General features: G+C 30.7%; 53 protein-coding genes and 1 pseudogene (2 of these 54 cut by a window edge). 21 read left to right on the top strand and 33 right to left on the bottom strand.

What is annotated here, in order from left to right; all coding sequences use genetic code 11:
* The 7 genes from ABD941_RS01570 to ABD941_RS01540 form a co-directional block, all read right to left on the bottom strand.
* Positions 1-79: the 5' portion of a peptidase associated/transthyretin-like domain-containing protein gene (locus tag ABD941_RS01570; RefSeq protein ID WP_345272197.1), read on the bottom strand. 605 nt of this gene lie to the left of the window's left edge; the window shows 79 of its 684 coding nt (coding positions 1-79); it begins with the start codon at positions 77-79; its stop codon lies beyond the left edge, outside the window.
* A 201-nt stretch (positions 80-280) separates the two neighbouring features.
* Positions 281-1,036 (bottom strand): DUF3667 domain-containing protein, encoded by a 756-nt coding sequence (locus ABD941_RS01565; protein WP_345272195.1) that lies wholly within the window; start codon positions 1,034-1,036, stop codon positions 281-283.
* A 281-nt stretch (positions 1,037-1,317) separates the two neighbouring features.
* Entirely contained in the window at positions 1,318-2,304 is a 987-nt protein-coding gene (locus tag ABD941_RS01560; RefSeq protein ID WP_345272194.1) for an alpha/beta fold hydrolase, read from the bottom strand.
* Positions 2,305-2,428: 124 nt separating this feature from the next.
* Positions 2,429-2,839: a nuclear transport factor 2 family protein gene (locus tag ABD941_RS01555; RefSeq protein WP_345272192.1), complete on the bottom strand. Its 411-nt coding sequence runs from the start codon at positions 2,837-2,839 to the stop codon at positions 2,429-2,431.
* Positions 2,840-2,893: 54 nt separating this feature from the next.
* Positions 2,894-3,454 (bottom strand): TetR/AcrR family transcriptional regulator, encoded by a 561-nt coding sequence (locus tag ABD941_RS01550; protein WP_345272191.1) that lies wholly within the window; start codon positions 3,452-3,454, stop codon positions 2,894-2,896.
* A gap of 247 nt (positions 3,455-3,701) precedes the next feature.
* Positions 3,702-4,499: a carbohydrate kinase family protein gene (locus ABD941_RS01545; protein ID WP_345272190.1), complete on the bottom strand. Its 798-nt coding sequence runs from the start codon at positions 4,497-4,499 to the stop codon at positions 3,702-3,704.
* Positions 4,500-4,656: 157 nt separating this feature from the next.
* Complete coding sequence (locus ABD941_RS01540; protein ID WP_345272188.1) at positions 4,657-5,169, bottom strand: VOC family protein; 513 nt, start codon at positions 5,167-5,169, stop codon at positions 4,657-4,659.
* Positions 5,170-5,326: 157 nt separating this feature from the next.
* Between ABD941_RS01540 and ABD941_RS01535 the strand changes: the two genes are divergently transcribed.
* On the top strand, positions 5,327-5,602 hold the full coding sequence (locus ABD941_RS01535; RefSeq protein WP_345273652.1) for a winged helix-turn-helix transcriptional regulator: 276 nt from the start codon (positions 5,327-5,329) through the stop codon (positions 5,600-5,602).
* Between the two features lie 171 nt (positions 5,603-5,773).
* Here ABD941_RS01535 and ABD941_RS01530 read toward each other — a convergent pair whose 3' ends face one another.
* The 6 genes from ABD941_RS01530 to ABD941_RS01505 all read right to left on the bottom strand — a co-directional run bounded on the left by ABD941_RS01530 (position 5,774) and on the right by ABD941_RS01505 (position 11,517).
* Positions 5,774-6,226: a DoxX family protein gene (locus ABD941_RS01530; protein ID WP_345272187.1), complete on the bottom strand. Its 453-nt coding sequence runs from the start codon at positions 6,224-6,226 to the stop codon at positions 5,774-5,776.
* A 61-nt stretch (positions 6,227-6,287) separates the two neighbouring features.
* Positions 6,288-6,854, bottom strand: a complete 567-nt coding sequence (locus ABD941_RS01525; protein ID WP_345272186.1) for a Crp/Fnr family transcriptional regulator — start codon at positions 6,852-6,854, stop codon at positions 6,288-6,290.
* Positions 6,855-6,923: 69 nt separating this feature from the next.
* Complete coding sequence (locus ABD941_RS01520; protein ID WP_345272185.1) at positions 6,924-7,847, bottom strand: carbon-nitrogen hydrolase family protein; 924 nt, start codon at positions 7,845-7,847, stop codon at positions 6,924-6,926.
* A 153-nt stretch (positions 7,848-8,000) separates the two neighbouring features.
* Positions 8,001-9,896 carry a leucine-rich repeat domain-containing protein gene (locus ABD941_RS01515; protein WP_345272184.1) on the bottom strand — a complete coding sequence of 632 codons (1,896 nt, stop codon included), beginning with the start codon at positions 9,894-9,896 and terminating at the stop codon, positions 8,001-8,003.
* A gap of 229 nt (positions 9,897-10,125) precedes the next feature.
* Complete coding sequence (locus ABD941_RS01510; RefSeq protein WP_345272182.1) at positions 10,126-10,623, bottom strand: GNAT family N-acetyltransferase; 498 nt, start codon at positions 10,621-10,623, stop codon at positions 10,126-10,128.
* A gap of 129 nt (positions 10,624-10,752) precedes the next feature.
* A complete protein-coding gene (locus ABD941_RS01505) occupies positions 10,753-11,517 on the bottom strand; it encodes a DUF6090 family protein (RefSeq protein ID WP_345272181.1) in 765 nt (254 codons plus the stop codon).
* Positions 11,518-11,826: 309 nt separating this feature from the next.
* Here ABD941_RS01505 and ABD941_RS01500 point away from each other — a divergent pair, with 309 nt between their 5' ends.
* Positions 11,827-12,081 carry an FUSC family protein gene (locus tag ABD941_RS01500; protein ID WP_345272180.1) on the top strand — a complete coding sequence of 85 codons (255 nt, stop codon included), beginning with the start codon at positions 11,827-11,829 and terminating at the stop codon, positions 12,079-12,081.
* A gap of 163 nt (positions 12,082-12,244) precedes the next feature.
* Here ABD941_RS01500 and ABD941_RS01495 read toward each other — a convergent pair whose 3' ends face one another.
* The 8 genes from ABD941_RS01495 to ABD941_RS01460 form a co-directional block, all read right to left on the bottom strand.
* Entirely contained in the window at positions 12,245-12,802 is a 558-nt protein-coding gene (locus tag ABD941_RS01495) for a YbhB/YbcL family Raf kinase inhibitor-like protein (protein ID WP_345272178.1), read from the bottom strand.
* An 89-nt stretch (positions 12,803-12,891) separates the two neighbouring features.
* The gene (locus tag ABD941_RS01490; RefSeq protein WP_345272177.1) at positions 12,892-13,728 is read right to left on the bottom strand and encodes a helix-turn-helix domain-containing protein; all 837 of its coding nucleotides are present in this window, start codon (positions 13,726-13,728) and stop codon (positions 12,892-12,894) included.
* A 38-nt stretch (positions 13,729-13,766) separates the two neighbouring features.
* Positions 13,767-14,504 carry a hypothetical protein gene (locus tag ABD941_RS01485; RefSeq protein ID WP_345272176.1) on the bottom strand — a complete coding sequence of 246 codons (738 nt, stop codon included), beginning with the start codon at positions 14,502-14,504 and terminating at the stop codon, positions 13,767-13,769.
* 645 nt (positions 14,505-15,149) lie between these two features.
* Complete coding sequence (locus ABD941_RS01480; RefSeq protein ID WP_345272175.1) at positions 15,150-16,055, bottom strand: TolB-like translocation protein; 906 nt, start codon at positions 16,053-16,055, stop codon at positions 15,150-15,152.
* A gap of 129 nt (positions 16,056-16,184) precedes the next feature.
* Positions 16,185-16,700: a PspC domain-containing protein gene (locus ABD941_RS01475; protein ID WP_345272174.1), complete on the bottom strand. Its 516-nt coding sequence runs from the start codon at positions 16,698-16,700 to the stop codon at positions 16,185-16,187.
* Positions 16,701-16,894: 194 nt separating this feature from the next.
* Positions 16,895-17,347 (bottom strand): hypothetical protein, encoded by a 453-nt coding sequence (locus ABD941_RS01470; protein WP_345272173.1) that lies wholly within the window; start codon positions 17,345-17,347, stop codon positions 16,895-16,897.
* Between the two features lie 113 nt (positions 17,348-17,460).
* Positions 17,461-18,117, bottom strand: a complete 657-nt coding sequence (locus tag ABD941_RS01465; RefSeq protein WP_345272172.1) for a hypothetical protein — start codon at positions 18,115-18,117, stop codon at positions 17,461-17,463.
* On the bottom strand, positions 18,101-18,592 hold the full coding sequence (locus ABD941_RS01460) for an RNA polymerase sigma factor (RefSeq protein WP_345272171.1): 492 nt from the start codon (positions 18,590-18,592) through the stop codon (positions 18,101-18,103). The genes ABD941_RS01465 and ABD941_RS01460 overlap by 17 nt, the downstream gene beginning before the upstream one ends.
* Before the next feature lie 436 nt (positions 18,593-19,028).
* On the opposite strand from ABD941_RS01460, the pseudogene ABD941_RS01455 reads away from it, so the two are divergent.
* Positions 19,029-19,172 (top strand): annotated as a pseudogene (locus ABD941_RS01455) (IS110 family transposase); the annotation flags it as partial.
* Positions 19,173-19,234: 62 nt separating this feature from the next.
* Here ABD941_RS01455 and ABD941_RS01450 read toward each other — a convergent pair.
* The 7 genes from ABD941_RS01450 to ABD941_RS01420 all read right to left on the bottom strand — a co-directional run bounded on the left by ABD941_RS01450 (position 19,235) and on the right by ABD941_RS01420 (position 27,433).
* A complete protein-coding gene (locus ABD941_RS01450; RefSeq protein WP_345272170.1) occupies positions 19,235-20,677 on the bottom strand; it encodes a T9SS type A sorting domain-containing protein in 1,443 nt (480 codons plus the stop codon).
* Between the two features lie 249 nt (positions 20,678-20,926).
* A complete protein-coding gene (locus ABD941_RS01445; protein ID WP_345272168.1) occupies positions 20,927-21,721 on the bottom strand; it encodes a hypothetical protein in 795 nt (264 codons plus the stop codon).
* A 31-nt stretch (positions 21,722-21,752) separates the two neighbouring features.
* Positions 21,753-22,496: a hypothetical protein gene (locus ABD941_RS01440; RefSeq protein ID WP_345272167.1), complete on the bottom strand. Its 744-nt coding sequence runs from the start codon at positions 22,494-22,496 to the stop codon at positions 21,753-21,755.
* Between the two features lie 162 nt (positions 22,497-22,658).
* Complete coding sequence (locus ABD941_RS01435) at positions 22,659-23,768, bottom strand: hypothetical protein (RefSeq protein WP_345272166.1); 1,110 nt, start codon at positions 23,766-23,768, stop codon at positions 22,659-22,661.
* 170 nt (positions 23,769-23,938) lie between these two features.
* A complete protein-coding gene (locus ABD941_RS01430; RefSeq protein ID WP_345272165.1) occupies positions 23,939-24,802 on the bottom strand; it encodes a DUF5050 domain-containing protein in 864 nt (287 codons plus the stop codon).
* 125 nt (positions 24,803-24,927) lie between these two features.
* On the bottom strand, positions 24,928-26,235 hold the full coding sequence (locus ABD941_RS01425) for an alpha/beta hydrolase family protein (protein ID WP_345272164.1): 1,308 nt from the start codon (positions 26,233-26,235) through the stop codon (positions 24,928-24,930).
* A gap of 91 nt (positions 26,236-26,326) precedes the next feature.
* Positions 26,327-27,433, bottom strand: a complete 1,107-nt coding sequence (locus ABD941_RS01420; RefSeq protein WP_345272163.1) for a tyrosine-type recombinase/integrase — start codon at positions 27,431-27,433, stop codon at positions 26,327-26,329.
* A 270-nt stretch (positions 27,434-27,703) separates the two neighbouring features.
* On the opposite strand from ABD941_RS01420, the gene ABD941_RS01415 reads away from it, so the two are divergent.
* A complete protein-coding gene (locus ABD941_RS01415; protein ID WP_345272162.1) occupies positions 27,704-27,961 on the top strand; it encodes a hypothetical protein in 258 nt (85 codons plus the stop codon).
* 239 nt (positions 27,962-28,200) lie between these two features.
* Here ABD941_RS01415 and secA read toward each other — a convergent pair whose 3' ends face one another.
* From secA to ABD941_RS01400, 3 genes are all read right to left on the bottom strand, one after another.
* A complete protein-coding gene (gene secA, locus ABD941_RS01410; RefSeq protein WP_345272161.1) occupies positions 28,201-31,557 on the bottom strand; it encodes a preprotein translocase subunit SecA in 3,357 nt (1,118 codons plus the stop codon).
* Positions 31,558-31,688: 131 nt separating this feature from the next.
* Positions 31,689-31,910: a DUF2795 domain-containing protein gene (locus ABD941_RS01405; RefSeq protein WP_019387375.1), complete on the bottom strand. Its 222-nt coding sequence runs from the start codon at positions 31,908-31,910 to the stop codon at positions 31,689-31,691.
* Positions 31,911-32,196: 286 nt separating this feature from the next.
* A complete protein-coding gene (locus ABD941_RS01400) occupies positions 32,197-32,769 on the bottom strand; it encodes a cob(I)yrinic acid a,c-diamide adenosyltransferase (RefSeq protein ID WP_345272159.1) in 573 nt (190 codons plus the stop codon).
* A 180-nt stretch (positions 32,770-32,949) separates the two neighbouring features.
* Between ABD941_RS01400 and ABD941_RS01395 the strand changes: the two genes are divergently transcribed.
* Both ABD941_RS01395 and ABD941_RS01390 read left to right on the top strand, forming a co-directional pair.
* Complete coding sequence (locus tag ABD941_RS01395) at positions 32,950-35,046, top strand: DUF5723 family protein (protein WP_345272158.1); 2,097 nt, start codon at positions 32,950-32,952, stop codon at positions 35,044-35,046.
* A gap of 252 nt (positions 35,047-35,298) precedes the next feature.
* On the top strand, positions 35,299-37,422 hold the full coding sequence (locus tag ABD941_RS01390; RefSeq protein WP_345272157.1) for a DUF5723 family protein: 2,124 nt from the start codon (positions 35,299-35,301) through the stop codon (positions 37,420-37,422).
* 65 nt (positions 37,423-37,487) lie between these two features.
* Here ABD941_RS01390 and ABD941_RS01385 read toward each other — a convergent pair whose 3' ends face one another.
* Together ABD941_RS01385 and ABD941_RS01380 are read right to left on the bottom strand one after the other, a co-directional pair.
* Positions 37,488-38,294 (bottom strand): O-methyltransferase, encoded by an 807-nt coding sequence (locus ABD941_RS01385; RefSeq protein ID WP_345272155.1) that lies wholly within the window; start codon positions 38,292-38,294, stop codon positions 37,488-37,490.
* Positions 38,295-38,296: 2 nt separating this feature from the next.
* A complete protein-coding gene (locus tag ABD941_RS01380) occupies positions 38,297-40,162 on the bottom strand; it encodes an ABC-F family ATP-binding cassette domain-containing protein (RefSeq protein WP_345272154.1) in 1,866 nt (621 codons plus the stop codon).
* Between the two features lie 105 nt (positions 40,163-40,267).
* Here ABD941_RS01380 and ABD941_RS01375 point away from each other — a divergent pair, with 105 nt between their 5' ends.
* The 15 genes in view from ABD941_RS01375 to ABD941_RS01305 are tightly spaced (at most 56 nt apart) and all read left to right on the top strand, a layout consistent with a single transcriptional unit that may run on beyond the window.
* On the top strand, positions 40,268-41,065 hold the full coding sequence (locus ABD941_RS01375; protein WP_345272153.1) for a polysaccharide biosynthesis/export family protein: 798 nt from the start codon (positions 40,268-40,270) through the stop codon (positions 41,063-41,065).
* 11 nt (positions 41,066-41,076) lie between these two features.
* Positions 41,077-43,542, top strand: a complete 2,466-nt coding sequence (locus ABD941_RS01370; protein ID WP_345272151.1) for an exopolysaccharide transport family protein — start codon at positions 41,077-41,079, stop codon at positions 43,540-43,542.
* An 18-nt stretch (positions 43,543-43,560) separates the two neighbouring features.
* Positions 43,561-44,451: an ABC transporter permease gene (locus ABD941_RS01365; protein ID WP_345272150.1), complete on the top strand. Its 891-nt coding sequence runs from the start codon at positions 43,561-43,563 to the stop codon at positions 44,449-44,451.
* 1 nt (position 44,452) lies between these two features.
* On the top strand, positions 44,453-45,697 hold the full coding sequence (locus ABD941_RS01360; RefSeq protein ID WP_345272149.1) for an ABC transporter ATP-binding protein: 1,245 nt from the start codon (positions 44,453-44,455) through the stop codon (positions 45,695-45,697).
* A gap of 52 nt (positions 45,698-45,749) precedes the next feature.
* Positions 45,750-46,901: a polysaccharide pyruvyl transferase family protein gene (locus ABD941_RS01355; RefSeq protein ID WP_345272148.1), complete on the top strand. Its 1,152-nt coding sequence runs from the start codon at positions 45,750-45,752 to the stop codon at positions 46,899-46,901.
* Positions 46,902-46,909: 8 nt separating this feature from the next.
* On the top strand, positions 46,910-47,803 hold the full coding sequence (locus ABD941_RS01350) for a glycosyltransferase family 2 protein (protein WP_345272147.1): 894 nt from the start codon (positions 46,910-46,912) through the stop codon (positions 47,801-47,803).
* Positions 47,804-47,859: 56 nt separating this feature from the next.
* The gene (locus ABD941_RS01345; RefSeq protein ID WP_345272145.1) at positions 47,860-49,557 is read left to right on the top strand and encodes an FkbM family methyltransferase; all 1,698 of its coding nucleotides are present in this window, start codon (positions 47,860-47,862) and stop codon (positions 49,555-49,557) included.
* Position 49,558: 1 nt separating this feature from the next.
* On the top strand, positions 49,559-50,824 hold the full coding sequence (locus ABD941_RS01340) for a glycosyltransferase (protein WP_345272144.1): 1,266 nt from the start codon (positions 49,559-49,561) through the stop codon (positions 50,822-50,824).
* Positions 50,825-50,840: 16 nt separating this feature from the next.
* Positions 50,841-51,617, top strand: a complete 777-nt coding sequence (locus ABD941_RS01335) for a glycosyltransferase family 2 protein (RefSeq protein ID WP_345272143.1) — start codon at positions 50,841-50,843, stop codon at positions 51,615-51,617.
* A 2-nt stretch (positions 51,618-51,619) separates the two neighbouring features.
* Complete coding sequence (locus tag ABD941_RS01330) at positions 51,620-52,474, top strand: glycosyltransferase family 2 protein (protein ID WP_345272142.1); 855 nt, start codon at positions 51,620-51,622, stop codon at positions 52,472-52,474.
* Positions 52,474-53,253 (top strand): glycosyltransferase family 2 protein, encoded by a 780-nt coding sequence (locus ABD941_RS01325; RefSeq protein WP_345272140.1) that lies wholly within the window; start codon positions 52,474-52,476, stop codon positions 53,251-53,253. The genes ABD941_RS01330 and ABD941_RS01325 overlap by 1 nt, the downstream gene beginning before the upstream one ends.
* 17 nt (positions 53,254-53,270) lie before the next feature.
* Positions 53,271-54,299, top strand: coding sequence for an acyltransferase family protein (locus ABD941_RS01320; RefSeq protein ID WP_345272139.1), 1,029 nt, complete (start codon positions 53,271-53,273; stop codon positions 54,297-54,299).
* 31 nt (positions 54,300-54,330) lie between these two features.
* Positions 54,331-55,404 (top strand): glycosyltransferase family 2 protein, encoded by a 1,074-nt coding sequence (locus ABD941_RS01315; protein WP_345272138.1) that lies wholly within the window; start codon positions 54,331-54,333, stop codon positions 55,402-55,404.
* Positions 55,404-56,549, top strand: a complete 1,146-nt coding sequence (locus ABD941_RS01310; protein WP_345272136.1) for a glycosyltransferase family 4 protein — start codon at positions 55,404-55,406, stop codon at positions 56,547-56,549. The genes ABD941_RS01315 and ABD941_RS01310 overlap by 1 nt, the downstream gene beginning before the upstream one ends.
* A 17-nt stretch (positions 56,550-56,566) precedes the next feature.
* A protein-coding gene (locus ABD941_RS01305; protein WP_345272135.1) for a glycosyltransferase family protein crosses the window boundary here: on the top strand, positions 56,567-57,671 show its 5' portion. 359 nt of this gene lie beyond the right edge of the window; 1,105 of the gene's 1,464 nt are visible here — the first part of the coding sequence; the start codon lies at positions 56,567-56,569; its stop codon lies off the right edge, out of view.

Below are 57,671 nucleotides of genomic sequence, written 5' to 3'. Positions count from 1 at the left end.
TTGTAGTCAAAATACAAATATCATCTATCTCGGTAGGAGCTTCTGTTAAATTAATTAATTTATTGTTCTCTTTTCTCATAACCCATTGCAAAATACTAGTCTTGGCAAACCAAACACTAATACCTATAGCTCCTAATGAGTATAATATTCCGATGATAATTACGTCTTGTCGTTTTTTTCATCATGGTATTGGTTTAGTTATTAAAAAACCCATAGGATTTTACAAGTACACAAAAACTAGCAATTGAGTATACTTAGTGTTTGCAGGCGTTTTGACTGTTTAATTAATCAAAAATAAACTACCTATAATTAGCGGAAAAATAAGCAATCTAAATATGAACAACCCAATAAAAACACTGATTATTTTTGTGATTCGCCAAAAAATATGTACTCGTTTAAAAAAATTAAAATAGGCGAAAGTCATATAGGTAAAACCAATAAAACTTACTAATTCCATTGGGAGAAAACTATTGGTTAATGGTTTATAAACAATAGTGATTAAGTTGATTAGAATAAAAATCGTTCCATAGAAATATAAGGATGAAACCAATATTTCGGTAAAGTTGTAGTTAGATTTCTTGAATAATATATAAATTAAAACGGTCCATACAAACGTACTGGTAATTCCTAATACAATAGGATAATCGAATGTCATAATTTGATTCCAATACTTAATGCTTTGATTGGTTTCTTCTGAAAGAAATGAGAACTCAATAGCAGGAAAATTAGCTGAATTGCTTAAAATGAGGTATGCAAAAAGTGCTTGGATTATAGTGGAAATCACGAAATATTTAACAGGACTAGTAAATTGTTTTCTTTTGCCATCAATAAAACTTTGGGCAACAAAATGAGGTTGTTTCAGTAAATTCCAAAAAGTATACAATAGTCCTTTATCAAAATTGAATATTGAGTCAAAGTATTCAATGATTACTCCTTTAAAATTTAAACGATAATTGGCAAATTGATTCTGGGAACAATTAGGACAAAATTTACCTTCGAATTCAAAGTTACAGTTTTTGCAAGTTATTTTTATCACATCATGGTTTTAATGACTACCAACGTCTAACTTTATGGTTAGTTGCGTTGGCTGGAACTAAGTTAGCAAAAGAAAACGAACTAGAGCAAAATCCGCAGGATTTTCCGAGTAGGTTAGTATACGCAATTAATTATACATGTTGTTAGGCACTTTTTTTTAGATTTCTATTCATTAATTTTCATTTTGTATATTATAGCATAAGTGTAATAACCAGTTTGAGTGTTGCTATTTTTATCAATTTTATCACTCAAACTGGTTTAATCAACTAACTAATCACAGGATTATTTAATATTATTTTTCTTTAAAAATTTTAAAATATAATTTGCTATTTCGTCACCTTTCTCTTCTAAGGCAAAATGACCTGTATCTAATAAATGAAAATCTAAATTCTTTAAATCTCTTTTATATGGATAAGCACCATCTGCAGGGAAAATGTAGTCGTTCTTTCCCCAAACAATTAGAGTAGGAGGTTGGTGATCTTTAAAATATTGTTGCCATTCGGGATATAAAGGCACATTAGTTCTGTAATCGTAAAACATAGCTAATTGTATTTCGTTGTTTTCAGGACGAGTTAAATGTTGTAAATCTATATGCCAGTTGTCTGGACTGATTTTTTCTACATCTTGTACACCATGTGTGTATTGCCATTTTAATCCATCTGGAGAATGAAACCCTTCTAAAGATTTTCCGTTTTCTACAGTATAATCATTCCAATATTTTTTAATAGGAATCCAGAAGTCTTTTAAGCCTTCATCATATGCATTTCCGTTTTGAACAATTAATGATTCTATACGTTTTGGGTATTTAGCTGCGATTCTGAAACCAATAGGAGCTCCATAATCCATTAAATAAATGCTGTATTTTTTAACATTTTTTTTCTCTAAGAAGCCTTCAATAATTGTTGACATATTATCAAACGTATATTCAAATTCTTTTATCGTTGGCTGATCACTTTTTCCAAAACCCGGATAATCAGGTGCTAATACATGATATCGAACAGACAAGTCTGTTATTAGATTTCTAAACATATGAGATGAAGTTGGATAACCATGCAATAATAAGATAGTTGGTTTACTTGTGTCACCTGCTTCACGATAAAAAATATTTAATCCATTTACATCTATACTTTTATGTAATGTATGTCGAGTTGTTTTATTTACTATAGTTTCTTTAATTTCTCCTTTTGATTTTGTAAAAGAAACTAAGACTATTGATAGTATAGTTAATAGTGCTATACAGAATACTGATTTTAAAGTTTGTGTTTTCATAATTTAATTTATTTAATGTTTTTAATATTTGATTGTAATTAGATAATTTTTTTATCTGTATCGTCGTTTACTATTCCAAGTAAAACTTTTAGATTCTTTTGTTATCATTTGTGTTGAATTTTGATTATTTAAATTTTCTTTCAGTTTCTAAGATATTTATATCATTAGCACTCATGTCTCTAACTTTCATGAGACCTTCAGGATCAAATTCCCAATGTTCATTGCCATACGTTCTTTTCCATTGACCTGTTTCTGCATCTTGCCATTCGTATTCAAACCTTACTGAAATTCTATTATCAGTAAATGACCATAAGTGCTTTTCTAATTTGTATTTAGATTCTTTATTCCATTTTTTTGTTAAAAATTCTACTATAGCTTTTCTTCCAGTGAAGAAGTCATTTCTATTTCTCCATTTTGAGTCTAATGTATAAGCTATAGATACGCTTTCTGGGTTTTTACTATTCCAAGCATCTTCTGCTGCTTGTACTTTTGCCTTTGCGGTTTCCTTTGTAAAAGGTGGTTTGTTTGTTTTCATAATTTTAAATTGAACAGACAAGTCTGTATTGTTAAATATTAATTTTTAATATATTTATTTAAGTAATTTTTTTGCTGCTCTTTTTGCTACTTCAATAGGCCATTTATTTTTTTGTATTTGTGATAATATTATAGCTCCTTCTAAAAGAATGACTAACTCATCTCCTAATTGCATGGCTTCATTGTCTGAAAGATTATCTTCATCTTTTAGTAAGGAATGTACCCAGACTCTAACATCATTTTTATGTAATACTGCTTGATCTCTTATTTTATCATGGTCATGAGGTAAATCTGTTATAATATTTTGCCAACCACATCCTCTATAGTTAACAGAACTCAACCAACTATCTAAGTAGTCAAAGCTTGCTATTAATTTCTCTCTATTGGTTATTTGATTAGATACAAAGTCTTGTAAATCACTTACCCAACTTATGTGCCTTCTTTTTAAATAGGCTACTGCAATATCTTCTTTAGATCTAAAATGCATATACATGCTTGCTTTAGCTACTCCTGCTTCATCTATTATTTGATTAATACCAGTTTGATTATAACCGTTATTATAAAACAAATCTGATGCAGTTTCTATGATTCGATCTTTAACACCTAATTTTTTCATGCTGCAAATATAACACAATATTAAACAAAAACAGACAAGTCTGTATGTTTAACTTTTTTTTAACTTTTGGATGGAATAAATTTTTGGAAATAAGTGATACGTTATTAAGTTAAATTGTGCCTAACAACGGTTGGTCTAGGGTTTTGTTGCGGCATTGTCTGCAGGAACTATTACGTGTTACCAAGTCTTGATTGCAATATAAGAATTTCCGCCGCAATGAATTATAGTTGTTGTTGTGTGTAGTTTTTTACTCTTGTTCAACTCCGCCTACGAAATTCAAAACTTTACTTGCAGCAACTGAACCTGCTTTTAGTGAATTTTCTACGTCTTTAGTTTTCAACCATTCAATGCTAAAAGCTGCTTGAAAAGCGTCACCACAGCCTGTTGTGTCTACAATTTTATTAACTTCAATCGCTTTATGGTAAAATCTTTTATTTTCTAAAAAGGCTACACTACCTTTTGCTCCTAAAGTCGTTACTATTAGTTTCCTCTTTTGGTAAGAAAGTTCTTGTAGCTCATTTAGCATTTCTTCTTTACCGCTCAAAAAAACAATATCAATATTGTCTATATGTTCTTTGATGAAGTCAATTCCCAAATAGTCTAAAAAGTCAATAACTACTAATTGTTTTTCATTTCGTCTTTTTAAAAGTTCTTTTAAATTTGGGTCGCCAGCTGGCATTGCAACAATTTTGCTATTAGTTAATGAATTCCAATCATTTTCAGATAATCTAAATTTATCAAATGCACCTCCATTCCAACTATCCTCTTTGAAATATCTGTCTCCTTTTTCATTAATAAAAATCTTATTTGATGCAGTTGGTTCGTTAATCTGGTATAATCTAGAACGATTTATATTTGATTTATCTAATTGGTTTTCTATTAGTTTTCCAAATCTATCTTTTCCAATTGCACCAATTACTGAGGTGTTTTTATACCCTAAAAGTTTGCATTGAGTAACAAAGTTTAATGAATTTCCTCCAACGTATATTTTATCCAATTCTGGAAAGAAATCCACACAGAAAGATGTTAAAGCAGTGATCTTCATTTTTTTTAAATTACACACAACAGTCTTGTGTATGGTTAGTTGCGTAGTTAAGCAACTAATTTAGTAAACAAATACGAGTCCGATAAAATTCTAAAGGAATTTTCCAAATAAGCACTTGCTAAAGCAATTAATTATATACGTTTTTGTCAACTGGTTTTTATTTAGAATAAGCACCTGAAGAATATGTCAGTTCATAACTATGAGTGTAGATTTCAAATACAATTCCAAATGGGTCTTCAACATAGCACATTTTGAAAGGCTTGTTATTTGGATAGTATTCCCTTATTGGCATTCTTTGTTTTCCTCCATACGATAAAATTTTATCAATGAGTTCTTCAATATTGGGGTCTTGTACACAAAAATGAAATAAACCAGTATTGAAAGGATTAAATTCAGGTGCTTCTTTAATTCCATTCGGAAAAGAAAATAATTCTATTCCAATACCGTCAGAAGTTGCTAAATGAGCAATTTCAAATTCCGTCCAATCGTTTCCAAAAACGTCAATACACATTTGACCAATTGCAGTTTCCTTTTCCTTTTTGACTTTTGAAGGCTCCATAATTATGTACCATCCCATTATTTCTGAATAGAATTTTACAGCTTCTTTTATATTTGGAACTGTTATTCCGATATGCGAAAATGATTTCGGATAATTTTTATTAGTTGTCATAAGTTATATTTTAGATTGCAAAATTAATCTATATTAGCCTAATCAACAATAACTTACTAAAAAGTGGCATAGTTACTTAAAAGAGTAAAATATTGACAATCAATAATATAAAATTTAAATTTTGAATAAAGAAATTAGTTGTCCTTTGAATTATACAATGAATTTAATAGGGACAAAATGGAAACCTTTAATTCTATTTCATTTATTAGAAGGCGGTTTGCGTTCAGGAATATTACAAAAGCAAATTCCAGGGATTTCAAATAAAATGTTTACACAAACAGTAAGAGATTTAGAAAAAGATGGACTTATTTCTAGAAAAGTTTTTCCTGTAGTTCCTCCTAAAGTGGAATACAGATTAACGACTAGAGGGAAATCACTTGAGAATATTTTAAGAAGTTTGGATAAATGGGGATTGGAAGATTGTCTGAATTAATTAAATGTGTTCGATTTCAAACAAGTTTGCTAACGTTTATGTATATGGAAAGTTTAGTGTTTTTGTGTGAGGATTTCCCGAAGGAAAATCAGAAGCTGGCAAACAAAACAGCTAACATTGGCTAAGCTAAAACTAGCAAATTTTTTATATACTGCTTAAGTTTGTCTTTCATTAAATTCGGATTGTGCTAATATAAGTCCAAATAATGAACAGGATTTGTAATGGGATTCGAAACCATAAATAGGCAAGACCATTCCCATCAAATGTCCCTTTTTGGTAGTTCAAATTATTAATAGAAGCATAAATATTTGCAGGTAACATTAGTAAAAGGAAAATAATGAGTGTCCATCCAGATATAACTTTTAAATTGGGAATTAAAAGACCTATTGCAAGTAAAATTTCAAAAACTCCTGTTATGTAAACAAATTTTTCTTTAAATGGAATGAATTCAGGTATCATCATAGACATTCCTTTTGTAAAGACAAAATGTCCAATAGCAGTAAATACAAGCATTATTGACATTGCTATTCTTGCAGATAAGGTAAAATCATATTTTTTCGTTATAAACTTAATTGCAAAAAGAGAGATAATAAACGTTACTAAAAGAATAATTAAAGGTTTCATATTTTTCTACATTTTAAAATACAAAGGTTAGAAAAAAACAAATATATTAAATGAACCCAAGTTAATTAATGCGTTTTCTTATTCTACTCAAAGCTTGTGGAGTAATTCCAATATATGAGGCAATATATTTCAGAGGTATTTGTTGTAATAGTTTAGGTCTATCAGAAAATAAGTCTAAATATCGTTCTTCAGCTGTTCTATTTAATAAAGAAAGTTCTCTTTTTGATTTTACTAGAAACATTTTTTCAGCCATTTTTCTTCCAATAATATTTCCGTTGTTTGTTTTTTTATAGACTTCTTGCAAATCGTTGTTCGAAATTTTCCACAAGATTGTTTCTGTCAATGTTTCAATTTGATATTCGGATGGACTTTGGGTTAAAAAAGAGTCATATGCAGTAACAAATTCATTGTCAAATAGAAAACCGAAAGTTAAATCAGATTCTTCTCTTGGAATATAAAGTCGGATTATTCCTTTTGAAATAAATGATAAATAATTTTCAGTTTTACCAATTTCTAAGATTATAGTATTTTTTTTAAGTTCAACTTTTTGTAGTTTCGAAGAAAAAAGTTCCCAATCAGAATCGTTCATTGGAGATATATTATCAATAAACTTTCTAATTTCGTTCATTTGTTTTTTGCTTGTTGCTAACGGTTTTGTATATGAGCCATTTTTAATGGTTTATATATATTGTTGTAGCTATTTTTTATTAGTTTGATTTACATTGAATTTAAAAACATCAGGTCTTGAATAATGTCCAACGACATCGAACATTCGTTTTGCTTTAATAATGTCTTGAAGATTAATATCTGCATATAGTATTCCTTCCTTTGCTTCTAAAGGTCCAGCAATGACTTTACCGTTCGGTGCAATTATAGAGCTATTACCAACATTAATCCAATTTCTTCCTTCAGGATAAAGTTTTTTAAATTCATACTCATCAGGAATGTCATCAATTTTTAAAGCCATACAAGTACTTATAACAAACAATCCACCTTCCCTTGCAACATGCTTCATAGTTTGAATCCAGTTTGGACTTTTATCCCAGGTAGGCGAAACTAATATTTGAGTTCCAAATTCATAGATAGCATTTCTAGCCAAAGGCATGAAATTCTCCCAGCAGATTAATCCAGCTATTTTTCCTGCCGAAGTATCATAAGAACACAAGGTGCTACCATCTCCTTGAGACCATATCAGACGTTCTCCGCCTGTTGGTATTAACTTTCTATGTTTACCTAGAATTAAACCTTTATCGTCTATAAAAAGTAAGCTATTAAATAAACTTGCACTACTGGTTTCAGTATTGCGTTCATGCATACCAATAACAACATTAACCCCAGCTTTTTTAGCCGCTTCACAAAGCTTTTTCGTGGAATTATCAGGTACAGAAACAGCATTTTCAACAAGTTTTAAGTAAAGCTCATTTAAATCAGCTCCTTTACTGTTTGGAATAAGCCATACCCAGTCTGGGTAACCAGAAATAAAAGCCTCTGGAAAAACAATTAAGTTAGCGCCGTTATTACCTGCCTCTAAAATTGCTTTACAAGCCTTTTCAACCGTTTTTTCTTTGTTTAAGAATACAGGTGAAAGTTGTGCGGCAGCTACTTTTATGTTGTTTGTCATTTCGTTTATTCTTTAATTAGCTACAACGGTTTTGTATAAAATTGGTGGCATGGTTAAGCAATGGGTTTATTAAATATAAACCGAATAGAAAATCCGCCTGGATTTTAGCAATTAATTTTATACATTGTTTGCCTATGTCATTTTATTACTCTATCAATATGCTTCATCAATTACAAATGAGTCAAAAATTTGTTCTCTTAATTGATCGTTTTCATTTGCATACTGTTCAATAAACTTTTGAGCATTCAGCTTTTCTTTCTCGTTGTAAACAACTAAATCAAGCCTTAAACTCCTATTTGATAAAATTTCTAAGGCAATGTCCAAATCTGGATTAAAGTCAATTGTGATGTCTGATAACGACTGTAATTGAGCCAACTCCTTTGGAAGTTTTAAAATGTTATTTTCTTTTAAATTCAATCCAAGTAAATACTTCACTTTATAAAAAACATTGGGTATTTCTTTTAAATTACAGTTTACTGCATTTATAAAATATAACTTATTCAAACTACCCATACACTCTGGAAAAGTAAGTGTTTCACTATCATTGAAATTAATAGTATTTAAAAAATATAAATCACAGATACTTTCTGGAATTGCCCCTATGTTAATCTCTTTGGTATTTAAATACCATAATTTTCTTAGCTTGTTTATATTTTCAGGTATACCTTTATATTTATTTTGATCTAATAAATAAATACTTTCAAGATTTGGACAATTGTTTACAGCAAATTCTATATCTGTCGCACACTTTCTTCCATCAATATGGGTATATACAAATTCTAAGGATTGATTTTGTTTATTTTTAAATTCATTATAATTTCTTGGAGTGTAAGGAATACCCGCAGACCCTTCAATATCAAAATTGCCAGAAAGACTATAGAAAAGGCCTTCTATTATTTCCCCGAGCCCTTCTGAATAATATTCTTCTCCTAGTGATTTGTCACGATAGCCAACGTCTCCATTCATAGAGACTTGTATTAAACTTCCATCATTTTTTAAAAATATTTCTTCTTCTATGGGTGCGTTGTTCATTGCTATTGCTTCAACCACAAACCCCTCAATTAGTATATCAATATCATTATGAAGGGTACTGTTTTGTTTAATGTCTTGAGCTATTATGTTCATCTCTTCTAAGCTGGCTTGAGAAGGTGTTAAGCATAAAGTATAAGAAGGACGATGTTTTCTTAAACGATAAATTGATTTATTTTCATTTAAATGAATGACCTCAAAATCTGAATTATAGTTTATGCTGTATGAAGGATTAAGATTATTATATTTTATAGCCTTACTTTGAAGAGGAATAATTGAATCTAATTTTGTATATAATGAGTGGTAATTTTTAAGGATATTAAAATTGGAAGATTTTTTACCTTCATTTTTATGCTCTATATAGGCAATGTAAGGGTCATTTATTGATGTTTTAACCATACCTGCCTTTGTTTTGCTAGATTGCTTAATTCCCCATGAAAAATTCTCGTGATCAAAAGAAACCAACTCAACATCTGTGATAGAATGATTATTAATACTAAAATTTAAAAAAACCAAAAGAACTATGGCTATCCCATAAGGCATTAAAGAATTTTTGTCTGATACAAGTGTATCTCCTTTTTTTACATAAAATAACCGAATGATAAAGTAGATTAAAAACCCAATGGTACAACCTATAGCTGTTACTATAAAAGCAGGAAAAATAAAGAATCCTTTTATATTTCCTTCCATAGGAATGACTGATAAGAATAAGGAAACCAAAAACGAAGGAATAAAAATTAGGTGTCCTATTAATACAATGTTTAGAGTTTTTGAAAGTTTTACTTTTCCGGATTTAATAACCCAAACAAAAAGTGCTAACCCTATTATGATTGCCAAATTATAAGAAGCACTAATGGTTAGATAATCAAGGTAATAGTATCCATCTAAAGATCGAACATTGCTCCTTCCGCTAAACCCTTTGTCTCCTATTCCAAAAATTGCCATAATAATTCCAAGAGGCCCCACTAGCATCCCAACTATTAAAAGAATAATTGATAGTTTTTTGTATTTTACAGCCATAAAATAAGTTTGTAATACGTTTCTGTTTTGTTTGTCTTCATAAGGTTTGTCAAGATGGTTTTATAGGTTAGTCACAGGTTTTCATAATAGAGGCTAACGGTTTGGCTATGGTTTCTTTGCGGAATTGTCCGCACGGACTATTCCGCGTTATCAAATTTTCATTGCAAGATAAGAATTTCCGTTTAGTAAATTCCGCCGCAATGAATTATAGCTGTTGTTAGTAGCGCGCTTACCTTGCTTTCAAACCGTCTAATTTCCGCTGAAAAAATACATTATCCATAGGATTACTTAAAAAACCATCAGGTAAATTATTCTTTGAAATTCTCTGGAACCCATTTTTAAGATAAAACTTATGGGCACCTATAAATTGGTCCATTGTCCCAAGATAAATTTGTTCAATTCCGTTTTTAATACACCAATTAAATGAGGTTTGGAGTAATGAATTTGACACACCAAATATTTTCCCACGAAACGATTTTTTCAGAAACATTTTTTTCAAAATGGCAAATTCCTTCTTTATTTTAACAACTCCAATAGTCCCGATTACTTCATTATTATTTATTGCCACCCAATAATTATTAGGGATAAGCGGAGTTGATTTTGTTGGTTTTGAAGAGATGGGTTGATTAAATTCCAAAGCAATTTCTTTGATCATTTGATCAATATCTGATTGATGAAAGTTCTGGTAAGTAACAATCTTTATTTGGTTGTTTTTTATTCTTTCCATTAAATTTTAACGACTTGGTTATGCTTGCTGCCAACGGTCTCGTTTATAAGTAGTTGCGTGGTTTGTTACTAAATTTTCCAAGGTAGGCGAGAACAAGTCATTACTTATAGCTATCTTAAGTTTGTTTCTTTATTTACAGTTTTTATTTTTTAATAATTCTATAGGTTCTTGCATTTCCCTTTTCAAATTAGATAAATGTTGTTTCTGTCTGATTAGCATAGCAATATAAAAGACAAGATTATCTTGAAACTTTACGAATATTGAATTATTGGGCTCATTTGTCCAATCATTTTTTGGCAATAGGTCTAATAGTTCTTTGTCGAGCTCTTGATTCAGGTAATCAATATCTTGATATCCAAAATCACCTATTAATTCAAAATCACTCATTCTTTTAAGAATTTCATTCCTATTTTCTTGAAGTAGATTTAAAATATTATTCAAAAATGTACTATGCTGAATTAGTCTATTTTTAAGTTCTAAATCCGTCAACAATTTTAACTGTCCCGACGATGTTATGTCTTCAAAAGCAATATTGCTGGGTACAAAAACGTCTTGTCTTAAAGCAAGTACAAATTTATTAAGTATTTCACCTCTGTCATTAGGTTGGTTGTTTAAATCTATTATCAGCTCTTTACAAAGCTTTATTTTATCAGTTGCGAGTTTAGAAGTTTCATCAATCAATTTTTCATTTAACTCAAAATCGTCTAAAATTCTACAGTAATAATCAGCTTCGGCAATTTTATTTTTCCGGTTTTCATTCCAATTATTAATCTGCAAAGCAATTAAAATTCCAATAACGACAAGAATGATTTCTCCAATGGCATATTTAAAATACTTTTCGGTCTTTCCTTCTGAAAGTAAATTTTGTCTAATTTTCCTAAAGAATTTTATCATTGATTAATGTTTAGTCATAATGAAGCACAACGGTCTTGTGTATGGCTCGTTGCGGAAAATTAGCTATGATTTTCCGCCGTGACCGAAAGATAGCAAATTGCAGCTGAATTCCTAATCGGAATTCATTGCAATTTGCTATACACGTGTATAAGTAATAGCGATTTGAGTTATAATTCAAATTGCTATTCTTTTTTATTTTGTAAATTACTTTCCGAAAAGTAGTACACTAAAACTCGCTACTATTCATACACAATACCGTTAGCTTTAATGCAAGAGCAAGTTTGCGGAATTTAAATTCTCATTAATAAAATGGAACAAAATAAACTTAAAGAATTAACAAACGAGGAATTATTGAAAGAAGCGAAAAAGTTAAAATCCGCAAATATCATAGATGCAACTTTGATAGGAGTTTTAATTGGAATTTTAATTTACAGTATTTTTAAAGGTAATTTTAGCTTCTTCTTTGGACTAATACTTTTATACGCAATCTATAAATTGGCTAATAAAAACAAGTATAAAAAAGGGGCAATTGAAAGCCTTTTAAAGGAACGAAATTTAAAATAAAGATACGATTTAACAAGTCACTGAATTGCTCACTCAAAATCGGAATTGAAAAACATCTTAATTTACTCAAACTCGAAAAAACATATATTGCGAAATCAAAGAAAACTGAATGAATTATACAGCGAAAAAAAGCACTAAAAGCTAACAACGTTGTTATAGACAGTTATTTGTCTTTTCTCTGATAATAAGTTATGATACTTGCTTTAGCTAACGTATTGTTCCATAAGTAATATCCAACAATTGCGGGATTAGTATTTTTATTTAATCCAAGTTTATCAGTTTTTAGTGCGTAAACTGTAATAACATATTGATGTAAACCATGACCTTCTGGTGGACATGGACCTCCATAACCATTTGCACCATAATCAGTTATACTTTGTATAATTCCTTCGGGTGTTAGATTCAATTTTGTATTACCTGCTCCAGATTGTAGTTCATTAGTATCTACGGGAATATCAAACACTACCCAATGCCACCAACCACTGCCAGTAGGTGCGTCTGGATCATACATAGTTACCGCAAAACTTTTAGTGCCTTCTGGTGCATTTTTCCATGATAATTGAGGCGATTGGTTTTTTCCAGTACAACCAAAGCCATTAAATTCTTCATTAATTGTTGCTTCTCCTCCTAGATCATTACTAGATAAGGTAAATGTGTTTTGACTAAAAACTGAACTTGAAAAAGTAATTAGGGCAATTAAGATTTGAAATGATTTTTTCATAATATTTGTTTTTAAATTATAAAGACAAAATTAAGAGGGATTGCAATAATTCTTGTGTTTGATTTAGTTCAAAAAGTATTGATAGAAGTTCAACTTGATTGATACTGTTTTGGTGTTACCCCAAATTTTATTTTAAAAGCTTGAATAAAGTTAGAGAGGTTCTCATATCCAATTTCTTCAAAAATATCTGAAGGTCTTTTTGATTCATTTTTTAATAGGAAGGCTGAATATTCAAGTCTCTTTTCCTGAAACCACTTGCTAGGTGAACTGTGAAAGTTTTTCTCAAATTCTCTTTTGAACGTAGATACACTCATGTTTGAGAGAAATGAAAGTTCTTTGATTGTTAGTTTATTTAATCTATTACTTTCTATTGTTTGGATAAATTTCTGGTTTTGATTGTTATTATTGTTAACCAAGGAATAAAGAAAATCTATACCATTTATGTCCATTATATATAGCATTATTTCTTCAAACTTTGTGTTTAAAATGTTTTCTTGAACAGATTTTGAAAGCTTTGATATATCTAATAGGCTGTTAACGAATCTTTTTATAAATGAATCGTAATTAAACGAATATGTTGAGTAAAATGTTTTGGAATTAGATGTTTTTAATTTAAATTTTCTTATAAATTTCAATACATCTTCGTTGGAAAAGAAAAATAGAATACTTCGATAATATTCTGAATCGTTAGAAAGCTTTTCCGTCATTAAACAATGTCCAGATTTCATCAATAGAAATTGAGAATTGTCTATTGCGTATGTGGAATTGTCAAAAAATACTTCTTTGGTTCCTTCCTGAAGAAAGCTAAACGTATTTTTATTTAATAAAATTTGTTGTTTTGATATTTCAGTAATGCTTTCATAGTCATAAATCATAATAGACTTGGAACTCAAGTTTAATTCATCTGGTAAGGTAATTGTCTTCATTTAGTTCTAATTCTCTCTAGGTTGTTGTAAACTGTTTATTAAAATATTTTAGAAATAAAAAAACCTATTATAAATGATATCGGAATAGATATTATACATAAACTTATCTTAGAAACATCAATTAAATTTTGGTTCTCTTTTTTCTTTCCTCTAAATAAGAGGAATATTAAAACAATTATCACTAATGCAAGTATAAGTGATATAAATAATAAAAATAGGATTTCAACACCACCTGTTCCAGTTCCTAAATTATTTTCATGTATAAACCCTAATATAAATCCAAAAGTGCTCAATAAAATTGATATTAGTAAGGTGTACTTCTTTTTTGATGCTTTTCTGATACTTTTTCCTTCTTTGGATACTTGATTTTTTTCTGAATTATTAAACCATTGGTTTGAGCTCTTATTGAATAATAAATTAAGTATTATTATAACAATTATTAGGAGTATTGCTGTAATTGGAGATATAAATAATGTATCGCGCCATAAGACTTCTGTTATAAAAGAATAAAATAAACTTAGCGCATTCAACACAAATATTACTAACAACATCAATTTAGCCCAAATTTTACGCTTTTTAATTTTAAAGATTAAAACCCCAATTAGTATAACCTCTAAAACATAGCGAGTAATAGAGTCTGGGTCTAAACTCTTTTCTGAAAATATTGCTAATGTAATGAGTTTAATAAGCCTAAAAAAAAGATAAATAAATATCAATTTCAGGGAATTTTTAAGCTTATTTGGTATTTTTACTAATGGCAAATTTTCAGTTTTCATTTATTATAATTTTTTGGATGTCATTTTTTTTCTTTTCAAAATGGTTATGACTATTCCTATAATTATTATAATAATTGATGGGTAAAAAAGAAAAAACTCAAAAAAACCAAAAATTAGGTGGATGATATCGTTCAATATTGTGTGATTCGACGAAGGAATAAAGCGTACAATTAATAATGAACTTTTACTTAAGATTAATGCACTAATCCCAATACTTAGGAATTGATTTATTTTAAATTTTGATTGTATCAGTTTATTAATAGAAACAATAAATCCAACAGCCGTGAATAGTACAGCTGGAATCATTGTAAATATTGTCCATAGCATAGAAAATAATCCCTGTAATTGCCCTCTATTACCAGAAGGTAATTCCTTAATAAATAGAAAAGGGGCAAAACTTATTGTCAGTAATAATAATCCTATTATTAATAGAGTTAAGCTTTTAATTTTTTTTAATTTTCTTATAATAATTCTTTGTATTTTGATCGCTTAGCAAGGATTTAAGTGAATTGTTTACAACGGTCTCGTCTATTGTTTCGTTACAAAATGGCACGCAGTGTTATTCCGTCATGACCAAGCCTTTACTGCAAGATAGGGGTTTTCGATAGAAAATTCCGCCGTAATGAATTATAGCCATTGTTGGCATTAGTTATTTTTTATTTCAGAATCAATATTCACCCATTTAACTTTCCAATTATTTCCCAAATGCTCTCCAGTAGTAAAAAAGAGAAATTTGTTATCTGGTGTAACATATGGGTTGCCTTGTCCTTTATTATTTATTTCGGTATTCAATTTTTTTGTATTTATCCACTTACCTTTTCCATTATTATAACTAATCATTAAGTCAAGTTCATTTCCAATTGCAGCAAACATCAAATAATCTTCTTTTGGCGAAATATATGGCGTACATTTTGCCAATTTAGAATCTATTAGAATTTTTTCCGCATCTTTAAATTTTCCATTTATATTTTTTGAGTGATAAATATCCATTCCACTATAATCTAAATTGCTTGAGTGAAAATATAAAGTTCCAGAATTAGTAATTGTAGGATGAGAAACCAATTTGTTTCTCAAATTTGGGATGTCGACAAAAACAGGTTCAGTCCAATTTCCGTTAAGCTTTTCTGATTTCCAAATATGCCAGGTTTTTGGAATTCTATCAATATCAACTGGTCTTGTTGAACTAAAATAAAGAGTATTTCCATTGGGAGAAAAGCTCATTCCGTGATCATTATGTTCACTGTTAAAGAAAGCTTTTTTTGGTTCAGTCCAAACTCCATTATTTTTCTCTATACTAAACACATCAAAATTTTCAAAACTCTTATTGGATAATGTATAGTAATATTCTTTTAAGTCAGGACTAAACACTCCCTTATGGATTATCTTATTTTCGGGAATTATTCCCTCTTTAAATTCAATTGGAATATCATTCGGAATTTCTCCAGTTAAAAATTTCATTTTAGTTTTTTCGATTTGATTTTCACAACTTAAAAAGGCAATTGCTAATAATAAAACGAATTTGAATTTGTTCATTCCTCTAATTAATGCCAACAACGTGTTTGTATATGGTTTGTTACGTTTTTTATGCACCTAATTTAGTAAATAATTACTGAATAAAAAGTCTGCGAGGACTTTCGTAAGTAGGCAAGAAGCAAGCAATAAATTATATACGGCTTGTACTTAGCTCTTTTTTTTACTAACAATTTTTATCCAAATAATAACCCCAAGAATAGTTCCAATTACAGCGCCACTAAAATTAGAAGCCCCTCCATTGCCTGTTGGCCCTGATAATCCTCCTGCAGCAAAACCAAGGTAACATCCTAGAATTATAAATACTATTAGCAAAAGCAAATTTTTAAAAAATTTTAGAATAGAATTGAATTTATTGGGATTAGAATCAATATTTAATTCATTTAAATCAGAGTTCATATTTTTTTTATTTGACATTCCAATCCATAGTCCTATATAAATAATTAATCCAATTATGAAAAATAAGGTTAAGATGAAAAAAACAAAACGAATAATAATTACAGATTTATCAAAATAATCAGCTAAACCTGAGCAAACTCCTGCGAAAACATTGTCGTTAGTATTTCGATATAACTTTTTAGTAGAATTGTTCTTTTTTAGTTTTAAGTCAACATCAGATTTATTGTTAGATGTTAATATAGTATGATTTTTTTTTTGGTTATTCATTTAGTTAGTATTAAGTACAACGGTCTTATATATGGAAAGTGGTAGATTAAATATCTATACATTTCCGATAGACGAAAGATAATGAAAAAGCGCAAACCATATGGCTTGCGCTAATCCTGCTATTTTTTATATGCGGTGTTGTGCTTAGTATTATATTTAGGTTGATTTTTTTTTTAGTTTAATTTGTAAATTAATTAGAGCATTTTTCCAGCCGTTTCAGCTTCAGCATCTTTGTTGCGACCCATTATTGAACCAATTACCATTCCACCAATTAAACCTAGAGAAATTCCTAGCGAGCGTTCTAAGTTAGATAAAATTGCAACTCCAAATAGTAAACCAAATACTAATCCTAATCCACCATAATAAGTTGTGTAATAACCTTTTGTAGTTAAAGAAAATGTGTCTTTTAAATATTTTTTAAAATCATTATTCGCTTTCTTAAAATATTTTTTTCTGTTCGCAGAGTTTGATTTTAAAGTTAAATTATCCAATTCCGTTTCTATAGATAGAATTTCATTTTTAAGTAAATCTTTCTTTTCTAAACTAGTTATGATTTGAATAAATTCATGGTAAACCTTTATCTCAGATTTTCTACTTGTCTCAGCTACTAAATTTTCAAAAAAGATCAACGCATTTTTTAGTGTCATAATTTTTAGTGTTTTCTTGGTTAGTGGCTTACACCAAAAAATATTACACTTAACACTTATTTTTTTTTGATAATTTTTAAAAAGTCATATAATCAAGACCTTTTAAGTAGTGTTCAGCTCCTTAAATTTTCTATATCAGCCATCAATTCTTCTAATTTTTTGAAGACCCTTCCATAAACAATGTTTAAATCCCATTTATAAATTCGATCTCCAAAAAACGCGAGAAAAACTAAAATCAAGAATGCTATTACGATTCCTATTAGTGGAACTCCAAATATTAAATATACATCTGGAAAACCAACAAGAATTTCACCTACAAGTCTTTCGCCCAAGGGCATACCTTCTACATCTTTAAACCAAAAGCCTAAAATCATAGACAGAAATATAATTGGGTACAAAAATCTTGATATTTTTTCATTGATTGCGACCTGTTTTTGTATCCACTCATTAAATGTCTTTAAATATTGATAACTACTTTCACCTTTGTCAATTTTATCTAATCCATTTAATAACACCTTGTTAATAAACACAAGAACAGAAAGAGTAATAAAAAATATAACACCTGTTATTGGTATGCCAACAAAAAATGAGATAATTAAGAAGACAAATGAGAATGCTATAATTGCAATCAAATTTATTTTAAACATGCGTTTAAATTTATCAATAATATGAATTGATTTTTGGTTGTATAGGTTGTTTATTTTAGGTGCTACTAATGCGTCACTCTTAAGAAAACCTTCTTTCCATATATTTTCAATTGATTTTTCCATCTAATATTTTTTTTAATCTAATTTTAATTCTTTTAACACGTATACCAATATTATTTGGGTTCGTACCTATAATTTCAGCGATTTCCTTTTGCGATTTTTCTTCTAAATAAAGCATAATGATTGCTCTATCGATTTCCGATAGTTTTCTAATAGCATCGTATAATAAATTTAGAGATTCGTCTGAAAACGCTAAGTTGTCTTCAGTTTTTGCAGTAGTTATAGAATCAGATACAAAATGTTGAACATTATTCTTCTTTTTCTTAAGTAAGGTTAAACAAACGTTTAATGAAATCCGATACACCCAAGTGCTCCATTGAGATTCTTCACGAAAGTTGTCTTTACTCCTCCAAATTTGTAAACACACTTCTTGGTAATAATCTTCAAAATCTTCTTGCGAGTTTGTATAAGCTCGACATAATTTGATGATTATTCCTGCAAACGGTAAAATGGATGTTTTATAAAAATCGCTACTCAATAGTGTTCTTTTAATTGGTTAGTGTCTTAAATTCGGAATTATTACAGGCAAATGGTAAAATTGTAAAAAGAATCTCTTTTGAGAGATATTAAGTACAAATTTTAGTATAAGAGCAGTAGTGAATAAATATACTTATAATACAAATAGCAAGATACTTAAAAAAGCAATAGCGCTTGAGAGTACACACAAACTGCTATTGCTTATATATTTCTTAAGTTTGTCTTTCATTAAATTAGATAACTAATAGAAAGAACAAAAGAGAGAAATAAGATTAGTATATACGGTGAAGCTTTAGACTTCGACAACATTGATAACCCTCTCTCTTTTACTACTAAGATTTCGTTCAGTTCTGTGAGACTTTAGATCTCGATTTCAAGTTGTTGAAACGTCAGTAGCTCGTTCTTTCCAAATTTCAATACTTATGAATAAATATAGTGAAATTTATGAACGGTTAGTCGCTAAAGGAAAGAGTAAAAAACTAGCGTTAATTGCAGTGGCAAATAAGTTATTAAAGCAGGCATTTGCTATTGCAAAATCTGGAAGACCTTATGATGAAAACTTTGTTTCTAGATTAGCTTAATATTGCTTGTTTTTTAACTCAGTTCTTTGTTGTACATAGTGCTTTTTAAATTTTTGTATTACTTATTCTATAATCAGTTTTTTAGATCCATTTCCTTTATCTGTTTTTATTTGCAGATAATAAAGACCTGTGTTTAAACTAGATGTATTAATAACGTGATTCCTACTCACCATTATTTGCTGACCTAAATTATTATAAATAAGAACTTCTTCTAGTTCTAAACCCGCTTTTAAGTCTATGGTAACCCTAGTTTTAGCAGGATTTGGATAAATTGAAAACTGTGATAAAACAAACTCACCTGAAGACAATAAAGCACTTAAATCATATACTCTTGCATGGCCTGAACCTAAGACACTACTACCATCGTTATTAACAGCGCCTATTGCAACTACAGAACCGTTTGATGATAAACTTACAGAATATCCTGACCAATCACCTGTTGCTTCACCATCAATATCGGTACCGATTTGATTCCAAGTGCCTGATTGATTTTCGTAAATACGCACATGTCCTGATTCTGATCCATTGCCATCATTCCAAATTGCTCCAATTGCAATTATAGAAGCATCTGAAGATAAATCTATATAAAATCCAAATAAATCACCTGTTGCTTCACTATCAATATCGGTACCGATTTGATTCCAAGTGCCTGATTGATTTTCGTAAACACGCACATGTCCTGATTCTGATCCATTGCCATCATTTCGCGGTGCTCCAATAGCAACTACATTACCATCTGATGATAGGCTTACCGACTTACCAAATTGATCACCGGCTGCCTCACCATCGATATCTTGACCTAACTGGATCCAATTATCAGACTGATTCTCATAAACACGAGCATATCCCGTTCCATTACTATCAACCATAGATGCTCCAATTGCCAATACAGTACCATCTGAATTTAAACTTATTGATCTGCCAAACCAATCATCTACTGCTTCTCCATATATATCAGAGCCTATTTGTGACCAAGTACCAGATTGATATTTAAAAATACTTACAAAACCAGTTCGGGATGGCACAAAACCACTCTCTGATTTACCAATAGCTAATATAGTGCCATCTGAAGATAAACTAACAGAGCTTGTACCTCCAATATCAGACGAAAAATCAAGAGTTGCTCCTATTTGAGTCCACACACCAGATTGATTTTCATAAATACGTACAGCCTTATCTGAAATAGCGCCAATAGCAACTATTGAGCCATCGGATGACAAGCTTATAGTCGACCCTGAAGCAGCTTCTGTACCTTCCCCATAAATATCAGAACCAATTTGAGTCCATACGCCAGATTGGTTAGCGTATAGGCGAACACTTCCTTGAGCGGTTGCATTTTCATAATTAAAAGGATCTCCTATGGCAAGGATAGTACCATCCGAAGATAAAGTTACTGAATAACCGCTACCAGCCTGCTCCAGTACACCATCAATATCCTGGCCTATTTGAGTTTGAGCGATTAAAAATAAAGGACATAATAAACTTAAGAGTAATAACTTTTTCATAATTGTATTTTGTTGGTTAAAAAAAATCGAATGTATGGTTTTTTTATGGAACAATATATACTCAATTTTGATTACATATTGTTTTAAATGTAAGGTTTTCAGCATTATTTACAACGTTGTTGTACAAGATTAGTTGCGATGTTTAAGTACTTAAGTTAGTAAATAATTACTGACAAAGAAAATCCGCGAGGATTTTCCTAAGCAAGCAAAAAGCAAGCAATTAATTTTGTACGGTGTTGTAAGTAGTTTTTATTTCACAAATTTCTCAATAATAAATGTTGTTGTATTTGTTCTTCCATATTCGCTAAATGTGAATGCTCCAGATTCTCTTGTAGAATTAATATTTAGGGAAATAAAAGTTCTTCTAGAGTTTCCCTTTGTTAGAATAAAAGAACCTTTTTTCGAAGGTAAAAATTCCTCCTTAATATAATGAGTTCCTTTTAATAACATAATATCTGGTATTTCTGATTTAAAAGTAAATCCTTTATCGGAAATATATAATTCAGCTTTATATTCAAGTTTAGAATAGTCTAAACCCTCAGATTTTAATATTTTCACATAATATTTTCCTTCAAAGTTTTTTAAATCACTTATGGAATCATATTTTTCTTTCAACTTATTTTGAATCTCTAAGTATTCTTTGTTTTTCCAACTAGTATTTAGTTCTTTATTTTTCGAAGCGTCAAACATATAGTTGTATTTGAAAAACACTTCACCATCTTTTAATTGGTTTTTTTTAATATACTTGACTAATTTGTCATAATTTTCATTTATAATTATTATTTCACGTATTTTAGTTTCCTTTTTGCTTTTAAGATTATCAAAGGAGATTAAAAGTTGTTGATGCTCACCTTTAACTAAATAATAATCCTTGTATTTATATTTTATAGAGGTTAAATTTCCTGAAAACTGTATTTCTTTCAAGTTTACAGAAAGAGTTTTTGATTCTAAATTTAGTTCTCCATCTAGATTTTCATTAATAAATGTTTGCGAATTTATTGAAAAGCTTAAAAGCAAAACTGTTATTGTTAATATTTTATTCATTTTTTCCCTGTTTTCTATATTTAGCAATAACTTAGTTGTATTTTTTTTCTATTTCGATAATTAATTTTTCAGCAACTTCTTTGTTCATATTTAAAGTAGCTTTTTCAGCGATTTGTTTTAGTTTTTTATCATTAAAATTAGCAACTTCTTTTTCAGTTTTTTCCATTAATGAAGTAAAAAATATTGCAGAATAATTTTCAACACGCTCGTAAAAACTTTCCAAAGTTTCAAAGTTTTGAAATGAGCCATTTTTAAATTCCTTAATCTTTAAAATCTCGGGGTCAACACTTTCGTGAGAATGTTTTAATGAGTTATTTATTAATCTTAATTCATTCACTTCTGTATATCCTTGGATTTTATTCAGAGGAATATTTTGTTTTTTAAAAAAGCGTTGAATATCATACCATTTAGGTTTTGAGGTTGGTAATTCTTTATAATGATGAAGTATCAATTTTTTAATATTTATTTCTAAATGTTTAAATGCATAAATTATTTTCATTTCAAACAAAGCTGTTAGTTCATCCTTAATAAACATTGCTGTTTCTATATCTTCTCTTATTTGAATATTAATGGAATGCCCTGTTTGGTTAGCTAATTCGTCTAAATAGTTGAATTTTTCTGTATTTGAAGTCTCTAATTCATTCCAATATTTATAGTCATTATATTGTTTTTCACGTTCTAATTTTAATTCTTCAATTAAATCATTGACTGCTCCATCAAATTTATTAATTGCTTGATTCAGAATATTAACATTTATTTTAGATAATTCATTCATTAATGATTTATTTTTTTTAATTACTTACAACGGTCTCGGCTATGAGTAGTTGCGTGGGTTAGTGTTTAACTTTGTAAGTACACACCAAACTGAAAATCCGCGAGGATTTTCAGAAGTAGGCGAGAACCAGCAATTACTTATAGCCATTGTTGTGGGTAGTGTTTATTTTTCTTTCTTTTCCTCTTCGTCTTTAATTGTGTATTTCTCAAGAAGTAACTGTTGTTCCTTTTCCTCAAGCTTTTTCCAACGTTCCCTTACTATTGCCGTTTCTGTTCTTAATTCTGTCGAAATATCTATTTCATCCTCTTCCTCTGGTGCTGGTGGTGTTAAAAGTTTGATTTCGTTTCCTCTAACAATGTGCTCAGTTATTACTTTGGCAACTTCATCGGCTTTTTTTGTAGCGCCTGTCTTCAATGGTGGTGAATCAGATTCTAAATTCTCTTTATGTTGCTCTAATGCCAATTGTTTGATTGATTCCTTAATATTATCTAACATTAATTTTTCCCTTTCTTTTTCAGTCTCAATAAGCTTTTTATTGCCCATATACGAAGCTATAATCTCTTTGGCAGTTTTAGATTTATAAGCAAGGTATGCTCCATAAACTTTTAAACCTGTTTTTAGAAGTTCGGTTAAATCTATGGCTACATCAAAATCAATATTAAAAATCACATCAATAGAGCCATTTTGTATTTCAACAAGTGAAATTTCTTTTGGTGATTCCTTTTTTAATAATGTATGATAAACTAAAAGTGTCCTATTCCATCTTTGTAAAACTCTTGAAAATTCTTTTAAACTTCCAGTAGATTGCAAGTCTTTAAATATCAAAGACATTACAGCTTGTTCCTCATCGCTTTCATACTCATTTTCTTCCGAAACGTATTTCTCAAAAGTTGTTTTTACTGTATTTAATTCAGTTTCATTAGACTGAATACCTTTCTGAAGTTGGTTTAGTATTGTGTTGAATTTTTGAAAATATTGTTGTCCGTTTATTTCTTTATCTGCATCTAAATTCTCTAATTCTTCTAAAGTATTTAAAGAAGTAAAAGGTTCATTTTGTCGTAAGACACCATTTAATTCATTGTTTAACGAATTGTTTTCAAAGTAAATAAGGTTAGATTTTATATTCTCGGAAAGCCCTTTCATAAAAACTAAATTCTGATTTTGAGATTGTGCGATTGATTGTTTATTATCAATAACATCTCTTTTAAAACCAGAATCAATTACTAATTCTTTGAAGATTTTTATTTTGTTAAGTAAACTTTCTACATTCATTTATTTTCAATTTGTTTTCGTTTTTCACATTACCCACAACGGTCTCGTATAAGAATAGTAGCGGGTTTCAAGGCACTTCCCTTTCAGTTTAACACTAAACTTTTTTCAAAGACACTCACTTTGAATTGGCTACTTAAACCGCTATTATTTTTATACAATGTTAGAGGTAGTTAATCTTTAAGCACCCTAATTCCTTTAGGAACAAAAGAGGACGAATAATTATAATTTTTAAATGTTAACTGTTTTACTTTTTTATCTTTTACAGACATTATATATATATGATGATTATTACCTTTATTCCCTCTTTCAAAAACAATACTCTCATTATCAGTAGACCATCTTGGTCTCATGTCCATTAAAGGATTGTTAGTAAGTCTTAGTGTAGACTTGTTTTTTATGTTTAATGTATAAATTTCTAAATTCCCATCTCTATCTCCATAATAGAGTATTTTTGTTAAATCATTTGATAATTGAGGCATTAGTTTATTATCAGAACCATTGGTGATAATCTCTTCATTTGATCCATCTGGTTTGCATCTTACAATTTGATAGATGCCATCAATTTTTGAAGAATAGTAAATTAGATTATCCAAACCCCAAGAAGGCATTGTGTTAGAATTCTTTTTGTTGGAAATATTTTTAAGATTTTCTCCCTCTCTATTCATTGTATAAATATCATCATTCCCATCTCTTGTTGAGACAAAAACGATGTGCTTTCCATCTGGCGACCAAGATGGACTGTATTCTGCACTATTGGAGTTTGTTAATTGTTTAAACTCATTTTTTTCAATATCTAACAGCCAAATTTTCCACCATCCAACTCGCTCTGAAGTGAAGACCATAAATCTCCCGTCCTGTGAAATCATTGGGCTACTGTCTTTTCTATTATGATTAGTGACTTGTTTTAACTTCCCTTCCTTGTTTATTAAAAATATATTGTCATTATTATTTACTTGTTTCGTGAATAGTATCTCATTTTCTTGTCCAAATAATTGGGAAGATATTAGTACTACTAAGAATGTTAATCTAATCATTGTGTATGTTTTTTAATTACCTCTAACGGTGAGTATATGCAAAGTAGGCGATTGCGGGCTTCAAACCTAACAAACCGTTACAAAGTTGAAGCGGGCTACAACCGTTGGAATAACTACTGTCGCGCCTATTTTGTATATACATTGTTAGAAACAGTATTTATCCAATTTTCAATCGTTTCTAAATAATCAGGATGCAATTTAGACCAATAAGGAAAATCACTTTCACCAATATTATACATTGAATGTGAGGCCCCCTCTAATAACACGGTTTTATAATTATCATTACCTGATTTTGTCAGTGCCGCTGAAATGATTTCATTACTATTTGCAGGTATTATTTCATCACTTGTCCCTTGCAGAATCAAGATTGGGTGTTTTGTTCTTTGAAAGTAAGGAATGGGACTGTAGAGAAGCTTTTTATCTATTTGGACCTCATCCAGATTTGGCACCCATACATTGGCAAACCATGAATTAGATTTTGCATTATCTATGGCCTTTTCTAAATCTGTTCTGGATAATTTACCTGCTATAAATTCAAAAACCTTTCGTTGAAATTTAGTTGCGGCTTCAATTTCATTTCCGAATATTTCTGCATTTCTATTTTTCCAATAATTTAAATCACTTTCGAGCAATGAAACTCCGGGGCAACTTACGGCAACACCATATTCCAGACTTTCTAATTCATTTAAGACATACGGTATTTTAGTAGCTCCCTGGCTACTACCTTTAATTCCAATGTTCGTAAGAGAAATACCTGTCTTATCAGAAAAAAACTTAATTGCATTGATATCATCCTTCACAAGTTCTTCAATCGTAGCTATTTGCCAATCGCCTTCCGAATTTCCAGTCCCTCTTTTGTCATAATGAAATGTTGTAAATCCCCTTTGTGCAAATAACTTAGCCTCTGCTCTTGAGGCACTCCGGTCTGCATTACCAGATGAAGTCAGAATTACTATTGCCTTATTCCCTTTATTTTTAGGATACCAAATAGTTCCATTTATTTTCAATTCATTGGATTCGAAACTAACATCTTCATTTTTGGGATTTTGGTTATTACTCAGCAACTCCTTTTCTAAAGTGTAAGGAACTGTAATTGAGTCTACAGTAAGAACTCCCTGAAGTTTGCTGTTATTTTCAATCCATTTGTTTTTAAAGGAATATGTATAAAAATCACTTTGCAATTTAAACTTTATAGAATCACCAATTGATTCGATAACTTGAAAAGGAATTCGATTTGCATTTTGTTCTAAACTCGAGAAAAAAACCTTGAAGCTGGCAGAATCTTGTTCAATTTCAAAGTTTATCTTATCTGAAAAATTTCCGTATTCAAATACACCGCTAAAACTTCCTGTCTTGTCTCCATTATTAATCTCCTTTTTTGAGCTACAAGAAAATATTCCAAATGATATGAAGATGATTATTATCCTTTTCATGTGTTAATTTTTAAATGTTCAGTTTCACTTTATATTGTTTCTAACAATTGTATAACAGCACATTCTATTCGTAAAGTTGCTGTTATATCGCTTATAAATGCAATGTATTACTTTTCAACAAAGAATCCAAGGGACTTATGACGGTTTTGTTGTTAATTTCTATGGTTTTGGTATAGATCTCAGTGGTTTTAGGAGAATTATGCCCCAGCATATTTTGTAAGTGACGTATGTTTACATTGTTTTCAATACAATGTGTTGCAAAAGAGTGTCTCAAAGTATGTACAGTAGCCCATGGGTTGGAATTTGTTTCTTTAACCGATTTTCTAAAAATGGCTCTTATACTAGTGGTACTGTATTGCCCTCCTGATTGTCCTTCAAACAGCCAGTATGAAGGCTTGTACTGTTTGTAATAAGCTCTGAGTAATATTACCAAATGCTCTGATAAAATAGTTTTTCGGTCTTTTTTGCCTTTACTATCTTTAATAAATAAATAACCATCATTAGAGTTTACGTCTGAAATGCGTAAATTTATGAGTTCGGAAATTCGTAGTCCGGAACCATATATGGTGTTTAGAATGGCTCGATGTTTAATGTTTTTAGGATGTTGAATTATTTTTAAAACTTCAATTTTACTCAATACATTTGGTATACTTCTGGCTTTTTTTGGCCTCTGTATATCATAATATTCTCTGGGCATTTTTAATACATGTTCATAGTAAGCCTTTATGGCGTTTATGATTTGATTTTGGTAGCATTCGCTAACCTTACTTTTCTTTATCAGTTCATAAACAAAACCCTCTATATCTTCTTTATTTACTTGCTTAAGATCTCTCTGCATAAATTTACTTAAAAAAACGGCAAACATTTTTTTATATATTCTAATGCTAGAGACGCTATATTGTTTTAGGACTAAGGCTTTTTCTAAGTTATAAAGTGCTTCCATAGCATTGGCGTTTAATGGTACCTTAGGGACAGGGGCAAATTTAATATCCTTTACCACTTTATAATCTGAACCGCATAGTTTTTTTAGATGTTCGAAATTTTGAGCAGTATTTACTACAGACCATAATTTTTGATTTGGATGCCAAAAACTTCCATTCATTTTTTTAACAGCTTCCCTTAAAGCATGTAAGCTATAGGGGATAAAAATTTTAATCCGTTTGGCTCCTTTGATAGGTTGATAAATGGATGCTTGCATTAAAGTATTTATTTTGATGAATAAACTTATAAAAAAAGTAAGACTAAAATTTTTTTATTAGATAATAAAAGTATATTAACCGTTAGAAACGAATAATTTTATTGTACTTACAATCAATTTGTTGTGATTTTAAACTATTGAATTATCTAAAAAAAACACTAAATGAAATGTAAAATTTGTAGTAATCGTATTGTAGGAAGAAAAGATAAGATATTTTGTTCTGTAAGATGTAAAAATTACTATCATGTTAACCTAAGGAAAGCCACCGCAATGGTTGTAAAAGAATTGGATATTATATTACATAGAAATAGGAGTATCCTTTTGGAGATTATGGGCAAGAAAAAAACACAATGTAAAGTAGCCCGTGTTGTACTTGAAAAAAAGAAATTCAGATTCAAGTATCATACACACCAGAATATAAATAGTAAAGGTAAGACCTATCATTACCTTTATGATTTTGCTTGGATGGAGTTTTCCAATGATGAAATATTAATAGTAAAGCAACCATTGGTTCTAAAAAAGAAGTAGTTATTACTTTAATATGGTATTCTTTTAAAAAAAGGATAAAACCAAAAACATGTAGTGGTTTTATCCTATTGATTTAATGATATTCCTATTCTGAAACCGAATAGGGTTTTCTGTTTTTTGAAAGCGTTTACTGTATTGCTAGTTTTAAGAACAGTATTTACCATATTAATATGGAGCTATACTTATACCATAAGCATTGAAAGTAAGCATATTTCTTGCATTAATGTTTAATGTGCAAATTAATCCTCAACCAAAACCCATTCGCCTTTAGCAATTAAAGGTTCAGCTTGTTTGTATTTAAGGGTTTTGTTTTCACCATTAATAACATGTTTAATGGTAACACGGTCATTACGTCCAATTTTTGGTTTGTCGCGTACAATAGTTTCCACGACTTCTTGTTGACGTTGCGTTTTGCCTGCGGCTCTGTTTTGTGCCGAACGCTCATCTAAATTAGGGATTTCGTCTTTTTGGGTTTTAAGATTTTCCTTTTTACGGGTTTGTCTGGCCTCTTGAATAGTGTTTTGTGTTTCTTGTGGTAACTCGCCTTTAAATAAGAATGAAATAACGTCTTTATTTACTTGGTCAATCATGCTTTTAAACAATTCAAAAGCTTCAAACTTATAAATTAATAAAGGGTCTTTTTGTTCGTGAACCGCTAATTGTACCGATTGTTTTAACTCATCCATTTTGCGTAAATGGGTTTTCCAGGCATCATCGATTATAGCCAGCGTTATATTCTTTTCAAAATCGGTAATTAATTGCTTACCATTAGTTTCATAAGCCTTTTCAAGGTCGGTAACCACATTTAAGGTTTTTATACCATCGGTAAAAGGCACTACAATACGCTTAAATTTATCGCGCTGTGTTTCATATACATTTTTAATTACAGGGAATGCTATATCTGCATTACGTTCCATTTTTGCTCTGTAATGCTCGAAAGCCCCTTTGTATATTTTAGAAGTGATTTCTTGAGCTGATAACTTTCCGAATTCGTCTTCAGAAATGGGTGCACTCATTGAAAAATAACGAATCAATTCAAACTCAAAATTTTTATAATCGTTAGCATCTTTGTTAGTTTCTGCAATACCCTCTGAGGTATCAAAAATCATATTGGCTAAATCTACACGTAAACGTTCACCGTTTAAAGCATTGTAACGTCGTTTATAAACGACCTCACGTTGTGCGTTCATCACATCATCATATTCTAACAAACGCTTACGAACACCAAACTGGTTTTCTTCAACTTTTTTCTGAGCACGTTCAATAGATTTTGAAATCATAGAATGCTGAATCACTTCGCCTTCTTTCAACCCCATTTTATCCATCATTTTTGCAATACGCTCAGAACCAAATAAGCGCATTAAATTATCTTCTAAAGACACATAAAACTGTGAGCTTCCTGGGTCTCCTTGACGTCCTGCACGACCACGTAACTGGCGATCCACACGACGTGAATCATGACGTTCTGTACCAACGATAGCTAAACCTCCAGCTTTTTTAACGTCCTCAGATAATTTAATATCTGTACCACGACCTGCCATATTGGTAGCTATGGTTACCTGTCCTGCATTACCAGCTTCGGCAACAATATCTGCTTCTCGTTTATGTTGTTTTGCATTTAATACATTGTGTGGTATTTTGCGAATGCTTAACATTTTACCAAGCAACTCGGAAATCTCAACCGATGTTGTTCCAATTAAAACTGGACGACCTGCTTGAGATAGTTTGGTTACTTCATCAATAACCGCATTGTATTTTTCACGTTTGGTTTTAAAAACTAAATCTTCTCTATCATCACGCGCAATAGGTCGATTGGTAGGCGTTTCAAGAACATCTAATTTGTAGATTTCCCAAAACTCACCAGCTTCTGTTAACGCTGTACCTGTCATACCAGATAGTTTGCGATACATTCTAAAATAATTTTGTAATGTTACTGTTGCAAATGTTTGTGTAGCATCTTCAATTTTCACATTTTCTTTGGCTTCAATGGCTTGGTGTAAACCGTCAGAATAACGACGACCATCCATAATACGACCTGTTTGTTCATCTACAATCATCACTTTATTATCCATCACCACATATTGGGTGTCTTTTTCAAATAAAGCATAGGCTTTAAGTAATTGACTTAGTGTATGTATGCGTTCGGATTTTAAACCAAACTCCTTAAACAAATCTTCTTTAAGTGTTGCTTCCTCTTCAGGCGAAAGACCTTGCTCTTCAATTTTAGCAACCTCAATACCTATTTCTGGTAAAATGAAAAAGTCTGGGTTATCTTTTCCAGAAATGTATTCAACACCTTTGTCTGTTAATTCAACTTGATTATTTTTTTCTTCAATAACATAGTATAATTCTGCATCAACCTTAGGCATTTCGCGGTTGTTGTCTTGCATGTAGAAATTCTCCGTTTTTTGGAGTAGTTGTTTAACACCTTCTTCAGATAAAAACTTAATGAGTGCTTTGTTTTTAGGAATACCTCTATAAACACGAAGTAGTTGAAAACCACCTTCTTTAGTATCGCCCTCTTTAATTAATTTCTTAGCTTCTGCCAAAACACCTGTTAAATATTTACGTTGTACAGAAACAATATCATCAACCTTAGGTTTTAATTCTGTAAATTCATGGCGATCCCCTTTAGGAATTGGGCCCGAAATAATCAATGGTGTACGTGCATCATCGACTAATACAGAATCGACTTCATCTATAATACCGTAGTGGTGTGGGCGCTGTACTAAATCATCTATCGAGTGCGCCATATTATCACGTAAGTAATCAAAACCAAATTCATTATTGGTACCATACGTTATATCAGCATTATAGGCTTTTCTTCGTGCTTCAGAGTTTGGTTGATGGTAATCAATACAATCAACACTCATGCCGTGGAACTGAAAAATAGGGGCCATCCAGGCACTATCACGTTTTGCTAAATAATCATTAACGGTTACTAAATGCACACCTTTTCCGGCTAGGGCATTTAAATACACTGGTAAGGTTGCTACTAAAGTTTTACCTTCACCCGTTTGCATTTCGGCAATTTTACCTTGGTGCATGGCAACACCGCCAATTAATTGAACATCGTAATGTATCATGTCCCAAGTAATAGGTTTTCCTGCAGCATCCCAAGAATTTGCCCAAATGGCTTTATCATTATCTAAAACCACATAATCCTTTTCTCCAGATAAGCTTCTGTCAAATTCGTTTGCAGTTACAGTAATAGAGGTGTTGTTTACAAAACGTTTTGCAGTCTCTTTTACCACAGCAAAAGCTTCAGGTAAAATAGTGTTTAAAACGTCTTCAGTAATTTTATAAGCTTCATCCTTTAACCTGTCAATTTGCTCGTAAATATCTTCACGCTTATCAATGTCTTCAGTAGTTTCGGCTTCTTGTGTTAAATTACTAATTTGTTTATCAACATCGGCATTGGCTTCTGCAATTTTTGCTTTAAACTCAGCTGTTTTTCCTCTTAACTCATCATGCGATAAGGCCCCTAAAGCTGCTTCAAAGGTTTTAATTTTATCAACTAGTGGCGATATGACTTTTACATCTTGTTTAGCTTTATCGCCAACAAACATTTTTAGTACAGAATTTAAAAAACTCATGAGTGTTTATTTTATATTTTATCTAGGATTTGCCTAGTTATTTTTCTTTAATTGTAATGTATTCAAAGATACATTTTTGAACAAAAAAAAAGTCTCAAATCGAGACTTTTTAACTGTTCTTTATGCTTTATTTAATATTCATCTTCATTCCACAGATAATCTTCGTCTGTTGGGTAATCTGACCAAATTTCCTCAATTGAATCGTATGAGTCACCCTCATCTTCAATTGACTGTAAATTTTCAACAACTTCCAAAGGTGCTCCAGTTCTAATAGCGTAATCTATTAATTCATCTTTAGTTGCTGGCCAAGGCGCATCACTTAAATAGGATGCTAATTCTAATGTCCAATACATATTGTACGTGTTTAATTTTCTGCAAAAATAATTTTTTAGTTTAAACACACAAGAAAAAAATGAATTATTTCATATTGAACTTATTTAAACTTTTTCAATTTGCTAAAAAAATGCTTGTGAATTCATCTCAATAGTTTCACAAGATTTTTTAAACGTATGTAATCATTAATTATAAGAACGTATCTTTATGTGCTCTAAACCCTTGCAAATTATTTCTACGGTTTAATAAGTAATAGTCATGATTTTAACCTGATTTTTACTAAATAATCAAGTTTTAATTGGGTAACTATTTCTTTTCAGGAACCCATTTAATTTCATTGGCTTGCAAGTCAAAGGACAACTTTCGTGCCAATACAAAAAGATAGTCAGAAAGACGGTTTAGGTATGTTAAAGCATTAGCTTCAAAAGGTTCTAAATCGTTAAGGGCAGATGCCAAACGTTCGGCTCTACGGCAAACACAACGTGCTATATGACAGAATGACACCGTTTGGTGCCCGCCAGGTAATACAAAATGGGTCATGGGCGGTAAGGCATCGTTCATATTATCCATTTCCTGCTCTAAACGCTCAATGTCTTCCACAGAAATTTTATTGATATTAAGGCGTTCCTTTCCGTTTTTTAAAATAGCTTTTTCAGGATCAGTCGCTAAAATAGCACCAACTGTAAACAATCTATCTTGAATTTTGATAATTAAATCTTTATAATCTTGGTGGATATCTTGATCGCGAATCAATCCTAAATGTGAGTTTAGCTCATCAACTGTTCCGTAGCTATCAATTCTAATATGGTGTTTAGGTACTCGTGTACCGCCAAATAATGCAGTAGTACCTTTATCGCCTGTTTTGGTGTAGATTTTCATATGTTATGCAAGTTAAATCATTTCCTGCAAAGCTACAAAGCTGCAAAAGGTTTTGCTAAAAGTTAAGTCGGATTTTTATAAAAATTGCTTATTCAAAGCATTTCATGAATTAAAAGGGGCATGTTTTAAATAATTGTAATAGAAAACTATTATTTTTACGTTGAAAACCATACTTGAATAATGAAAAAAATTATAGTATCAATTTTACTGATTGTTGTTTCTTTTTTTTTAAACGCGCAATCCTACATTGGATTCCTTTCAGATAATTATAGTGGTGTACATGGCGTAATATCCAATCCTGCAAATATTGTTGATTCGCGTTTTAAAACCGATATAAACCTAGCTGGGACAAGTGTTTTTGGAAGCAATGATTATTTTGGTATTAATCTTTTTGATGCTACAAAGGATGGTTATAGCTTTGATTCAGAATCAAAAAAATCACCATTAGATGATAATAATGCAGCATTAAATATAGATATACTAGGCCCAGCGTTTATGTTTAATCTTTCTGACAAAAGTTCTTTGGCACTATTTACTAGAGCTCGGTCTTTTGCGAATATTAATGAAATTAATGGCGCAACTATTGCGTCTATTGATGATGATACTACAGATGATTATAATATAAATGAGGCAGATTTTAGTGTTTTAGGGCATGCCTGGGCGGAATTTGGTATTAGCTATGCCAGAGTCTTATTGAATAATAAGCAGCACTTTTTAAAAGGTGGTTTAACCTTGAAATATCTTCAAGGTTTAGGAAGCACGTATGCTACTGGAAATGAACTTATACTTAATTATGATGCTGATGGCACTGATATTGGGGGAGGACAAACTACTGGAAGTATATCAACAAGTGGTAATATAACTTATGCCCGATATGCTGATTTCGATAATGATGATTATGATTACGAAGTGCCTGATAATTCTGTAGGTTTTGGAGGGGATCTAGGTTTTATTTATGAGTGGCGACCTAATCATGCGGATTATAAAAAATCCGATACAGATAGTATTACTTATAAGTATAAAGATAAGAATAAGTACAAATTGAAAATAGGATTATCAATAACAGATATAGGTTATATAGATTATAAGGATGGTATAAAGGAAGGGTATAATGTCACTAATACAGCTGTTAGTGAAGATGAATATGATAATTCAGATGATTTTGGAGATTTTTTAAACACATTTTATACACGTACTAATCTAGGTATGGGTTACATCATTGATTTACCAACTGCATTGCATTTAAATGTAGATTGGAGTTTTAACAGTAAGCTCTTTTTAAACTTTAATACAGACCTTTCGCTAATATCTAAAGATAGAATAACGGCAAATCGTATTTCTAATGTCGTATCATTAATACCGCGTTATGAGCGTAAATGGTTTAGTTTTTATATCCCTTTAAGTGTTATAGAAAATAATGGATTTAGAATGGGTGCGGGATTGAGGGCTGGACCGTTATATGTAGGTTCAGGAACTGTAATTTCGGCATTTACAAGTGATAATAATAGAGGGGCGGATGTTTATGCAGGTCTAAAAATACCTGTATATCATAGTGCTTCAAAAGACAAGGATGATGATGGTATTATTGATAAATTAGATGATTGTCCAAAAGAGCCAGGACCAGTTGAAAATAAAGGTTGTCCTTGGGGAGATGCCGATGAAGATGGTTTATTAGATAATATTGATAAATGCCCAGAAGAAGGCGGTACACTAGAAAATAACGGATGTCCTTGGGGTGATAAAGATGGTGACTCAATTTTAGATAATGTTGATGCTTGTCCAGATTTAGTAGGAACAAAGGAAAACAACGGGTGTCCTTGGAAAGATACTGATGGCGATGGTGTTTATGATAAAGATGATATTTGTATAAACGAAGTTGGTACTGTAGCTAATAATGGCTGCCCAGAAGAAGTTATAGAAAAGCTTCAAAAAACGTTAGATGATTATGCTAAAGTTATTCTATTTAATCATGGAAAATCTTCTATTAAAGAAGAATCCACGGAAGTGTTATCTGAAATTATTGAAGTTTTAAATGCGTATCCAAATGCTTCATTTACCATAGAAGGCCATACAGATAGCATAGGAAGCTATGAACTAAACCAAAAACTGTCTGAAGCTAGAGTCAACAGTGTCAAGAACTTTTTAGTTAAAAACGGAATAGATGCAAGTCGATTAATTGCCATTGGATATGGTGAACGCAGACCAATTGCAACCAATATGTATAAAGATGGTAGAGCCAAAAACAGACGCGTGGAAATTAATTTAATTAAGAAGTAAAACTTATAAATAAGATATTATTTTTAAAAATCTCAGTGTTTAATTACGCTGAGATTTTTTTTAAATGTGTTAGATTTTACTCATAGAACTTAAAAAGTGAAATTCTATGTATTGATACTAAAAGTATAATATTAAAGTACCTATTATTGGGTATTTTTCTTGTTAAAGTGTAAAAAATATCTAAAAAAATGTGTTTTATCGATAAAAATGTTACTTTTGTCGATGAATTATATTTTAACCTAAACAAAAATTATGAAGAAAATTACTTTAGCAGTCTTGTTTGTTGTAAGTTCTTTTTGTGTAAAAGCACAGTCTTATATCGGATTTCTTACAGACAATTATAGTGGTGTCCATGGTGTGATATCCAATCCTGCAAATATTGTAGACTCACGTTTTAAAACTGATGTAAATTTAATTGGCGCCAGTGTATTTACAGGCAACGATTATTATGGTGTTAATGTGTTGGATGCCATTAAAGATGATTATGACTTCGATCTAGATGCTACAAAATCACCAAGCAATGACAATAATATTGCATCATATGCCGATGTTATGGGACCTTCTTTTATGTTTAATCTGAATAAAAAAAGTTCAATTGCTGTTTTTACCAGAGTTAGGTCTGTGCTTAATATTAATGAAATTAATGGAACCACAATTGATGTTATTGATGATGATGAAACGGATGATTTTATAGTAAATGAAGGTGATTTTAATGTGTTTGGTCAAGCATGGGCCGAACTTGGCGTTACTTATGCTAGAGTATTACTTAATAAAGAACAACATTTTTTAAAAGGTGGTCTTACTATTAAATATCTACAAGGAGCAGGAAGTGCTTATGCCTACGGAAAGAATGTTACAGTTAATTATGATTCAGATGGAACGCCATTAGGAGGTGGTCAAACAACGGGAAGCATATCATCCACTGGAGAAGTGGTTTATGGTCGTTTTGTTGAATTTGAAGAAGATGACTACGATTATGACCTTCCAGATAATGCAACTGGTTTTGGTGGAGATTTAGGTTTTGTTTACGAGTGGAGACCAAATCACGCCGATTATAAAACTACTAATGCCAAAGGAACACCTTATGTTCATAAACATGAAAACAAGTACAAGCTTAAACTTGGGCTTTCTATTACTGATATAGGTAGTATAAAATATAAAGATGGTATACAAGAATCTTTTGATATAACTAATACTGGTGTTAGCGAAGATGATATTAATGATGCTGAGGATATAGATGATATTTTAAATTCACTTTATACACAAACTGGTTCTGAAATAGGATATACAGCTACATTGCCAACAGCATTACATGTAAATGCAGATTGGAGTTTTAGTAAACGCTTTTATGTTAATTTAAATACAGACCTTTCACTTATCTCTAAAAAGAAAACCAATGCAAGTCGTATTTCAAACGTGGTATCGTTAACGCCTCGTTTTGAAAGTAAATGGTTTAGTTTCTATATCCCTGTTAGCGTTATTGAAAACAATGGGCTTCAAGCAGGAGCTGGATTAAGAACGGGTCCATTATATATTGGGTCAGGATCTGTTTTGTCTGTTTTAACTAGTGATAATACTAAAGGCGCTGATGTTTATGCGGGTTTAAAAATACCAGTATATCAAGCAAAGCCAAGAGATAAAGATGATGATGGTGTTATTGATAAATTGGATGACTGTCCTAAAGAAGCAGGTCCAATAGAAAATAATGGTTGCCCTTGGGGTGATAAAGATCAAGATACCGTCTTAGATAATGAAGATGAGTGTCCAGAAATAGCAGGACCGAAAGAAAATAAAGGTTGTCCTTGGGGCGATAAAGATGGTGATTCTGTGTTAGACAATGTTGATGAATGCCCAGAAGTAATAGGTGAAGCGGACAATAAAGGTTGTCCATGGCCTGATACAGATAAAGATGGTGTTTTAGATAAAGATGACCAATGTATAGATGTTGTAGGAACAGTAGCTAATAATGGCTGTCCTGAGGTAGCGCCAGAACCTATAGCACCAGAACCTGTAGTTACTCAAGAGGTTCAGAAAACTTTAAATGATTACGCAAAAACCATATTGTTTAATTCTGGAAAATCTTCTATAAAAGCAGAGTCTAATGAAGTTTTGTCGGAGATTGTTAAAATTTTACAAGAGTATCCAAATGCCAAGTTTTCAATAGAAGGGCATACGGATAGTGTTGGAAGTGATCTGTTAAACAAGAGGTTATCAGATTCTAGAGCAAATGCTGTTAAAAAATTCTTGATTAATAATGGTGTGGATCAATTCAGGTTAACTTCAAAAGGGTATGGCGAGAGCAAGCCTATAGCTAATAATGCAACCAGTTCTGGTAGAGAACAAAATAGACGCGTTGAAATTAATTTAGCTAAGTAAAAAAATAATTTTTATTAATATTTAGAAAAACCAGAGCTTAAATACTCTGGTTTTTTTGTTTAATTTCAATTAGTAGTAGAACCTTCAAAACTAAAAGGCAAAGCCCTAATTACAAAATGTTCCTTAACCTGTTCTTTCCTAAAAAATACGAATCCCCAGAAAAACGTATCAATAGTAATCGTGACTTTTGGATGTTGTTTTATAAACGCCCAAGCTTCAGTCATACCTTTAGACCAGTAAATATCATCGAAAATAAAAACGGAATCGTTATGTGCTGTTTGTAAAAGGGTTTTAAAATAGTTTAGAGTGGCTTCTTTTTGATGATTGCCATCAAAAAAAATGAGATCGTAATGGTTTGCACTCAGTTTTTTAATCTCATCATTAAAATTCCCATTAATAATGGTAGTATTTTTTGCGTGATGATTTTTTAAATGCTCTTTTGAAAATGTAGAAGTATTTATACACCCTTCAATGGTAGTAATATTGGCTTTGGGATTTCCTAAATGCATCGCGTGGGTCGCAATACCTAATGAAGTTCCTAGCTCTAATATGTTTTTTGGCTTAAAGTTGGCTATAAATCGGTATAAAAGCTTGGCTCTTTGGTTTGTTGTTCCAGCATTTTTAGCAATTAATGAAACACGCCTCTCATGTTGTTTCATGACTTGTGAGCCAGCGCCTAGATCCGTTATTTGTAATTTAGTATTGTTTTTAAGAAGTGTTTTCTTATAGTTTAAAATAGATTTGTAATTCTCATAAAAAGTTCTGTCATAAAAACACTTAGTTACTAAATGATATACAAAAGGAGAGTGAACCCCATGTTGATTGGTTGATTTTAGTATAAATTTTATGTATTGAACAAATTGATAAAACATGGCTATTCTTCAAGTTTCGATGAAAGCTCAAACCAACGACCTTCCTTTGTTTCAATAATGTCGATAATGTTTTGCAATTCATCAGATAACGTATTGATGTCGTCTTGAGTTAAATCTGGGTTATTAAACTTGCCTTCTATAGCTTTCTTATCAAACGCTAAAGTGTTTAATTTGCTCTCAATATTTCGTAATTCTTTTTCTTCGTTAAATGATAATTTTGAAGCCTCATTTTGTTTCCACGATTTATTGTCTTTTTTATCTTCTGATGATGTATTTGAAATTACAGGTTGGCTGTCTTCATAAACCCTAAAATCGGTATAATTCCCTGGAAAATCATCAATAATACCTTCGCCTCTAAATACAAATAAATGATCGACTACCTTATCCATAAAATAACGATCGTGTGATACCACAATAATACAGCCAGGAAAATCTAAAAGGAAACTTTCAAGAACGTTAAGGGTTACAATATCTAAATCGTTTGTGGGCTCATCAAGTATTAAAAAATTTGGATTCTGAATTAAAACAGTACATAAATACAAACGCTTGCGCTCGCCACCGCTTAATTTTTCAACAAAGTCATACTGTTTTTTTCTGCTGAATAAAAAGCGTTCTAACAGTTGTTGCGCACTAATTTGCCTACCTTTTTTTAATGGGATATAATCTCCAAATTCGCGAATAACATCAATGACTTTTTGTTCAGGTTTAATGGTAATTCCACTTTGCGTATAATATCCAAATTTAACGGTTTCGCCTTTTGTTATTTTACCAGAATCAGGTTGTGCTGTTTGGGTTAAAATATTTAAAAAAGTAGTTTTTCCTGTGCCGTTTTTACCAATAATACCAACACGTTCCCCTTTTTGAAATGTATAATTAAACCCATCAAGAATAGTTTTGTCTTTAAATGCTTTCGATACTTTATGGAACTCTAAAATTTTACTTCCTAAGCGCTCCATATTCAGTTCTAATTGCACTTCATGGTCATTCCTACGTTGATGAGCCCTGTGTTTTATATCTGCAAAATCATTGATTCTGGATTTAGATTTAGTGGTCCGTGCTTTAGGTTGTCTGCGCATCCATGTTAGCTCTTTCTTGAATAACTGTTTGGCTTTTCCAGTTTCAACAGCTTCAAGTTCAATTCTAGCTTCACGTTTTTCTAAGTAGTAGGAATAATTGCCCTTATAATTATAAAGCAAGCCTTCATCTAATTCTATAATTTCATTGCATACACGTTCTAAGAAATAACGGTCGTGCGTTACCATAAAAAGCGTAATGTTTTCTTTAGCAAAAAAAGCTTCTAGCCATTCAATCATTTCTAAATCTAAATGGTTTGTAGGCTCATCTAAAATCAATAAATCGGGTTTATTAATTAAAGCATTTGCTAAGGCCAAACGCTTTTTTTGTCCACCAGAAAGTGTACTTACTTTTTGGCCTAAATTGTCAAGTTTTAATTTAAAAAGTATTTGTTTGTAAAGCGTTTCAAAATCCCAAGCTTGGTATTGTTCCATAGCTTCAAAAGCTTGTTGGTACACTTCCGTGTCGTCTGGGTTTAAAAGTGCTTTTTCGTAGTTGGAAATGACTTTTAAAATAGTATTATCACTTGCAAAAATAGTTTCTTCAATAGTCAGTGTATCATCAAATTTTGGATCTTGTGAAAGAAATGATACTGCTATTCCTTTACGGTAAATTATGGCACCAGTATCTGGTTGATCATCACCAGAAAGGATATTTAAAATAGAGGTTTTTCCAGTACCATTTTTTGCAACAAAAGCAATTTTTTGGTCTTTGTGCACACTAAATGATATGTTTTCGAAAAGAGCGAGTTCTCCGTAAGATTTTGATATGTTTTCAACAGTTAAATAATTCAATGGCTATTCTTTTTTGCAAATAACGGACAAAAAACCAAAAAATCAGTCATAAGTTTTATTGTTCCCAACGAAAACTTATATTTGTGATAAATCAATTGCCTCAGTATGAAGAGATGTTTTCTTGTTGTTTTGTTAGCTGTTAGCACTGTGTTTGTTTCATGCATAACAAATAAAGATGTTGTTTACTTACAGGATAAAGGAGTTAGAGGCATAGATTCGTTACTTATTAAAGAATTACCAAAGCCATACCGGGTACAGGTTAATGATATACTGAGCATTAACGTAAAAGCATTAGACCCAGAACTTGTTAGTATATTTAATCCTATTGAAACCAATAATGGGTTGTCTCAAGGCGGTGTAGGCGGGCTTTATTTTAGTGGATTTACAGTAGATTTACACGGTAATATTGAGTTTCCTGTTTTAGGTAAAATCAACGTGTTGGGTTTTACTATTTCTGAAATAAGAGATAAAGTGGAAAAGGAGCTTTTAAAGCAATATTTTAAGACTTCTGCTGAGATTTTTGTAACAGTAAAACTAGCTGGATTAAAATATACGGTTACAGGCGAAGTTTCAGGTTCAGGCGTCTACACCTTATTTCAAGACCGCGTGAATATTATTGAAGCTTTAGCAAATGCTGGTGACATTGCAGAGACAGGCGATAGAAAAGATGTTTTAGTTATTAGGCAATACCCCGATGGACAAAAAATACATCATATAGATTTAACAGACATTAAAGCCATGAAATCCCCGTTTTATTTTATACAACCCAATGATATTATTTTGGTTAAACCTTTAAAAAGAAAAGCTTTGGGAGCTGGGCAAACTGCTATACAAAATATAACAACTATTTCCTCTATTTTGTCTGTACTGGTGTCTACTTATTTTTTAACAAGAAATCTTTAAAGTCTGGATTTATGGAAGAAGAATTCTATGTTACAGAATCACAATCGAAAGCATCATTTGATATTAAAGCCTTTTTATTTAGAGTTTTAAGTTATTGGAAATTATTCGTTCTATTTATTAGTATTGGTATTTTTATAGTATACCAACAAAATATTCGAAAACAACAGTCTTATAGATTAAGTACACAGATTTCAATTGAAGAAGAGTCTAACCCTTTATTTACATCAAATACAAGTTTAACATTTAATTACGGAGGTGTTTCTGGTAAAGTGCAAACAATGATTACTTCGTTACGATCACGTTCTATTCATGAAAAAGTGGTTGATAATATTGAATTTTATATTACATATTTAAAACAGTCAAGGTTTAGGAAAGATGATATTTATACAGATGCACCATTTAGAGTTCATTTAACCCCAGATACTAATCAGTTAGTAGGTGTTCCCATTAAAGTTACGTTTCTTGAAAATGAAAGGTATGAGCTTTCTATTAATTTTGAATCTAATTTAGCGAGAACCCAGAATTTTACAAGCAAAAAAAAATCTAATATTGATGTGCCTCTTGGCGTGTTTAAGAAACAGTATAGCTTTGGAGACACCATAGACCTCCCTTATGTAAATGGAATGCTATATTTAGCAGAAGGAAGAACGGTTATACCAAATGAAGAATACTTTTTTAAGCTTAGTAATTTTGATGCAGTTGTGGCCAAATATCGAAAAAAGCTAGTTATAGATAACCCTAGGAATTCTGCAATTATAAACTTAAGTATGGTAGATGTTAACAAGGCCAAAATTGTTGACTACTTAAATGAAACCGTTAAAGTTTTAAGCGAAGATCAATTAAGCAGAAAAAACCAATTTGTTACAAATACCATTAATTTTATTGATAAACAATTAGATAGGGTGAAATCCCAATTGACTTTAAATGCAGACTCATTAAACAGATATAAGCAAAAAAACAAGATTTTTAATATAGATGAAAAAAGTGTAACCATAAATAGTAAACTTTCATCGTTAGAACTCGATAAGGATGATATAAACAAAAGATTAGCCTATTATATCAGTTTGAAATCGTACCTACAAACAAGTAATGCATTTACTGAGGTTCCAGCGCCATCCGTTGCAGGAATTGAAGATGCCAATATACTTGCCAATATTGGAAAAATAAACAATCTATCTGTACAGAAATCCAAGTATGGCTCTACCGTTAGAAAAGATGCCACTATTTTTGCAGATCTTAATAGACAAATAGAAGGCTTAAAAACAGTACTTTTAGAAAACATTAGTTCTGCTAGTAATGAATTAAAAAGAGAGTTGAGCACCGTCAATACAAAAATAGCAATTGAAGATGCTAAAATGAGAAAGCTGCCAAAAGCTCAGCAAAGGTTGTTTGATATACAACGCCAATATACATTAAGCGAAAAAACATATAATGTTTTTTTGGCGAAAAGAGGCGAAGCCGATATCATAAAATCAGCAAGCGTTTCTGATATTTTGATAATTGATCCCGCAAAAGATACTGGCGCGACACCTATAGACTTAAAGTTGAGTTCACGATATTTATTTGCTATAATAGGTGGTTTGTTACCACCATTATTACTCGCTTTTTTATTAACTTTTTTTGATAATAAACTGCATAACCCACAAGTGCTAGAAAAAATATCTAGTATACCATTATTGGGTGTGGTTGGTAAAAATGATTTAACCAATAATATGGCTGTTCATTTAAAGCCAAAATCTACAATAGCAGAGGCCTTCAGGTCAATACGCTCTAGTTTGCAATATTTCTATAAAAAACACAATTTAGAAGGGACTAAAACAGTTATGGTTACATCATCCGTAAGTGGTGAAGGGAAAACCTTTTGCTCTATTAATATTGCTACGGTTTTTGCTATGAGCGGGAAGAAAACTATTCTGGTAGGTTTAGATCTTAGAAAGCCCAAGATATTTGGTGATTTTGATATTAAAAATGATATAGGTGTCGTTAATTATTTAATCGGACAAAAAGATATTGATCAAGTTATTCAAAAAACAAAAGTGCAAGATTTAGATGTTATTACTTGTGGACCGATTCCCCCAAACCCTTCAGAATTACTCATAGGGGAGAAAATGGATATGTTAATCAAAAACCTAAAAAAAACGTATGACTATATTGTTTTAGATACACCGCCCATTGGTCTTGTGGCAGATGCTTTTGAGCTTTTAGAATATGCAGATGCTTCTATTTATGTAGTAAGACAAGATTATACCAAAAAAGGGATGGTAAATCTTATAAATGATAAATACAATAAAGGTGAAGTAAAAAATATAAGTTTTATTTATAACGGTTATGCCCAAAAAGGTAAATATGGTTACGGATATGGCTATGGTTATGGATACGGTTATGGCTATGGTAGCTATGGTAATGGTTATAATGATGATGAGACTTTGAAAAAATCATTTTCATCAAAAATCAAATCTTTTTTTAAGATTAGTTAAATTAATAGCATATTTAAATTGAATAGAAAAAAGGAAGCTTGGTTATATACCATTTCATCAAAAAAAGCGGTTATTGATTTAAACCTTAAAGAGATTTGGAGGTATCGTGATTTGCTATTGCTTTTTGTAAAACGAGATGTTATTACCTTGTATAAACAAACCCTTTTAGGACCACTGTGGTATCTCATTCAACCATTAATAACCTCAGTGATTTTTACAATCATTTTTAATGGTATAGCCAATATTGAGATAAGCGAAGGCATACATCCTTTTTTGTTTAACCTCGCAGGTGTTACGATTTGGAATTATTTTTCTGAATGTCTAAAAGGCACCAGTGATGCTTTTAGGAAAAACCAAGGTATTTTTAGTAAAGTTTATTTCCCAAGGGTAATCATGCCGCTTACAACTGTGATTTCTGCTTTGATTAAATTTGGAATTCAATTTTTAATATTTGTCGGGTTTTATGTGTTTTTTAGTTTAAATAATGAAGCCGGTAGCATAGCTTTTGAAGCTATCTGGTTATTGCCAATTTTGGTTCTCGTAATGGGATTACTTGGACTGGGCTTAGGCATGGTAATTTCTTCCATGACAACTAAATACCGAGATCTTACTTTTTTAGTAGGTTTTGGAGTTCAGTTATTAATGTATATTTCTGCAGTCATGTATCCCATAGATGCAGCAGTACAAAAAATAGCTAATAATTTTCCTGAAATGGCACCCTTTATTAATCCCATAATAAAAAATAACCCATTAGCTAATGTCATTGATACGTTTAGATATTTGTTTTTCTCCCAAGGGTCATTTTCTGCTAAAAGTATTATACTAACCTTAGTCGTTACTTTAGTTATCACTTTAATTGGTTTAATTATTTTTAATAAAACCGAAAAATCTTTTATTGATACTGTATAAAATGAAAGACAATTCTATTATTTTAAAAATTGAAAATATAAGTAAGCAATATCGTTTGGGCTTAGTTGGTACAGGAACGATTACCCATGATTTAAATCGCTGGTGGCATAAAGTTAGAGGTAAAGACGATCCATACTTAAAAATTGGGGAAGCGAACGATAGAAGTGTTAAAGGCACCTCAGAATACGTCTGGGCATTAAAAGATATTAATTTTGAACTCCGGAAAGGTGAAGTTTTAGGGATTATAGGAAAAAATGGAGCAGGTAAATCTACCTTGCTAAAAATATTATCTAAGGTTACAAGCCCAACTACTGGTGAGATTAAAACAAAAGGTCGTATAGCCTCATTATTAGAAGTAGGTACAGGCTTTCATGGCGAAATGACTGGAAGGGAAAATATATTTTTAAATGGCGCAATTTTAGGGATGACCAAAAAAGAAATCACCTTAAAAATAGATGAGATTATTGAGTTTTCAGGTTGTGAGCGTTATATAGATACACCCGTAAAGCGTTATTCATCAGGAATGACAGTGCGTTTAGCTTTTGCAGTAGCAGCTTTTTTAGAACCTGAAATTTTGGTAATTGATGAGGTTTTGGCAGTAGGTGATGCCGAATTTCAGAAAAAAGCCATTGGAAAAATGCAGGATATTAGTAAAGGCCAAGGAAGAACGGTTCTTTTTGTTAGTCACAATATGGCCGCAGTAAAAAGTTTATGTAGTAGAGGGATTGTTTTAGAAAATGGATATACCTCTTTTGAAGGTGATATAGAAAGTTGTGTTGAGTATTACCTTGCTAACAACATTGAAAAAAACACCAATTTAACCTATTCGGCTAATGATAATAATGCATTCATTAAAAAAATAAAAATAAAGGAAAAGCTTATTGCTTCAGGTGATAATTTAAAAATTCAATTTCAATTAAATTCAAAGTATACAGGTAAGATAAATATTCATCTTGGCGTGTATAATTTTAATGACGAAAAAATATTGCACCTATCATCAGAGTATTTTAATGAAGGATATATAGATCAAAGCAATGAGAACCACGTTTGTGAAATTCAAAGAAATCCATTGCCCCAAGGATTTTATTATATAAATATTGGTGTAATTAGAGATAATATTGAATTAGAACGATTGAAAAAGTGTTTAATTATTGAAGTTATAAATAGCGATTTTTTTAACTGTGGTGTTATTTTGAAACCAACAGCATTAAAATCTAAATTTTTAGCTGAATATAAATGGTATTAATTCTGTTATTTTAAATTAATTTACCAGACCAAAGACACTGAATTATTAGACCATGATTAAAGTAGCACATTTCGGAACATTTGATGTAGATAATTATGGAGATTTGCTTTTTCCGCACATAGCAGAATATAGGTTACCTAAATATCAATGGGAACATATTTCGCCAACAAACAATCCTACCGTATTTAAAGATGCTAAGCCAATTGTTTCTTTTGAAAAAGCTAGAAATAATGTATTTGATGCCATAGCTATAGGAGGTGGCAACATTATACATTTATTAGATAATCACAACACCGTTTATAATAATATAACAGGGTTTTCATATGCCAACCTTTGGGTTGGAGCAGCCAAAATGGCTATTGAACAAAAAATCCCCTATATATTTAATGCACCAGGTATATCAAAAAACTTCAATAGATATATAAAAAAAAGAATTGCCTCAGCCACATTTAAAAATTCAAATTATGTCGCTTTTAGAGACCGATTTAGTAAAGAGATTGCGTGTAGAACATTTAAGAATAAAACAATTTTTGAAAGTAAGTTAACTGTTGTACCAGATACAGCATTTGAAATCAATAAGCTATGGCCATTAGAAAAAACCAAAGTTTCTGATTATATAACTGTAAACTTAAATGAGCGCTACCATATTAATATTGAAGAAACCGCGTTAGGTTTAGACCAGATATCTAGTAAGCTTAAAATGCCCATTAAACTAATTGTTATTGGTGATTGCCATGGAGATAAAGCATTTACAATTAAGGTTTCTAAAAAAATGAAATCAGAACATACGATTGTAAACTCCGATGAACTTAAAAAAGTTGCCCAAGTTATAGGCCATGGTAAACACTTTTTTGGATCATCAATGCATGCCTTTATAACAGCATTGTCTTATGGTATTCCAGCATTATTGGTTTTAAATAAAAAACCTTTAAATAAGTTTATAGGATTGTTGGAAATAGCAGCGTTAGAAAGTAACGTTATCTGTAAATCGTTTGATGAAGCTTTGAAAAGAACTAATTCGCCAGCAATTTTGTCAAAAAAAGCAAGACAAAAGATTCAGTCAGATTTAAATACACATTGGAATAAAATAGATGATATCATTAAACAGAGGAAGTCGTCAACTTTTAGCTTATATATCATTATATTCGAAAAACTATTGAATTTAAATCTTAAGTTCTATAGAATGCTAAGTAAATTTCGCTAAAAAAAAGTATGACTGTTTATATTATAATTATAACCTATAATGGCATTAAATGGATTGAAAAATGCCTAAAAAGTTGTGAAAACTATAATGTAATAGTTGTAGATAATGCTTCTAATGATGAAACGGTATCCCATATTAAAGATAATTATCCAGAAGTTGATATATTGGAACTAAAAAAAAATTTAGGATTTGGAGCAGCCAATAATAAAGGGATAAGTCACGCTTTAAAAGCTGGAGCAGACTATGTGCTTTTGTTAAACCAAGATGCCTATTTAGAAAGTGGTACCATCAAAAAATTAATAGAAGTACACAAGAGTCATACGGCTTTTGGTGTTATAAGCCCAATACATTTAAATGGATTAGCCAATAAATTAGATAGTGGGTTTTCAAATTATATAACTTACGACAATAATAACTTCCTGTATTTTGATGCCATTAAAGGGCGTTTATCAGACATATATGAAGTCCCCTTTGTTAATGCAGCATGTTGGCTATTGCCAAAAAGTACTTTAAGAAAAATAGGAGGATTCGATCCTGTTTTTTTTCATTATGGAGAAGATGTTAATTATTGTCAAAGGTTAAAATATCATGGGTTAAAAGTTGGTGTTGTACCCAATGCATTTGTATTACATGATAGAGAACTTGTTAAAAAAGAAGCGCATAAAAAAAATAATTCGCGTCCAGATCTGTTTTATATTTTAAAATGGACAGATATAAATATTGAGAATAATGTTGAAGAGCGGGTATCACAATTAAAACACACACGGTTTTTATCCGTTTTAAAATTTAATTTTTTTAAAGTAAAATATTGTAATGAACAACTAAAATTAATTAATAGTAAAGTCCATGATATTAACAATAGTAGAAAAGTTAATAAAACATTAGGAATGCATTATATATAATTTTTTAAATAATTAATTTCAAAAAAACACCTGTTTTTGTATAAAAATAAAAGACTATGAGTTTTGCACCTATTGTAATTTTTGCATACAACAGACCTGTGCATTTGCAAAAAACACTTAATGCATTAGCATTAAATCAAGAGGCAATAGAAAGTAATTTGTACATATTTTGCGATGGACCAAAGCCAAATACAAATCCAGAGAATTTAAAAAATATAAACCAAGTTGTTAAAATAGCACAAACCGAAGAACGCTTTAAAAAGGTAAATGTAATTGTTAGCGATAAAAATTTAGGATTATCAAAATCAGTAATAAATGGTGTTACAAAAGTTATAGAGGCATATGGTAATATTATTGTTTTGGAGGATGATATTATAGTAGGTAAACATTTTTTAAGCTTTATAAACAAAGGTTTAGAAGTATACAAAAATGAAGAACGTGTTTATGGTGTAACAGGATATTGTTTTCCTAGTTCAAAACAAATAAAAGATCCAACATATTTTTTACCCATAATGAGTTCTTGGGGTTATGCCACTTGGGTGGATAGGTGGAATAAAATTAATTTTAATGGTTACGAACTATTAAAAGAAGTTCAAGATAGAAATTTACAATCCGATTTAATTTTTGGACATTTGAATTACTTTCAAATGTTAAAAGACCAAGTTGCAGGAAAAAATGATTCATGGGCCGTAAGATTTTATGTTTCAATGCATTTTAATAAAGGTGTTTTTCTTTTTCCTAATAAACCCTTATTGCAAAATATTGGGTTGGATGGTAGCGGACTTCACTGTTTAACAGAAGATCATAAAACCGTTAATGATAATTTTATAAGTACCACCAACATTGGCATTAAGAAATTAAATATAGAAATAAAATCCCATATCATTAAAAAAATAAAAAGGGGTAATTTTAAAAACAATACCGCTTTCATGCAGTTACTTAAGAAAAAAATCAGAAAGGCCATTGCACCCGAGATTTTGCAATTAATAAGGCGTAAGTTTCAATTTAAGCAACAAAAAGAGTTAAATCGGTTGATGCAATTGCCAAGGTTTAAACAAACCAGTACAACTCTACTAGGTAAACAAATGGTAGTAGCAGATGGGGCCTCGTACGCTTTTATGTTTAACGAAATATTTCAAGAACACATTTACAAATTCAACACATCAAATAGAACACCTTATATTATAGATGGCGGTGCTAATATTGGGATGTCAACAATTTATTTAAAAACACAGTTTCCAGAATCTAAAATAGTTTCTTTCGAACCAGACGAAGGGATTTTTAAAATATTTAAAAAAAATATAGAGACTTTTGGGTTTAAAGATGTCAGTTTAATTAATAAAGGACTTTGGAATGAAGACACACAACTATCTTTCAATTCCGAAGGAGCAGATGCAGGCGCAATTAGCTTTAAAGATATTAAATCAAAAACCTTAAATACCGTTAAGGTTGTTGACTTAAACCCATATTTAAATCAATCCGTTGATTTTTTAAAATTAGATATTGAAGGTGCAGAGACCGTTGTGTTAAAATCTATTGAATCTAATTTGCATTTTGTGGAAAGGATTTTTATAGAATATCATTCTTATATTGACGAAGAACAGACCATAGGTGAGATAGTTGAAATACTTAAGAAAAATAATTTCAGACTATATATATCTGCAGGGCTATCAAGTAAGGCACCTTTTGTTAGAGTAAATACCTATAGAGATATGGATATGCAGTTGAATATATTTGGGATAAAAAATAAATAAAGTGAAAATCTTAATTGTAAATACATATGATTATGGCGGTGCAGCAAATGCATGCCTAAGATTGCACGATGGACTTTTAAAAAGCGGCGTGGACTCTAAAGTCATATTAATGCAAAAGAGCAACCGAATACCTAAAACCTACCTTGTTCAACCAAAGCAGAAAACGTTATTTCAAAAAGTAAAAAAACTATTTCGTAAATCGTTGATAGAATTAAAAATCAAAAAAAAGAAAACGAGTAAAGAAGAGGCCTTTGTTAAGCATAGATCATCAAAATTAGAACTTTTTAGTTTCCCTTTTTCAGATTATGATATTACAGAAAATGAATGGTATAAAGAAGCTGATATTATTAATTTACATTGGGTAGCAGGTTTTTTAGATTATAAATCTTTTTTTAAAAAAAACACAAAGCCTGTGGTTTGGACCTTACACGATATGAACCCATTTACGGGAGGCGAGCATTATCTTGAAACCATTATAGACATGGATACTCAGGGTAACCCCATTTTAAGAGAAAAAGAGGCTGTAGAAAACCAATATGAAACCCATTATTTAAACTTTAAAAACCAGCTTTTTAAAAATAATAAAAACATAACCATTGTAGCACCCTCAAAATGGTTAGTCAATGAAGCTAAAGCCAGTTCGGTTTTTACAAGTAGTAAAGTATTGCATATACCTTATGGTATAGATAAAAATATTTATAACTTAAGAAATAAAGACTTTTCAAGAAACGTTTTAGGTATTCCTAAAGACAAAAAAGTTGTTTTGTTTGTAGCAGAATCTATAAATAATAACCATCGTAAAGGGTTTCATTTTCTTAAAAAAGCTTTTGCTGAGTTAAAGGATGATAATGTTGTTTTATGTGCTGTTGGTAGTAAAAAAGTGGCAATCAAATCACTAAATAACTTAATAGAATTAGGGGTGATAAATGATGAAAAAATGATGAGTATGGCATATTCAGCAGCCGATGTTTTTGTTATACCATCATTAATGGATAATTTGCCAAATACTGTACTTGAATCATTAATGTGTGGCACACCCGTTATTGGTTTTGCAGTAGGAGGTATTACAGATATGGTCCAAAACGAAATTAACGGATATTTAGTCAATACTATTAATTCAGAAGCACTAAAAAATACCCTGTTGAAGTTTTTAAATAACGATGTTGTATTTAATTCTTCTGAAATAAGGTCTAAAGCTATAGAGAATTACGATTTAATGCTCCAAGCTAACCGTTACATTAACTTATATAAAAGTATTTTGAACTAAGCTAAAAACATCAAGTTTGAAGATTTCTATCATTACAATTAATTATAACAACCTGGAAGGGCTCAAAAAAACAGTTAACAGTGTTAAAAGTCAAACCTATACAGATTTTGAATATCTAGTTGTAGATGGTGGATCAACTGATGGAAGTGCTGATTATCTTGAGAGTCATAACGCGATGTTTGATTATAAGGTTAGCGAGCTAGATAACGGTATTTATCATGCCATGAATAAAGGCGTAAAAAAAGCAAATGGTGAATATGTGTTGTTTTTAAATAGCGGTGATTATTTTTATAGTTCAAAAGTTTTAGAAGAAAACCACCTTCAAATAAAAGAACAAGACATTATTTATTTCAATCTTCAAGTTATTGAAGGAAACAAGACCTTTATAAAGGAGTATCCAGATTTGCTTTCGTTTTCATATTTTGTAAAAGACACATTGCCACATCCAGCCACTTTTATTAAAAAAGATATTTTTGTTAGAACTGAATTCTATAAAGAAGATTTTAAGATCGTATCAGATTGGAAATTTTTTATGGATGCCATTTGTAGATATAGCGTTACATACAGACATGTTAGTAAACCTTTGTCAACATTTTTAATAGGAGGGATGAGTTCTGATCCAAAGAACAGCGTTATTAAGCAAAATGAAATAAAGGAGGTTTTAAACACCTACTATTCGGCCTATATGCAAGATTTAGATGATGTTATTACCTTTAGAAATACGTTGAATAATTTAAGAGCCTCAAGAATTATAAAACTTTTAATTAAACTAGGGTTTTTAAATAAATTTTAAAGATGGATGAGCTAGTTTCCATAATCGTTCCGTGCTACAACCAAGCAAAGTTTTTAGAAGAGACTTTGCAATCTGTAATGGACCAAACTTATACCAATTGGGAATGTATTATCGTGAATGATGGTAGTACAGATAATACAGAAGCTGTTTCGCTCCGTTGGTGTAAACTTGATGAAAGGTTTAAATATTTGTCCAAAGCCAATGGCGGTCCATCCACAGCTAGAAATGAAGCTATAAAAATTAGTAAAGGAAATTTTATCCTGCCATTAGATGCAGATGATTATATTTCTAAAAATTACTTAAATAAATTACTTCCAGAATTACAGAACAATAAATCATTAGGAATTATATCTTGCTACACTAAGTTTTTTAGTGACGATATAAATAAAGCCACTTATGAATTAAAGCCCAAGGGCACGAATTGGAAAAATCTATTATATGTAAACCAATTAATAGTAACATCCTTATACAGAAAAGAATGCTGGCAAGAGGTAGGAGGTTATGATGAAGCTATGAAAGAAGGTTTTGAAGACTGGGAATTCTGGATAGCCGTTACTAAAAGAGGATGGAATTATAAAGTTATGGATTCATTTTTATTTTTTTACAGAAAGGCAAAAATATCAAGACAAACAGATGCTATAAAACATCATTTTGAAAATTCAAAAACATATATTTTTACAAAACATAAAGAATTATATGTTGAAGATTTTGATAATTTTATTAAAGTATTGTTATACGATATTAAAACCCATAGGACTGAAACTATGAAAATAAAAAATTCATTTGAATATAAATTGGGTAAATTAATGACCAAACCTTTTAGAGCGATAAGAAACCTATTATTAAAACAGGAATAATGATATCGGTAGTCATTAGAAATAAAAACCAAGATCAAGCACTCGCTTTTCTGCTTAAAAATTTAACAGAGCGCTATATAAATGATATTGGAGAAATTATAGTCATAGATAATTTATCGACCGATAAAAGTGAGGCCGTTTCGAATCAGTATGGAGCAAAATTTATTACCATAAAAAACTTTAGCTATGGCGGCAGTGCTAATTTTGCAGTAAAGCAAACTAAGTTTCCAATTATAGTTATGTTTAGTGCACATTCTTATCCAGTAAGCCATGATTTTTTTAAACTGATTAAGCTTAAGTTTAATCATAACCCTAATTTAGCAGGTGTGCGATGTTTGCATAATCCAAATGATTATACAAATTTTATTAATAAGATTAATGCGAAGGAAGATCCAAATAAATCAGGTTTAATTTTTTCAGGATCAGCTTTTAGTAAGCAAGTTTGGGAGAAATTTCCTTTTAAAGAAGACGTTGCAACTTTTGAAGACAAAGAGTGGACGGTTCGTGTTTTAAAAAGCGGCTATGAAATTGATTTTGTAGAATCTATTTTTTGTTATCAAATAAAAAGAAGTAAAAAGCAATTGTATTTCAGATTTAAAAATGATTTAGTTGGTAATTATCAGCTTTGGCATAAAGATGTTAGTTTTTTTAAAGCATCCAAAGGTTTTGTAATGTCGATAATAAGATTGATTAAAGGGTTTTTTATCGATTTTTGGTATGCCGTATTAAAGTATATACATAGTGTTAGATTTATGTTTAATAAACCAGATAAGTTTTAATATTGCACCATCTATAAATGACAAAAAACAACAATTTTGACTTTTTAAGATTTTTATTTGCCATTTTTGTTGTCATATCGCATGCATATCCCTTATCAGGAGATCATGAATCATCACAATGGATTTATAAAATTACAGACGGACAAATTGTATTGGCCAGATTTGGTTTAGACGGTTTTTTTATTATTAGTGGGTTTTTTATCTTTCAGAGTTTACAACGCAGTAATACATTATTAAGCTATTATAAAAAACGCTTTTTAAGGCTTTTCCCGGCGTTATTTATAGTTTTAGTAATATCAACCTTGTTATTGCCAGCTGTATATCGAGGCGTAACCCCTATTTTAGAAAACCCTCAAGTCTATTCATATTTACCTAACAATCTGTCTTTATATAACTTTCAAGCCGTTATAAAAGGTGTTTTTGATGATAACCCTTACCATTCAATAAATGGGTCCTTATGGACCATACGTTATGAATTTTCACTCTATATCGCCCTGTCTTTGTTGTACTTTTTTAAAGAAAATGAAATAGTAAAAAAAGCTTTAATCCTTATGTGTTTTATATGCTTCATCGTGCTTTATGATTTTTTTCTAAGCAGATTTGCTGGATCTTCTGTTTTTGGTATGATAGGGTATGAAATATTGGACTTAGGAACTTTTTTTGTTTGCGGTAGCTTATTGGCTGCTTTTAAATTTGAAAAACACATTCAAAAATGGATGCTACCCTTAGCGATTTTATTAGTTATTATTTCAATAAAATATGACTTTTATAGTGTTTCAAAACATTTTTTATTACCTATTATTATATTAATTATAGGTTTTACACAGCTACCTTTTTTTAGTACTTTTGGTAAAATAGGAGATATGTCTTATGGGATTTATATTTATAGCTTTCCTATACAACAAGCACTGGTATATTTTTATAAATTAAATGTCTATGAACTCATGTTTTGGTCTTTAATCATATCCATTGCATTTGGATATTTATCATGGCATTTAGTAGAAAAAAGAGCTTTGAAGTATAAAAACATTTCAATTTTTAAATAATCAGCCCTACAAAACATTAAAAAATACGTTTTTGAGAATAACCATAACATTAACATACCGAGATAGAGACTTGAGCATTGTAAAAAAGTGCTTAGATTCGTTAAAAGTTCAAACTTTAAACGATTTTAAGGTCATTTTGGTTGATTATGGAAGTCTAGTTGAGTATGCTGAGGCTATAGAAATTCTCGCCAAAAAGTATTCTTTTATTGAATTCATTTCATGTCCAGTTCAAGGGCAACTTTGGAATAAAAGCAGAGCGATTAATATTGCTTTAAAACAATGTCAAACACCCTATTTTTTGGTAGGCGATATCGATTTAATTTTCCATCCAGATTTTGTTAAAACGGCCAATGCGCTAGCCTCGGAAAACATTGTCTATTTTAAATATAGTTTTTTGTCAAAAGAAGAATCTTTGAAAGATAAAAACTTTACCGATTATGAAATCGATTTTGTTGGAGGAGAAGCCATTACGGGAACCACATTATTTCCAACCAATAGCCTTAAAAAAGTAAATGGTTATGACGAATTTTATCATGGTTGGGGCGCAGAAGATACCGATATTCATAGGCGTTTAAAGACCTCTGGTTTGGCTGTAAATTTTTATGACCAGGATATATTAGTAAAACACCAATGGCACCCCAAAGCCTATAGAAGTAAAAATAGCACGAGTCCATTTCATTCAAATTTAGAACGCGTAAATCACAATTACATGGAGCTAACCATAAATAATAAATCGGTTTTGGCTAATACCAATACAAATTGGGGCATACTTCCTTTTAAAGACGATTACATAAAGCTTTTACAGAAACCAGATTCAGAAATTAATGTTCAGCCTATAGATTTTCATTTCTCGGCATTGTTAGCACAATTAAAAAACTTCAATAAACAAGTTGTAAAAATTCAAATCAGTCAAGTAAATTCTAAGGATAAACTATTTCAAAATGTAAAAAAGTACTTGAAAAAGAAACATTTTAAGTATTTAAAACTAGAAACCGTAAACAACCTTTTGTTAGAAGAAATAATTAAAAACTATAGGAACAACCCTTATACTTATAGTTTTAATAGAAAAGCAGGTAGTATTAACCTCATAATATATTTTAAGTAATGAAGATATTATTGGTCTCCATGCCTTCATTACACTTTTTTAGATGGGCGGAACAACTTGAAAGTTCTGGACATGATGTCTATTGGTTTGATATTTTAGATGGAGAACAAACAGAAAGACTACCTTGGGTTAATAAAATAAATGGATGGAAACTAAAATACCCCAATGTAAAAGGGCGCTATTTTATTAAAAGACGATTACCATTTTTATACAAACTATTAAAACCATTCCTTGAAAGACATGTTGAGAAAGAATTTGAAAAAGTACTATTAGAAATAAACCCCGATGTAGTCCATAGTTTTGTACTATACATTTCTTGTACGCCTATTTTGCCCGTAATGGAGAAACATAAAACTATAAGATGGATTTATTCATCATGGGGAAGCGATTTGTATTATTTTAAAAATAAAGCCAAATATTTAATTGATATAAGAAAGGTCTTGCCAAGAGTTGACTACTTATTTACCGATTGCCAAAGAGATGTCGCATTAGCTAAAAAATATGGTTTTAAGGGCATATTATTAGGCGTTTTTCCAGGTGGTGGTGGTTTTAATTATAAACAAACCAATACATTTATTAAACCCGTTTTAGAGCGAAAAACAATCCTGGTTAAAGGGTATCAAGGCCGTTCAGGACGTGCTATAGAGGTTTTAAAAGCCCTTATGAAATTAGAATCAAATCTTAAACCCTATAAAATTATTGTTTTTGGAGCAGATAATGAAGTTGAATCGTATATTAAAACTCAAAATATACACAAGCAGTTACATATAGAAAGCCTGTCCAGAAGGTTGTTTTTACCACATAATGACATTTTGAAACTCATGGGAAGTGCCTTAATTTATATAGGTAATAGTAATTCTGATGGCATGCCAAATACTTTGTTGGAAGCTATAGCACAGGGTGCTTTTCCAATACAATCTAATCCAGGTGGCGCAAGTGCAGAAGTTATTACACATAACAAAAATGGTTTGTTAATTGAAAATTGCAAAAATATAGAACACATACAATCATGTGTTCAAAATGCGTTGAATAATTCAGAATTATTAGAAAATGCATTTAAAATAAACCAAGAAAAAGTAAAGCCAAAGTTTGAAGAATCAGTCATTAAAAAGCAAGTGCTAAAAGCCTATAATAACATTTTATAAAGCAAACCATACCTCAGATGTTTACCCAGCAAAACATAAAAAAAAGCATTCTTGATCTAGAACAAAAATACCCTGTAGATACATGGACTGTTAATAGTATTCATGTTTGGCCTTACATACGCATTAAGCTCTATATACACATGTTGGTTTTAATGAATAAGAAGCCATTAGCTAACAAACTCAATAACAAAAACTTAAAAAATCAAATTAAAGTAATAGCATTCCTCAATAATATATTCCGAGTGTTTAAGGCCTATTTCAGTTTAGCAATTTTCTTTTCAAAATTAAAACAAAAACAAATTGTTTTTTTTGGATCACATATGCATAGGGTTTTTCAAAATGGCGAATATTTTAATAGGTTTTATGATTCCATGGTAGCTTATCATAAGCTACAGGACTTTGTTTACATGGTAGAATATCAAAAAACATATGACACGACCTATAATAAAAAAGCAGTTATACAATTAAGTAAACATTTGAAACATTTTAAATTACTAAGCAAATTCACAAAATGGTTTAGTAAAGAAAAAAACAGGATCAGTTTAAATAATTACGATGCTTTTTATAAAGAATTAAAGGCCATAAACCTTGCTGCAACAGGGGTTTCGGAAACAGAGCTTGTTGCATGGACACAAAGAATAAAAACGACCAATAAGTTTTATGAAAAATTTTATAAAAAAATAAAGCCCTTAAAAGTAGTGTTTTTGGGATACTATGGCTTAGATGACATTTATTCGGCCTTAGTAACCGCTAATAAGCTCCATATAAAAACCATAGATTTTCAACACGGTCCACAAACCAATGTACATCTTGCCTTTTCAAGTTGGAGTAAAGTACCGGAAAATGGGTTCAACACCATGCCAAAAGAATTCTGGAATTGGGACAAGGCCTCAAAAGAAAATATTGATTCTTGGTCAGATAAAATCGCTCAGATAAAATCCAAAGTTGTTGGGCAACCCTATTTAGCTTATTGGATTAATGAAATACAAACAAAAAAAATTAATCGTCAGCATATTTTTTACAGTTTACAAACACACCCATTTGCCATTCAAGATTTGTTAACACCAAAAATAATAACCTTAATAAAAACATTAGATTACACATGGGTATTACGATTGCACC

The sequence above is a fragment of the Flaviramulus aquimarinus genome (assembly GCF_039543205.1).
Taxonomy (GTDB): Bacteria; Bacteroidota; Bacteroidia; order Flavobacteriales; family Flavobacteriaceae; genus Flaviramulus_B; species Flaviramulus_B aquimarinus.
Note: the sequence above shows the minus strand (reverse complement) of the source record. Positions and strands in the feature narration are given on the sequence as shown.

Excerpts from the sequence above, each read along its gene's own strand:
- ABD941_RS01475 (WP_345272174.1), bottom strand. The coding sequence starts at position 16,700 with ATGAATAACCAAAAAAAAAATCATACTATATTAACATCTAACAATAAA.
- ABD941_RS01495 (WP_345272178.1), bottom strand. The coding sequence starts at position 12,802 with ATGAAAAAATCATTTCAAATCTTAATTGCCCTAATTACTTTTTCAAGT.
- ABD941_RS01360 (WP_345272149.1), top strand. The coding sequence starts at position 44,453 with ATGAAAGACAATTCTATTATTTTAAAAATTGAAAATATAAGTAAGCAA.
- ABD941_RS01325 (WP_345272140.1), top strand. The coding sequence starts at position 52,474 with ATGATATCGGTAGTCATTAGAAATAAAAACCAAGATCAAGCACTCGCT.
- ABD941_RS01450 (WP_345272170.1), bottom strand. The coding sequence starts at position 20,677 with ATGAAAAAGTTATTACTCTTAAGTTTATTATGTCCTTTATTTTTAATC.
- ABD941_RS01400 (WP_345272159.1), bottom strand. The coding sequence starts at position 32,769 with ATGAAAATCTACACCAAAACAGGCGATAAAGGTACTACTGCATTATTT.
- ABD941_RS01535 (WP_345273652.1), top strand. The coding sequence starts at position 5,327 with ATGAATTTAATAGGGACAAAATGGAAACCTTTAATTCTATTTCATTTA.
- ABD941_RS01515 (WP_345272184.1), bottom strand. The coding sequence starts at position 9,896 with ATGGCTGTAAAATACAAAAAACTATCAATTATTCTTTTAATAGTTGGG.
- ABD941_RS01470 (WP_345272173.1), bottom strand. The coding sequence starts at position 17,347 with ATGACACTAAAAAATGCGTTGATCTTTTTTGAAAATTTAGTAGCTGAG.
- ABD941_RS01525 (WP_345272186.1), bottom strand. The coding sequence starts at position 6,854 with ATGAACGAAATTAGAAAGTTTATTGATAATATATCTCCAATGAACGAT.
- ABD941_RS01375 (WP_345272153.1), top strand. The coding sequence starts at position 40,268 with ATGAAGAGATGTTTTCTTGTTGTTTTGTTAGCTGTTAGCACTGTGTTT.
- ABD941_RS01555 (WP_345272192.1), bottom strand. The coding sequence starts at position 2,839 with ATGAAAACAAACAAACCACCTTTTACAAAGGAAACCGCAAAGGCAAAA.
- ABD941_RS01485 (WP_345272176.1), bottom strand. The coding sequence starts at position 14,504 with ATGAAAACTGAAAATTTGCCATTAGTAAAAATACCAAATAAGCTTAAA.
- ABD941_RS01350 (WP_345272147.1), top strand. The coding sequence starts at position 46,910 with ATGACTGTTTATATTATAATTATAACCTATAATGGCATTAAATGGATT.
- ABD941_RS01425 (WP_345272164.1), bottom strand. The coding sequence starts at position 26,235 with ATGAAAAGGATAATAATCATCTTCATATCATTTGGAATATTTTCTTGT.
- ABD941_RS01510 (WP_345272182.1), bottom strand. The coding sequence starts at position 10,623 with ATGGAAAGAATAAAAAACAACCAAATAAAGATTGTTACTTACCAGAAC.
- ABD941_RS01345 (WP_345272145.1), top strand. The coding sequence starts at position 47,860 with ATGAGTTTTGCACCTATTGTAATTTTTGCATACAACAGACCTGTGCAT.
- ABD941_RS01355 (WP_345272148.1), top strand. The coding sequence starts at position 45,750 with ATGATTAAAGTAGCACATTTCGGAACATTTGATGTAGATAATTATGGA.
- ABD941_RS01405 (WP_019387375.1), bottom strand. The coding sequence starts at position 31,910 with ATGTATTGGACATTAGAATTAGCATCCTATTTAAGTGATGCGCCTTGG.
- ABD941_RS01390 (WP_345272157.1), top strand. The coding sequence starts at position 35,299 with ATGAAGAAAATTACTTTAGCAGTCTTGTTTGTTGTAAGTTCTTTTTGT.
- ABD941_RS01500 (WP_345272180.1), top strand. The coding sequence starts at position 11,827 with ATGGAACAAAATAAACTTAAAGAATTAACAAACGAGGAATTATTGAAA.
- ABD941_RS01395 (WP_345272158.1), top strand. The coding sequence starts at position 32,950 with ATGAAAAAAATTATAGTATCAATTTTACTGATTGTTGTTTCTTTTTTT.
- ABD941_RS01530 (WP_345272187.1), bottom strand. The coding sequence starts at position 6,226 with ATGAAACCTTTAATTATTCTTTTAGTAACGTTTATTATCTCTCTTTTT.
- ABD941_RS01435 (WP_345272166.1), bottom strand. The coding sequence starts at position 23,768 with ATGAATGTAGAAAGTTTACTTAACAAAATAAAAATCTTCAAAGAATTA.
- ABD941_RS01330 (WP_345272142.1), top strand. The coding sequence starts at position 51,620 with ATGGATGAGCTAGTTTCCATAATCGTTCCGTGCTACAACCAAGCAAAG.
- ABD941_RS01430 (WP_345272165.1), bottom strand. The coding sequence starts at position 24,802 with ATGATTAGATTAACATTCTTAGTAGTACTAATATCTTCCCAATTATTT.
- ABD941_RS01310 (WP_345272136.1), top strand. The coding sequence starts at position 55,404 with ATGAAGATATTATTGGTCTCCATGCCTTCATTACACTTTTTTAGATGG.
- ABD941_RS01505 (WP_345272181.1), bottom strand. The coding sequence starts at position 11,517 with ATGATAAAATTCTTTAGGAAAATTAGACAAAATTTACTTTCAGAAGGA.
- ABD941_RS01440 (WP_345272167.1), bottom strand. The coding sequence starts at position 22,496 with ATGAATGAATTATCTAAAATAAATGTTAATATTCTGAATCAAGCAATT.
- ABD941_RS01520 (WP_345272185.1), bottom strand. The coding sequence starts at position 7,847 with ATGACAAACAACATAAAAGTAGCTGCCGCACAACTTTCACCTGTATTC.
- secA (WP_345272161.1), bottom strand. The coding sequence starts at position 31,557 with ATGAGTTTTTTAAATTCTGTACTAAAAATGTTTGTTGGCGATAAAGCT.
- ABD941_RS01385 (WP_345272155.1), bottom strand. The coding sequence starts at position 38,294 with ATGTTTTATCAATTTGTTCAATACATAAAATTTATACTAAAATCAACC.
- ABD941_RS01545 (WP_345272190.1), bottom strand. The coding sequence starts at position 4,499 with ATGAAGATCACTGCTTTAACATCTTTCTGTGTGGATTTCTTTCCAGAA.
- ABD941_RS01550 (WP_345272191.1), bottom strand. The coding sequence starts at position 3,454 with ATGAAAAAATTAGGTGTTAAAGATCGAATCATAGAAACTGCATCAGAT.
- ABD941_RS01540 (WP_345272188.1), bottom strand. The coding sequence starts at position 5,169 with ATGACAACTAATAAAAATTATCCGAAATCATTTTCGCATATCGGAATA.
- ABD941_RS01490 (WP_345272177.1), bottom strand. The coding sequence starts at position 13,728 with ATGAAGACAATTACCTTACCAGATGAATTAAACTTGAGTTCCAAGTCT.
- ABD941_RS01415 (WP_345272162.1), top strand. The coding sequence starts at position 27,704 with ATGGTTGTAAAAGAATTGGATATTATATTACATAGAAATAGGAGTATC.
- ABD941_RS01445 (WP_345272168.1), bottom strand. The coding sequence starts at position 21,721 with ATGAATAAAATATTAACAATAACAGTTTTGCTTTTAAGCTTTTCAATA.
- ABD941_RS01560 (WP_345272194.1), bottom strand. The coding sequence starts at position 2,304 with ATGAAAACACAAACTTTAAAATCAGTATTCTGTATAGCACTATTAACT.
- ABD941_RS01465 (WP_345272172.1), bottom strand. The coding sequence starts at position 18,117 with ATGGAAAAATCAATTGAAAATATATGGAAAGAAGGTTTTCTTAAGAGT.
- ABD941_RS01420 (WP_345272163.1), bottom strand. The coding sequence starts at position 27,433 with ATGCAAGCATCCATTTATCAACCTATCAAAGGAGCCAAACGGATTAAA.
- ABD941_RS01370 (WP_345272151.1), top strand. The coding sequence starts at position 41,077 with ATGGAAGAAGAATTCTATGTTACAGAATCACAATCGAAAGCATCATTT.
- ABD941_RS01320 (WP_345272139.1), top strand. The coding sequence starts at position 53,271 with ATGACAAAAAACAACAATTTTGACTTTTTAAGATTTTTATTTGCCATT.